The sequence below is a fragment of the Alteromonas lipotrueiana genome, from assembly GCF_019249245.1.
Classification (GTDB): Bacteria; Pseudomonadota; Gammaproteobacteria; order Enterobacterales; family Alteromonadaceae; genus Alteromonas; species Alteromonas lipotrueiana.
In genome coordinates this window covers 1-57,671 of sequence record NZ_JAESDK010000013.1, presented here as the reverse complement: position 1 = coordinate 57,671, position 57,671 = coordinate 1, and the positions used below count along the sequence as shown (strand labels likewise).

Genomic DNA, 57,671 nt, shown 5'->3' with positions numbered 1-57,671 from the left:
CAAATTATGGAAACAGTCATTGGTAAAGAGTTGTTTATTCGCAAAGCCCGGGGGGTAGAGCCTACCAGCGTTGCGCACGATTTAGCTTTGCAGGTGTCTTCGCACATCGACATTCTTGAGCAAAAAGTAGCGTCTATTCGCAGTCGCGCAGCCACCGTATTCGGAACTTTGAATTTAGCCGGACCAGCCGAATACCTGAGTTTTGTCGCCGGGCCGCAATTGGCAAATTTGCTGCAGGCTGAGCAAGTGAACCTGGTGATTCACACCGGCAATAAAAACAACACCTATACGCTGCTTGAAAATCAAACCGCCGAGTTAGCCATTACCGCTTCGGTGCCAGACACGACCCGTTACGAATGGCAGGTACTGGATAAAGAATCGTTATTGCTGGTGATGAATCGGGTGGAGGGTCGAGAGCTTAAGGGCAAACCCATCAGCGCTGCCTTGTTAAATCAATACAAGGCGGTGGCTTATGATGAACAATTACCTTTAATCCGACAGTATTTTCATGCGGTATTTGATGCAACCTGTGAGTCGCGGGTGGCGGCCATATGCCCCGATATTCGCGCCATAGCGTCCATTGTACGCTCGGGCATCGGCTATACTGTGTTACCTGACTATTTATGCAAAGGCGCAATTAAAACGGGCGAACTGGTACAGTTGGGCGAGCCGGGCCCACAAAACAATGTATATCTGGTATGGAAAAAAGGCGCATTGCGTCACCCACGCATCGCATTTGCTAAAGATGTAATAATGGCCTTTGCTAATATCAACTATTTAACCGGCACTGCCTGATGTAACCGGTGTTGCAGCTTTTTGTCGCAGCTTGATATGCTCAAGCTTTTTGCGCGCATTAGCACACCAGTAGCAGCGCTTATCGGGTGCCAGAGCCAGCGCGTTTGCAAAGCTATGTTTGGCTGCCTCTAGCTGGTTATCTTTAAGCTGAGCTTCACCCAAACTGTCCCATAAATTACCGTCATCAGAAAACTGCTCGGTATTAAGCTCTAGCAGTACAATGGCTTTTTTATGGTAGCCGGCATCTGACAATGCCAGCCCCGCGCGATTAAGCACCACCCGTTCTTCCATTACCTGGCTAAATTGCCGAATTAATGCTTTTTTCAGTGCTTGCGGTGAAGATGAATAATTCAGCGCAAAACGTAATACCCGGGTTATCGGGCCAGGTTCAAACGCTGGCGGGTTAAAGGTGTTGTCTGCAAGCATCAATTCAATGTTTTCGCTGAGCGCCGGGGTTGGCTGCATCAATGCATTTGATGCAAAAATTATTACCTGTTGCTGCTCGGGCTGCCACCTGAAGTCAAAGTAGAATACACCATCTGAGCCATTGTGTGTAATTAGCTGGCCCCCATCAGGCGCACGATACAATGACCAGCCATAGCCATAATGCTCCTGAAATTTAGCATTGGCTAAAACATGCGGATGACTAAGCTCATCCCATTGCGCTGCGCTGATAACGGTATGATTTTGTAGCGCCTGATACCACAAGTACATGTCTTCCACCGAAGATACCAAGCCCCCATTGCCTTTTAGCGCCCAGCTCACCCGTCCATGCTGGCGATAGTGCGCTAAATTAGGCTGCACTCTCAGCACGCCCGCTTTATAACCTGGTGCAACTTGTTGCTGATCGGTGTTTAACTGCAGGTAGCCGGTGTGCTCCATACCCGCAGGAAGCAAAAGATATTTGCGCAATGCTGACTCATAGGTCATTGAGGTTACTTTTTCGATAATACGCGCCAGTACGCTGTAACCCACATTTGAGTAATGAAACGAGGCGCCAGGCTTATCAATAAGAGGCGTACTGAGCACTGTTTCAAAAAATACCTCGGTACTTATGGGGTCAAAGTCGCTAACGCCGATACCACCGGGCAAGCCGGAAGAGTGGGTTAGCAGTTGGTGAAGGGTGATACTTTGTTTGTCTTCAGGAACTTTTGCAAAGTAGCGGGCTAAAGTATCCTGCACACTCAGTTTGCCTTCGCTTTGCAGTTTTACAACAAGCGCCGCGGTAAACTGTTTTGTTACTGAGCCAATATCAAACAGGGTGGCAGGCGTGATTAGCGAAGACTGATTGTGTTCAGCCTGGCCATAACCTTTTTTCAGCACGACTTTATTTTTACTGGCAATAATCAGTGCACCCGAAAAACCACTCTCAACGCTGCGGGTAAGATGATCATCAATACGTTCTACGGCCCAGCTTTCGCCTTGTAACGTGGATTGCGCCGAAACCTGAATAGTCCAGCTTAAGATGATCAACAATACAAATGGTTTCACGTTTTGTCCCTAATGTGCATGGCGAGCTGTAACCGTAAGTATAGAAAATGCTGGCTCGCAATGCAGTCAAAATTCATTGGTTTATTTTGTTGTAACAGGCAGCCAAAACTCTGCAATCAAACCCTGCTGAGGGTGATTTCGCAAGGTGATTTCGCCATTGTGACTATTGATAATTCGCCGGGTAATGGCAAGTCCCAGCCCCGAACCCGTACTTCCCCGGGCACTGTCGGCCTGGGTAAAAGGCTGAAACATGTTACCCAGCGAGGTGTCTGGAATACCCGGGCCAAAATCTCTGATCTTGCAAAAAATGCGTTTACTTTTTTGATCAAAAAAACTGGTTACCGTAATTTTGTCGCTACCGTAACGAAATGCATTTTCTATAAGATTATCCAACACCCGCTTAACGGCTACCCGCCCCAAAGGAGCGTGGGGTAAAGGTGTAAGCTTTAACTCAATATGGTGAGTCTCTTCGATATGACGAACCTGAGCCTGCTCTTTAATCAGGTCATTCAGGTCGGTTAGCTCCTGCTGACCTATGGTATCCATTCGGGCATAATCAATAAACTGGTCGATAATAGCATTCATATCTTCAATGTCGTGCACGATGCCTTCGCGCACCCAGTCGCTTTCGGCAGGCAGCATTTCGGTGGCCAGACGAATCCGGGTCAGGGGAGTTCGCAGATCGTGAGAAATACCGGCCGTCATCAATGTTCTGTCGTGCTCAAGCTGGGCAATGCCCTGATTCATACGATTAAACGCCCGGGTAACTTCAATAATTTCGCTGCTGCCCTGTTCTTTTAATGGTGCCGGAGTCTGACCTTTACCCACCTGTAATGCGGCGCTTTGTAAAGCATGAAGCGGCCGATTCAGCCGGCGCACAAATAACCAGCCTCCCAATACGCTCAGACTGCCTATAACCATCAGGTAAATCGTCAGTGGTGAAATATTGGCTTCTGCCCATCCTGAAAGAGGTATGCTTATCCACGTATTGGGATGGCTGCTAAGTGATATCCAGACCAGGTAAGGCTTATCTTTAATACGGTCGCTGTCCATAGTGCTAATGCGCACATCAGCATTTTGCGCGAGCTGCGCCGACACCTGATTAGACATAAACCGGTAGCCGGTGGTTTCTGCCAGGCCGCGTTGCATTGCTTCGGAGGTACTTAACACACTAATGCCGGTGGCTTCGGTATAGATACGCCGTTGTGTGGTTTTGCTGTCTAAAATACCTTTTGCCAACATGCCTTGTACCTGGGTGGCCAGCAGACTGTTGATTTGGGCTGAAGTAGGACGAATAAAGTAATAGGTTACCGAAAGGTATGACACCACCTGGTTAACCAGCAGCAGCATGCCAATAAGCAAAACCGTTTGCCCAAACGCGCTTTTGGGTAAAATTCGCATATTTAAGATTGTCCGGCTTAGTCCTGCGCTTCGCCATCAGGCACAAACACGTACCCCAAGCCCCATACCGTCTGAATGTAGCGGGGTGAGGCGGGATCTTTTTCAAGCATACGCCGCAAACGCGATACCTGAACATCAATGCTGCGCTCTAAAGCGCTATAGTCGCGGCCCCGCGCCAGGTTCATCAATTTATCACGCGACAACGGCTCGCGCGGATGAGTAACCAGTGACTTTAACACCGCAAATTCGCCACTGGTCAGAGATAAAGGGGCGCCCGAATCTAGCATTTCGCGGGTGGCCAGATTAAGCTTGTAGGTTCCAAATTCTATGACTTGTTCACCGCGGGTAGGCGCGCCGGGCGCATCGGCAATTTTGCGGCGCAGTACGGCTTTGGTGCGAGCTAGCAGTTCACGGGGATTAAACGGTTTTGGCAGGTAGTCGTCCGCGCCCATTTCAAGGCCGATTATACGGTCAACCTCGTCGCCTTTGGCGGTCAGCATAATAATAGGCATATCGTTTTGAGCCTGGCGCAAACGACGGCATATAGACAGACCATCTTCGCCGGGAAGCATAAGGTCCAGCACCATAATGTGAAAGTTTTCGCGCGCCAACAAACGGTCCATTTGATCGGCATTAGCAGCGCTACGAACCTGATAGCCTTGTTCTACTAAATAGCGTTCAAGTAAAGCCCGCAATCGCATGTCATCATCGACGACCAGTATTTTTGAGGTTTCCTGACCCATAATATGCCTGTTTTTTGTTTTCTTTCACTATAACCACAATTCTTTACGGCTCCAATATGTTCGCCGGTAGATTTGCAATAAGGAGTGTTACAAAGGGTGTCAGGAAAAAAGATATCGGCATCGGGGACGTACATCAGACCCAGGCCACGATGGTGAGCTTTAAGGTACTTAGCGCTACAACTTAGTTGCGCTTACCGATAATCAGTAAATTAATCGGTACTTACCCAGTCCATCTGATGACCTGCACGCCGCTTTTTATCCAGAATCTCTTCAATCAAGGGCGTTAGAATAAGTTCCATAGCCAACCCCATTTTGCCGCCAGGTACCACCAGAGTATTGATACGAGACATAAACGAGCCCTCAATCATTTGCAGTAAATAAGGAAAATTCACATTACGCATTTCACGGCGAAACCGAACCACTACAAAGCTTTCATCCTGCGATGGAATTTCGCGGGCGCTAAATGGGTTTGAGGTATCAACCGTGGGGACACGCTGAAAATTGACATGGGTGCGAGAAAATTGCGGCGTGATGTAATGAAAGTAATCGTCCAGCCCGCGCACAATATTGCTCATCACAGCCTCACGCGAATGACCACGATCAGTAGTATCGCGCACAATTTTCTGAATCCACTCTAAATTGACAATGGGCACCATGCCCACCAGCAAATCAACAAACTGGGCTACATCGTTATCTTCTGTTTTTACGCCACCATGTAACCCCTCGTAAAACAGTAAATCCGTTTTTTGAGGCAGTTCTTGCCACGGTGTAAAAGTCCCGGGCATTTGATTAAAGGGCACAGCTTCATCAAAGGTGTGTAAATATTGGCGATACTGCCCAAGGCCTGTATGACCATACTCCTGAAACAACGTTTCAAGTAAATCAAAGTCGTTGGCTTTGGGGCCAAAATAGCTGATATGCCGACCCTGCTCCTGAGCTTTTCGAATTTCAACTTCCATCTCGGGCCGGGTAAACCGATGAAAGCTGTCGCCCCCGACCACCGCAGCATTAACGTCAAGATTACGAAAAATATGACGGATGGCATTGGTCGTGGTTGTGGTGCCGGCACCGGACGAACCCGTGATGGCGATAATAGGATGTTTTACAGACATACGGTGCAATGTACTCGAAGCCGGACACTAGTTATAAGCTGGCTGATAAGATTAATCAAGAGGCAGCCTGTTTACTAAACCCATAAACAGGCTGTTTATTTGCAGCATTTTGTGGCTAACGGCACGTATTTATACCGCCAGATACCATTATGCGTTTAAGCATCAACAGGCGTTATGCTTCGCTTTCACGGGCTATGGCTCTGTGAGCAATGTCGGTTCTGAAGTACATATCCTGCCAGTGAATATGGTTAACCAGCGCATAGGCATGTTGCTGGGCTGCGGTAACATTGCTGCCTAGTGCGGTAGCACACAGTACCCGTCCACCGCTGGTGACAATCTCACCATTTTGTTCTGTCGTACCGGCATGAAATACCTTGCCTTCTTGGGTATCGGTATCTTGCAAGCCGCTGATTACTTCACCTTTGGCATAGCTGCCTGGGTATCCTCCCGCCGCCAGCACCACGCCGACCGCAGCGCGCTCGTCAAATTCAATCTGTTGACTGGCAAGCTCGCCCTTACAAGCGGCCTGACAAAGCGCAACTAAATCAGAGCGTAAACGCAGCATAATTGGCTGGGTTTCAGGGTCGCCAAAGCGGCAATTGTATTCAATAACCTTTGGTGTACCATCGGCCGCTATCATCAGACCTGCGTAAAGAAAACCTTTATAAGAATGACCTTCTTCGGCCATACCTTTGATGGTGGGTAATATTACCTCATCCATGATTCGCTGGTGGATTGGCGGGGTTACCACCGGGGCCGGAGAATACGCCCCCATACCGCCAGTGTTGGGCCCTTTATCGCCATTGGCTGCCCGTTTATGGTCCTGACTGGTGGCAAAAGGCAAAACGCTCTGGCCATCTGCCATAACGATAAACGAAGCTTCTTCACCTTCCAGAAACTCTTCAATAACCACTCGGCTACCCGCTTCGCCAAATGCATTGTCGGATAGCATGTCACGAATCGCATCTTCAGCTTCATCTTGTGTCATCGCCACGATAACGCCTTTGCCGGCCGCTAAACCGTCGGCTTTGATGACAATAGGGGCTCTGTGTTGCTGAACATAAGCCAGGGCAGGCTCAACTTCAGTAAAATTAGCGTAGGCTGCTGTTGGAATATTATGGCGCGCCAGAAAATCTTTGGCGAACGCTTTAGAGCCTTCTAGCTGAGCCGCCGCTTTTGACGGGCCAAAGACAGTTTGACCCGCTGCCTCGAAGGTATCGACTATACCTGCAACCAACGGCGCTTCGGGGCCCACAATAGTTAGCGCCACGTCATTTTTTTGCGCAAATGTGAGCAACCCATCGATGTCTGTGGCATTTATGTCAACATTTTGTAACCCCGGTTCGCCCGCAGTGCCTGCGTTTCCGGGTGCAACAAATACTGTGTTGACAGAAGAAGACTGCGCGGCTTTCCAGGCTAACGCATGCTCGCGGCCACCGCCGCCGATAACAAGTACATTCATTAAAGTTTCCGTTAATTATTCAGGTTTTACAAATTTTAGCGTCATACGATTGCTCTCGCCAATAGCAAGATATTTAGCGCGATCTTGCTCACCCAAACGCAATGATGGCGGCAACGTCCATACGCCTTTAGGATGATCAGCGGTATCCATTGTATTGGCGTTGATGTCGCTTTGCTTCGACAGTTCAAAGCCGGCAGCTTTGGCGGCTTCTACCACCACAGAACGTTTCATATAGCCGCTTTTTTCCATCTTGCTGTCATCAGCAGACTCAGGCAGTTCATGCTCTACTACACCCAATGTGCCACCTGGCTTCAAGGCTTTATAGAAAGAGTTGAATGCATTCTCTAAAGCTTTGTCTGCATCATTAAAATACCAATTGTGAACATTGCGAAAGGTCAGTACTACATCGGCGCTGCCTGCTTCAGTAATTTCCAATGCCTTGGTGGGATGAAAGGCTGTGACCTTAATATTTTTATAAGGAGGGTGGTTGGCCACTTTTTCTTTGAACTTTTCTAACGACTTTTTGTAATAGTCGTTGCTGTTCTCATCAACAAAGAAGTGAGCGGCAATCAGCTGACCATCTTCATGTAACAAGGGTGCCAATATATCCGTATACCAACCGCCGCCGGGTGAAACCTCTACCACGGTATCGGTCGGTTCTACCTCGAAAAAGCGCAAGGTTTGCTGTGGGTTACGATACTCATCGCGTAATTTGGCTTCGGCGCTGCGATGCTCGCTTTTTACTGCTTCAGAAACAGGATCTGCATAAGCAGAAGAGGCCGACATTGCCAGCAGCGACGCTGCAACTAAACGCATAGTGTGTTTCATGGTTTTTCCTTATCTCATTATAGTGAAAGTACTTAGCCCTAATACTGCGGGTTAGTTTAAAGCGATTTTTGCTATCGGGGCATTTTACCCCGGCGTATAATGCAACACGTAGCAAAGAGTTATCTTGGTTACGTGTTGCAGCCTCAGAATGATTCAATTGAAGGCAGTAAACCTAAAATTAATGCCTGAAATGACGCATGCCGGTAAAGACCATAGCAATGTCATGTTCGTCTGCAGCCTTAATGACTTCTTCGTCCCGAATTGAGCCACCCGGCTGAATTACCGCTTTAATTCCTGCGGCCGCGGCCGCGTCTATGCCATCGCGAAATGGGAAAAAAGCGTCAGAAGCCATAACCGAACCGGCCACTTCCAGATTTTCATCACTGGCTTTAATGCCGGCCACCTTGGCAGAATAAACCCGACTCATTTGACCTGCGCCTACGCCAATGGTCATTCCATCTTTACAATATACAATGGCATTAGACTTAACATATTTGGCAACCTTCCAGCAAAACAGTAAGTCGCGCAATTCGTCTTCAGTTGGCTGACGCTTGCTTACTACTTCTAAGTCTTCAGCTTCAACCATACCAAAATCACGTTCCTGAACCAGCAAGCCACCATTAACTCGTTTAAAGTCGTACCCTTCGGTCAGCTGGTCATGCCAACTACCACAGACCAACAAGCGTACATTTTTCTTGGCTGCCACAATTTGCTGTGCCTCTTCAGACACCGCCGGTGCAATAATAACCTCTACAAACTGGCGCTCCACAATGGCGGTGGCTGTATTGGCATCAAGACTCCGGTTAAACGCTATGATGCCACCGAATGCCGAGGTAGGGTCGGTGGTAAATGCGCGGTCATAGGCACTTAAAATATTATCACCAATAGCTACACCGCAGGGGTTCGCGTGTTTGACAATAACACAAGCAGGCTCTTCAAACTCTTTCACACATTCAAGCGCCGCATCGGTATCGGCAATATTATTAAATGACAGGGCTTTTCCCTGAAGCTGCGTAGCGGTGGCTACGGATGCTTCCTGGATAATATTTTCGACATAAAACGCGGCCTCCTGATGGCTGTTTTCGCCATAACGGAGATCTTGTTTTTTTGTCATTTGCATATTAATGGTTCGCGGAAACTCACTGTGCTGGTGCTCACAATCAGCGTCACATTCAACCGAATCAAGCCGGGCGCCAAAATAGTTTGCAATCATGCCGTCGTATTGCGCGGTATGTTCAAATGCTTTTATGGCTAAATCAAAACGAGTTTGATAGCGCAACGAACCGGCATTGTCGCTCATTTGCTCTAACACCAGGTTGTAGTCACTGGCATTAACCACAATAGTGACATCGTTATGGTTTTTTGCTGCAGCGCGCACCATAGTGGGGCCGCCAATATCGATATTTTCAATCGCATCGGCAAGAGTACACTCAGGGTTGGCCACGGTTTGCGCAAACGGGTACAGGTTCACTACCACCAGGTCAATTGGCTTGATTTCGTTTTGAGCCATTGTGCTTTCATCCTGACCCCGGCGGCCTAAAATGCCACCATGGATTTTAGGATGTAATGTTTTTACCCGGCCATCCATAATTTCTGGGTGACCCGTATGCTCAGAAACTTCAGTTACCGGCAAGCCCGCCTCGCTCAGTAGTTTTGCGGTGCCGCCGGTAGACAGTAGTTCTACTCCAGCCTGGTGCAATGCCTCAGCAAATTCGACAATACCGGTTTTATCCGAAACACTTAATAGCGCGCGTTTAATAGGTTTTGGTGTATGCATAGTGATGTCTTGGTAGTTAGTAGAGGTGAAACAAAAAGAGCACCGTGAAAAGGTGCTCTTTGGTTGGGCGAAGCCCGTCAAATTTTAGTTCATACCGTACTGTTTTAGCTTCTTGCGAAGTGTACCGCGGTTGATGCCCATCATGATGGCCGCGCGGGTTTGGTTGCCGCGGGTGTAAGTCATGACTTCTTCAAGCAGCGGCGCTTCTACCTCTGCCAGTACCAGTTCGTATAAATTGTCGATGTTGGCGTTGTCGAGTTGTTTAAGATACTTATTAACCGCTTGTTTAACCGAGTCGCGCAGCGGCTTTTGAGCTTGAGTTTGAGAAGGCGTTGTTACTGTCGTAGTAAACGGTGAAGTCACATTTTGATCGAACATAATACTTTCTTGCTCTTAAGTTAGTCATCACTATGCTGCAGGGATGCATCGGTTAAGATGCTCGTTTCTGCAGCGATTGAAAATAATCGTCAAGTGCGTTGAGCTGTACATCAGCTTGCTCAATACCATTGAACGTTTTACGAAACTGACGATCCGTATCGTGTTCCGCTAAATACCAGCCCACATGCTTACGGGCTATACGAACGCCCATTACTTCGCCGTAAAAGGCCTGCACATTGGCAACATGTTCATGCAGCACCTGGTGCTGCTCTGACAAAGGCGGTAGAGAAAGGTGCTCGCCGGTTTTAAGAAAATGCAGTATTTGCTTAAAAATCCAGGGATTGCCCTGGGCCCCGCGACCAATCATCACGCCATCTGCGCCGGTGTGCTTTAGCACGTACTGTGCTTGTTCAGGAGAAGTAATATCGCCATTTGCAATGACCGGAATAGATACCGCTTCCTTAATTGCTTTAATGGTGTCGTACTCTGCTTCTCCTTTGTACATACAGGCGCGCGTTCGGCCATGAACCGCCAGCGACTGAATGCCGTTTTGCTCCGCAATATGTGCAATTTCTACACCGTTGCGATTATCCGTATTCCAGCCTGTTCTAATTTTCAGAGTAACAGGTACGTTAACCGCCCCCACTACCGCCTGAACAATAGATTCAACCAGCGCCGGATATTGTAATAACGCTGACCCAGCCAGTTTTTTATTGACCTTTTTTGCAGGACAACCCATGTTGATATCGATTATCTGTGCACCATTGGCCACATTAAACTGCGCTGCCTGTGCCATCAGAACTGGATCGGCCCCGGCAATCTGTACCGAGCGAATACCCTCTTCGCCGGTATGGTCCATGCGCTGCATAGACTTAGTCGTATTCCACACCTTAGGATTGCTCGAAAGCATCTCTGATACCACCAGACCTGCCCCCATTCGGCGACACATTTGTCTGAAGGGGCGGTCGGTCACACCTGCCATAGGCGCCAACATCAAATTGTTATCCAATTTATAAGAACCTATTTGCATGGTTAACAATCCAGTAGTTGCGCGGAATTTGAACACTTGGCTAAAACGGGGCGCTAAGTGTACGCATTTTGACTACCCTTGAAAAGGCTAAAATTCACACAAAATGTCACTTTTTGCTCTTGACAGTTTTCGTTGGATTTGCGTTGAAGGGCTTGGTAGGTAAGGGGTGAGCCTGAATTGTTCAGACTCTGTACAAAAAATTATCGGTAGATTAGTCAATTAGCGACGACGGGTACCGGAGACTCTGGCCCAGTCACCTTCAATTTCACTTTTATCTAATACAAAATCACGTTGATACGCCTGCTCAATTTTTTCTACCTGCTCGGCCAAAATACCCGAGAGCACCAGGCGCCCGTCGGGGCGGCAATAACCGGTGATCACATTTTGCAGCTCGAGCAAGGGGCCGCTAAGTATGTTGGCCACCACCATATCGGCCTGTAAATCAGGCTGGTCTTCAGGTAAATACACCTCAAGCCGGTCGGCAACCTGGTTACGGCGGGCGTTTTCTTCGCTGGCTTCAAGCGCCTGGGGGTCAATATCGATGCCTATTACCCGGGTGGCGCCCAGCTTCAACGCCGCTAACCCCAATATGCCTGAACCACACCCAAAGTCGACCACCGTCTTGTGCTGGACGGTTTCGCTGTCAAGCCAGCGCAGGCACATGGCAGTGGTAGGATGCGTGCCGGTTCCAAATGCCAAGCCCGGATCTAACATCACATTGACCGCATCGGGGTGGGGAACATCGCGCCATGACGGACAAATCCATAAGCGCTGTCCAAATTGCATAGGATGAAAATTGTCCATCCATTCGCGTTCCCAGTCTTTATCTTCAAGAGGGTCCAGCTTGTATGGAAAGTCAGGACCTAAAATGCGGACCTGGCCCAGCCGCTTTATAACAGCCTGCATATCGTGAGCAGCATCAAATAAGCCCACCACCTGAGTGTCGGGCCATAATAAGTTTTCGCCTGGCTTGGGTTCGTATACGGGCGTGTCTTTGGCGTCTAAAAAAGTAACTGCCTGCGAGCCGTTAGCCGACAGCATTGTGCCCACCTGTTCAGCCAGTTCAGATGAAGTGTTTATTCGTAATTGCAACCAGGCCATGATGTGTCTTTGTTAACTCATAATGTTGTTATATTAACAGCGAATGCTATTGGGTCACCAATCTGGTTTTGGTCAATTGCTACTTTTACCCGTGTTACGTAATCCGTTCTTGGTAATAGTCACTAAAAAGTGCTAATTTTCATTTCACTCTTTTCTAACTATAAGTCGTACTGTTCAGATGATTCGACAGTTGTTGGGCTACTTTTCTTTATGCATGTGTTTGGCAGCTAATGCTGATGAGCTTACGGTGGTAGCGGGGTGGGACAAACCTCCTTATGTTATTACCGAAAACCACAGCGGCTTTGAATTAGAATTGGTAAATACTATTTTAAAAGAGCTAGGGCATACTATGACCCCGCTTTATGTGCCTTTTGGGCGCAGCGCCCGGCAACTGGAAAATGGCGTTGCAGATATTGTTTTAACCCTCAGAGCTGAGCACCTGGTTTCTGACTCGCTATTAAGCGATGTGTATGTGGCGTATCAAAACTCAGCAGTTTCGCTGGCTTCAAGAAATATCGTTATTGAAGACGCTACTGATCTTTTGCCTCATACAGTGCTGGCGTTCCAAACTGCCCGTGATGTTTTAGGTTCTGAGTATCACAGCGCCGTATCAAATCATCATTGCTACAGCGAAATTGCTTCTCAGGAGCGTCAGGTAAAAATGCTGTTGCTGGGTAGCGTTGATGTCGCCGTAATGGATCGGAATATTTTCACCTGGCTACGAAGCCAGTTGCCTGCTAAGTTTCAAAAAGACGTGGTTTTTCATGACTTATTTGAACGCAGCGAATACCGTGCTGCAATATTAAATACCGAGTTACGTCAGCAGTTTAATGCACAGCTGCAGCGACTGAAACAAGACGGGCGTTATCAAAAGCTTATGAATAAATATTATCTTTCCTATAGCACCCCTTCTACCGACTAAAATTGTAAACTTATCGTATTCGCTGGGTTTTTAACCACGTTCATGCTGTACTGCGTGTTCGTAAATTTTAGCAAGGATGATTTGCTTGAACAGTATTCGACTTTTACCCATTGCCGCTGCACTTGCGTTACAGGCTTGCAGCAATATTGGCTCGGTGGCTGAAACAAAACCAGGTCAATTGCCCAATACCGCCATGCAGCAAAGTTCAGTTCAGCAGTTGCTTGATGCTCCTGCTCATGTGCAGCGTCAGGCTATTGTTGATAAAAAAATCAGTGTTCAGGCGCTGACTCAGGCTTACATAAACCGAATTGAAAAATTAGACACCCGCACCGGAAGTGTTCTTGCTATTAACCCCGATGCTATGGCTCAGGCAAAAGCTAAAGATGAAGCGCTGGCAAAGGGCGACATACAACCGGGCCCGTTATTTGGTTTACCGGTGCTGTTAAAAGACAATATTGAAACCCGCGACATGCCCACGACCGCCGGGTCGTTAGCGCTGGCCAACAATGATACAAATCGTGATGCCCCGTTGGTAGAAAACCTGCGTAAAGCGGGAGCAGTTATCTTAGGTAAGACCAATTTGTCTGAATGGGCTAACTTTCGCTCTGAAGACTCAGTGAGTGGCTGGAGTGCGGTAGGCGGTCTTACCCGCAACCCGTATAACTTATCACGTACAGCTTGCGGGTCCTCATCGGGCTCGGGCGCGGCGGTTGCCGCTGATTTTGCGTCAATGGCGGTAGGTACTGAAACCAACGGCTCTATAATTTGCCCAGCCTCTTTTAATGGGGTAGTAGGCTACAAACCGACGGTAGGAATGATTTCACGCCGCCATATTGTGCCTATATCAATAAGCCAGGACACCGCCGGGCCCATGACAAAAAGTGTGACCGATGCCATTGTTATGGCGCGGGTGATGGCAAGCGAAGACGCTAAAGACACTGTCACTACCGACCGTGACAGAACCCAGATTAAGTCGCCCCAACAATTATCTGACGGCCTTAAAGGGGTGAAGGTGGGCGTAGTGCGCTTTGCCCAGGGCAATGATGAGCGGGTGTTGGCACAATACAATAAAGCGCTGGAAACGCTGGAGCAACAGGGCGCCATTCTGGTAGACATTGACGAGTTTAAAACACCGGATAAATACTGGGACAACTCTTACCATGTACTGCTGGCCGAGTTTAAGACCGGTGTTAATGAGTATTTAGCAGACTCACCTGCCGATTTACCTGCTAATACACTTGAAGAGCTTATTGCTTTTAATCAGCAAACACGCCGTGAACTGGGTTTGTTTAATCAGGATATTTTTGAAAAAGCACAGGCCACAGAAGGCGCTGAAAAAGAACAGTACGAAGAAGCACGTACCATGGTAAAAGAGGCCAGTACGCAGCAGGGTATCGATAAATTATTAACTGAATACGAAGTCGACTTGCTGGTAGCTCCGTCTAATACGCCTGCTTTTTTAATTGATACGCTATATGGTGATCATGCTCCTGGCGGCTTTATAGGTATTGGTTATTTAGCCGCGATAGCTGGTTATCCGCACGTTTCTGTTCCAGCTGGGCTGGTCAATGGCTTACCGGTAGGCTTAAGCTTTATTAGCACCAAATGGCAGGATAATCGCGTATTAGCCGCCGGACTTGCGTTTGAACAAGCACATAAGCCAGTGCCTGCCCCCACATTTATGGAAAGCGATGCAAAGTTGCAGCAGCACCAGGACTTACTGAAGCCGGTTTCGCCGTAAAAATGATAAAATTCGGGTGCCCCTACAATCAAACAACGGGGCCCCTGTAAGTCAATGGCCGTTATCGTACGGCCATTTTTGTATTAGCCCGGGCGTTTTACCCACGCACTACACCAGCCTTCTACATCCACCAGTTTACCTGGGAAAATAGCACAGGGACGATGTTTACTCCCATCACTGCCTTGTATGTACATGCAATTGCCGCATTTCGCATCAGGCTTGGTTGACTTATTCGTGTAGTTTAAAGCTTTAGCCGTTGGATCATCTGAGCTTAGTACTTCCTGAGCATTTGCTCTTAGTGCAATACTGCCCAGGGTCATTCCGATAAGGGTGCTACCGGCCATACGCAAAAAGTTGCGGCGATTAACAGAACTCATAGCTTGCTCCAAAACTTGTAAACGATAATGATTTTCTTTTATATCGGCTTAAAAACACAAAAACCTGCTAACAGAAGCAGGTTTCTTTCGGCAGCAATCAAGCTGGCACTTTTATAGTTTACGCATTAACCACAGTTTTTACAGTATTTTTAGCTTTTTATAGCGTTAAACTGACGTAATCTAATAGGCTTACTAGGGTTTTGCATAAGCAAAACGGGCTACCCGCTCAGGTTTGTGATAGGTATCCAGGCCGCTAATGCAGGCAATACCCAGTTCGCTAAGATCAACCTGGCCCTGCTCACTGATTTTTTCTTTATTTATCCATACCTGGTGAATACGACCAATCACAAACTCGGTATTGTTTGCCGTAATAGGAAGAATACTTTCGACTTTCATTGCCAGCTTTAACGGACTTTCGTTCACAAACGGCGCATCAAAGGCCTTTGAATACCAGGGAGTAAGACCGGTGGCCTGAAACTCACTGACTTCGGTAGGATAACGCGCAGAGGTCTGATGAGCTTGTTTGGTCCAGTCGCAATGAACCTGATTTAGTGTATAGCAGCCAGTGGTTTTAATATTATGCAAAGTGTCGCGAACCACGGTGTGCGGACGCATAACCATACCTATTAAAGGCGGATGGGCACCTACGTGTACCACTGAGCTCACTATCGCCAGGTTTTCCAGGTAGCTACGACCCTGACTGGTACCTACTACGCTGGCACTTTTAAACCCCGACACACTATTGACCAGGTTAGCCCGGTAGCGGGGCTCCATTGCGTCGATGTCGGTGGCAGAGAAACAGTGGTCAGTCATTTTCTGGTTGCACGTCGACGCGCATTTCCTCGCCGCGACCGGTTACTGTCATTTCAATAGGCTGGCAGCAAACCTGACAATCAAGCACCTGTGTTTGTCCGGTATCGTTTATTTCGTCAATTTCTACTTCATTAGGTTCCATACAATAAGGGCAGTTAAACGTTGCCGGGGTAGCCAAGCTCATAATTCACCTGTTCATAGATTAAAAAAGTTTACAGATTTGATTACGAACCGGCCAGGGGGTTGGATTTGTACTAAGTGGGTCTATAGCAAAACAGGTGAGGGCATGGGTAAAAAACTATCGACGGGATATTGTCCACTGTGTCAGCGTTATGCGCGGCTGACATTTCATCATCTTATTCCTAAAAAAATGCATCGGCGTACATTTTTCAGAAAAAACTTTAATAAAACACAATTGCACAGCGGCATCTTTATTTGCAGGCAGTGTCATAATGGTGTGCATCGGTTCTATACTGAAATGGAACTGGCAAAACAATTTCGAACCCTGGAAAAACTGCAACATGATGACAAACTCAGCCGCTATTTTGCGTGGGTGAGTAAACAGGCTATTCAGGTTTAACAGGGATAAAATGTTACACAGGCTGGCAATAAGGCGTAAGAACATATCTAACCATAAGGCGTAATATTAACCGCAAAGATTGCGATTTAACTGTATAAGTATACACTGTACGTTATGCAGTTATGGGTAAATATGAATGCGAAAAGAGCTTCCTGAACGATATTATCTTGATCATTTTCATGAATTTTTAAGTTTTTTTGACGCCCAGAGTCAAGAATTACTAGACCCCGAAACACAACGTTTTATTGATAGTTTTCGGGCATTATCAATGTCTCAGCAGTGTATTATTGCGCGAGCGGCAAACCGTAAATATGCCATCATTAATCGTACCCAGTTTTCTTATGCTGAAATCGCTCATGCACAACAACAGCTTGATGCCCTGGTTTCACAAGGCTGGTTTGGGCCGGTTACCCATGTGGCAATACAGGATTTTGCCGGCACCGTGACTAAAAATGATTTGTTGGCATATTTGGCTGAATATCAGCTTCAACAAAAATACAGTAGTTTTAAAAAAGCCGAATTGGTCAGTTTGTTGTTTGAACAAATCGAACAACACGGCTGGCCTGAAAACCTGCCTCAAAATGATTACCTGTTAAAAACCTTTGAGCCGGCATTACGCTACCTGTTGTTTTTGTATTTTGGTCATTCAAAAGGTCGGCTTAATCAGTTTTCAATGCGTGATTTGGGCATTATGCGCACCCGTACCGACGCCACGGTGGTGCAAGCCCGGTTTAGCGATATTAATCAGGCACGTATTGCGTTTGGCTATGCCTGTGACCTTGAGAACTTGCCCTACACCAGCCAAACCAGGTTGTGCGAGATGGCCCAACGGCCAGTCCCTGAGTTAACCGACCCGGTCACGATTGAATACGGCCAGCGTTTTTTGCATAAACTGGGCGTTAAGTTGCTTGATATAGATCGCAAGGCCGCACTGAGTGTTTTAAGGTGTGCGCCAGGGGATGAGTCAAAAGAAAAGTGGCTACGCGAATGCTACAAAGACGGTGAGAAAGAAGCCGTTAAAGTACAGCTTGAACAGATTATTGATAATCCGGCATCTGATTTTTTACTGGCATTTGCCGAAGACTTTTATGCCCGAAAATATCACAAAAAGCGGACCAGCAAAGTTACAGATATGCTTCGTAGTGCCAGTACTACGTTGCAATTAGACATCAGCCAGAACCAAAGTGTAGAACAGGGTGTTGTAGCCTGGTACAAGCGGCATCATCAACAGGCCTGGCGCACCGAAAACCGAACATGGCGAACGCTGTTCGGCCTGACATTCTGGCCGATATTATTTGAGTTAGATACATTGGTTACTGAGTTTGACCGCCGTCCGCAGTCGCTTAAATTCAATACCTTTTATCAAACATTTGGTGCCCACGTTGACGCTTTGCTTGAAAGCCTGAGCTCTGCCAAAGAATGGATGTTGCACTTAACCAAAATAGCCGCTAAACATCATGGTAAGGTGAACAGTGTCTTTATGTGGCGGCGTAATCAGCTAGATACCGTACAGGTATTGCTGGAACACGCGCCTCTTCAAAGCATTAAAAAGATGTTGCTGATGATGTGTAAAGATTTTGCCAATCTTAAAGATGGGTTTCCGGACATTATGGTTTATGACGGCCAGACATTGCGTTTTGAAGAGATAAAAGCGCCCGGCGACGTACTACGACGTAATCAGCTCATTGCTATCACACAACTTCAAGAGGCAGGGTTTAAGGTACAGATAACTCAGGTTGAATGGTTTCACGATCCTATGCAGCCTTATGTGGTGGTTGATATAGAAACCACGGGCGGCAACAACGGGTATCATCGTATTACCGAAGTTGGCATGGTTAAAATGGTCGCCGGAGAGGTTACTGAATCGTGGCAATCGTTATTCAACCCGCAACGCCATATTCCGTCAAACATCACACGTCTGACCGGTATTAGCAACGAAATGGTGGCCGATGCACCGTTGTTCAGTGAACGTGCGCAAGAAATCGCTGATTTCACCGAAGACTGCGTTTTTGTCGCGCACAATGTTAATTTTGACTATGGTTTCATACGCCAAGAATTTGCCCGGCTTGAACAATCATTCAGACGTCCGAAACTGTGCACAGTAGTGCAGATGCGCCGTGCCTGTCCGGGCTTATCTTCGTACTCGCTCGCCGCATTAACGGCGCATTTTGAAATATCTATGGAGCAGCATCACCGGGCTTTGTCTGATGCACGTGCAGCCGCGCAATTGTTAACGATTATTCACGACAAAACCTTACCAGCCGCGGTAAATTAGCACACTCATTACTTTATGGTTAAAAGCATTATGCAAACATCATTATCGCAAACTGCCGTTTCGCGGGTAATTGAAATGGCCTGGGAAGATCGTACACCCTTTGAGGCCATAGAGCGTCTGTATGGTTTACCTGAAAAACAGGTTATCGTATTAATGCGCCAACAGTTGAAGCGCAGCGCATTTAATAACTGGCGAGCGCGGGTCAGCGGTCGTCAAACCAAGCACCTTAAATTACGGCCGGCAGAGATAGAGCGCGGATATTGTCCGTCACAATACAAGCCTCAGGGGGCCAATAAACGCTAGTTTGATGACATAAAAGTAATCTACTGAGCTGAACCGCGATGGTGGTTAAAGCGTAAGCAAATTTGCACCCTAACCGGTGTGCGCGTTCTTGCTATTAGCCCATCCTTGATGGGCTTTTTTTATTTCTGTTACCGCGTATGTATTATCTTTTAGCCGTCAATGCGTTATGGGTGAGGTTAGCCAAAACCGGGTCAGGTAAATATATAAATCAGGGTAATCAGACCTGAAAAACCCGTGGCATTGGCAGTGCAGTTTTAGCTAAAACATAATGTTGTTGCTGGATGTAATAAAAAAGCGTCCGGTTGGACGCTTTTAAAGAGCTATGAAGACATGCCAAGTTTCTTTTCTAAGTAGTGGATATTAGTACCCCCTGCAGAAAAGTTTTCGTCAGCCATAATCATACGCTGTAACGGAATATTCGTTTTAATACCCTCTATAACCAACTCATCCAGTGCATGACGCATTCTGGCAATGGCTTCATCACGACTTTCGCCATAGGTGATTAGTTTACCAATCATAGAGTCATAAAATGGCGGTACAGTATAGCCAGCGTAAATATGCGAGTCCCAGCGTACACCCAAACCGCCCGGGGAATGGAACATATTGATAGGACCAGGACTAGGAATAAATGTCTGTGGATCTTCAGCATTAATACGGCATTCAATGGCGTGGCCACGAATTTGAATTTGCGATTGATCAATAGACAACGGCTGACCTCCTGCGATGCGCAGCTGCTCTTTAATCAGGTCAACACCGGTGATCATTTCTGAAACCGGATGCTCTACCTGAATACGGGTGTTCATTTCGATAAAATAGAACTCGCCGTTTTCATAAAGAAACTCAAAGGTACCGGCACCACGATAGCCAATCTCAACACAGGCACGGCGACAACGATCGCCTATTTTGTTGCGCATCTGCTCTGAAATACCAGGTGCGGGTGCTTCTTCTACAACTTTTTGATGACGGCGTTGCATAGAACAGTCGCGCTCACCAAGATGAATCGCATTACCCTGACCATCGGCCAATACCTGAATTTCTACATGGCGAGGATTTTCGAGAAATTTCTCCATGTAAACCGTTGAATTACCAAACGCTGCGCCAGCTTCTGCCTGAGTGGTTTCGATGGCTTTCACCAGCTCTGATTCTGAGCGAACCACACGCATACCCCGTCCACCACCGCCGCCGGCGGCTTTAACAATGATAGGGTAGCCAATACGCTTGGCGATGCTTTTGTTTTTGTCAGAATCATCGGTCAGCGGTCCATCGGAGCCCGGTACACACGGAACACCCGCTTTTTTCATTGAATTAATGGCCGATACTTTATCGCCCATTAAATTAATGGTGTCGGGTTTTGGGCCGACAAAAATGAAACCACTTTGTTCTACTGCTTCGGCAAATTCAGCGTTTTCTGCTAAAAATCCATAGCCAGGATGAATCGCAATAGAATTTGTAACCTCAGCTGCGGCAATAATTCTTGGGATATTAAGATAGCTTTCAGTTGCCGATGCCTTGCCGATGCAAATAGACTCATCTGCCAACAATACATGTTTCAGATTTCTGTCGGCAGTAGAATGCACAGCAACAGTTTTAATTCCCAGCTCTTTACAAGCGCGCAAAATACGCAAGGCAATTTCGCCCCGGTTTGCGATAAGTACTTTATCTAGCATAAGCCTCGGCCTGATTATTCGATGATAAACAAAGGTTGGTCGAACTCAACCGGTTCCTGATTTTCAACCAAAATGGCTTTTACTACGCCAGCTTTGTCAGATTCAATTTGGTTCATCATTTTCATGGCTTCGATAATGCACAGTGTATCGCCAACATTAACTGTTTGGCCTTCTTCTACAAACGACTTAGCTGTAGGCGAAGAGGCGCGATAAAACGTACCCACCATCGGTGATTTAACCTGGTGGCCGCTAGGACCCTGAGCTTCAGGCTGCTCGGCAGGGGCCGGAGCTGGGTGAGCCGGTGCTTGAGGAGCCGCCGGAGCAGGAATGGTGTAGTTCATTGGCGCAGCGCTGGCGCTAGGGCCGCGGTGAATACGTACCGACTCTTCACCTTCTGTGATTTCCAGCTCAGCAATGCCGGATTCTTCTACCAGTTCGATGAGTTTTTTAATTTTTCTGATATCCATTATTCTGTCTCTGCTTGTTGGGTCAAAGGATTGGATTGATTTAGATTTTTAGCTGCGGTAAGCGCAAGCTGATAGCCGGTAGCGCCAAACCCCAGAATGACACCCGCGGCCACATCGCTCAAATAAGAATGATGACGAAACGGCTCACGGGCGTGAATATTTGACAAATGCACTTCGATAAACGGAATGCTGACACTAAGTAGCGCGTCGCGAAGGGCCACGCTGGTATGCGTAAATGCCCCTGGATTTATTATAATGGCGTCGATGTTACCTATAGCCTGATGAATACGGTCAATCAAAGCATGTTCAGCATTTGACTGAAAATGCTGCAGACGGACACCGGCGGCATCTGCCTGCGCGGTTAGGTCGCAAACAATGTCGTCCAGTGTTTGATGCCCGTATGTATCGGGTTCGCGTTTGCCTAACATATTAAGGTTAGGTCCATTAATTAATAAAATATCCATTAAATGCTGCTATCTTGCTGCCATCTGACCTGTTGCTACCAATCTAAGCAAATTTTGCTTAAGGTTGCACGAAAAAACGTCAGTTTTGTTGTGTATGTTGAGTCTAACCGGTGATTATAGCGATACCAGTTTATTTAGCAGCAAAATACTGGTCTAATCACCTCATATCGAGGCAATATTTGAATTTGTAAAGCAGATGTTACCGGGTAAGTCAAAGCCGGAGAGCACGGTTTGAACAAGGCATTTCGGCTCGATAAAATGTTTGCAGGTGCAGGGCAGGCCGTAGCGCATTGAATTGCACGTGTTCTTCCACGTTTTCTTCAAAATACCAATTTACACTGCGATAGCCGTAGGCTCCAATACTGCGCTAAGGCTATACAGTAGGTTTATGATAAGGCACGTATGTTCTTACGACGTCACTCTACTCAGATACAGTTTGACGCACATGTTCTGCAAACGCCCCGGCAGGTAAAAAGCCGGTGACCCGCGCGCGCGGTATTTCTTTGCCATGGGTATCAAAAAATAAAATAGTCGGCAGACCAAGTACCTCAAAGTGCGCCTGAAACGCCTGGTTAGACGCAGTGTTTTCGGTTAAATCAATTTGTATCCACATTGTGTCAGACAACGTTTGGATAACCTGCGGGTCGGTAAACGTGTATTTTTCAAATTCTTTACAGGCCACACACCAGTCGGCGTACAAATCCAGCATTACGGTCTGGTTTTGTGCACTGGCTTTGTCTAGCTGCACTTGCAACTGTTCAAGATTATTAACCGTGACAAACGGCGGGTGTGAGGCACGGGGTGCCGTTGAGTTGGTAGCAGGAGATACAGTTTGATAAGCCAGCATTGCACTGATAAATAACCCGGCAAAAATAATCACCGTGCGTACACCTTTAAAAAAGGTGGCCGCGCTGTTTTGATTGATCACACTAAAATACCCAAATGCGCTAAGCCCAAGGCCGGCCCACAATAAATTAGTGTAAGAATGCGCATATAGCCTTTCAATAAATACAATAGCCACACTGAGCATCATAAACCCAAACACCACTTTGATGATGTTCATCCAGGGGCCGGCTTTGGGAAGCAATTTGCCGCCGGTAACACCGAACAAAATCAGGGGTATTCCCATACCCAGGCTAAGGACATACAAAGAAATAAAGCCAGTGAACAGATCGCCACTTTGGGCAATGAACAACAAAATACCGGTTAAAGGCGCGGTGGTGCAGGGCGAGGCAATCAGTCCTGACAACACCCCCATTATAAATACGCCCACACCTGAACCCGCTCGCTGTTTATTACTTAGCGCACTTAGCCGGTTTTGCCAGGCTGACGGTAACTGCAATTCATAAGCACCAAACATGGCCAGCGCCAGCAATACAAACAACGCGATAAAGGTAATCAAAATAGCCGGGTGTTGCAGTGCCGCCTGAAATTGCATACCGGCCGAGGCTACCACCAAGCCTAACAACGAATAGGTTAGCGCCATGCCCTGCACATAAATCAGGCTAAGCCAGAAGGCCCGGGATAAGCTGTTCTTTCGGCCCTGACCTAATACAATGCCCGATAGTATGGGGTACATAGGAAATACACATGGCGTAAAAGCCAGCCCGATACCTAACACTAAAAACAACAGCAGTGTAAGCCACAGGCTTTGTTCTGATAACAATGCATCGGCCAGTTCAAATTGAGTCGACGATGCTTCGGCGATAGAAGCCGAAGATACCTCGTTAGACGTAAGCGCCGTATCGTCTGTGCCAACAGCTTCAAGGTAAATTTCCTGAATTTTGGGCGGATAACAAAGCCCCGCATCAGCACAACCCTGATAGCGTAATTTTACCAGCGCATCTGCCGCGGCCGACTGAATCGGCAATGTCAGCGTAACCTCGTTGTAGTAAACCTCTGTACGGCCGAAAAATTCATCTTCTTTAGATACACCGTCAGGCAATTGTAGGGCCGCAGCGCTAGCCTCCTTTACCACTACCTCAAATTGCTTTTTATACAGGTAATAGCCTTCGGCAATGACAAACGATAATACCAGCGTGTCATCACGTTGTTGGTAGTCAAACTTAAAAGCCTGTTCAACCGGTAAAAACTCAGATTCCTGTGCAAATGGGCTAGAGCCAAAGTCGCTGTTGAAACCGTCAGAGGGTACCTGAGCCAGCGCTGTATTTGTCAGCATCATCGATAACCACAGCACCAATAACGCCGAACGAACCACTACCTGCATATTTCTTTCACTCCTGAGCTATCGGGTCAGCGTTTCTTCTAATATCCATTTTTCATACGCGTCGCTGGCCGATATCGAATTAATACTTATCCACTCTGGCACCTCGTATGGGTGCAAATCGCACACAATTTTGTAAGCTTCATCGACTTTGTGTGCCGTAGTTTTTATTAAAAGCTGTGACTCAAAACCGGTCTCTACCGTATCTTGCCACCGATACACAGACATCACCTTTGGTATAATTTTGACACAGGCCGCTAGTCGGTTATCAATCAGGGCACGCGCAATTTTTGTGGCAGTGTGTTCATCCGGCGTTGTCGTTAATATCATACTTAGTGACATGGCTAACTCCCTAGACCTCAGTAAACATCAGATTCTTTCACAAATGTAGGCATTAGGTTAGCAAATCATGACCGGGTTCAGGGAGTTATTCGTATTGATTGTATTAAAAGATTGAGATAGTCAGGTTTGCCCCAACTTTGACTATGTAAAGTTTAAATTGTTTGAGGAATGCGATTTGCGTATTTTATTTTTATTGTTTGCTATTTTACCCATCATAGAAATCGCGATACTGGTTAAAGTCGGCGGAATAATTGGCGGTTGGAATACCATCGCACTGGTTATTATCACGGCATTTATCGGCGCTTATATGGTGCGGCGTGAAGGTTTGCAAACGCTGCAAAAGGCGCAGGCGAAAATGCAGCAAAACGAGCTGCCCGGTAGTGAAATGGTTCAGGGGCTTATGTTGGTGGTGGCAGGCGTGTTATTGGTGACCCCTGGCTTTATGACCGATATTATAGGGATGCTTTTTGTTTTTCCTGGAAGCCGCCACTTTATTGCCGGACACATCTCAAAGCATATGAAAACTCGGGTTGTTGCCGGGGCAGGCTTTGGAGGACGGGGGCCATTTGAGCAGCCACAAAGTCCCTTTTCGCAAAAAACTGACGATAAAGACGGCGATGTATACGAAGGCCAGTACACAGATAAAACCGACAGTGATAAGAACAACCGACTGCGCTAAGCCCCTAAAAATAAAATAATTCCGTTCGAGTGAGGGCGGGTGGTTGGCAGAAGCGAAAAAAATTGTATTTTTTAAACCACCGCCCCTTGAGTTTGTTTCGCGTCTCCCCCATTTATCCTCGCAGTATGAAGTTTGAGATGGGTCCAACACCCCTCTCTTATAGTAAATGACGTACATATCTGATGTACGTCTGACATAACTAACATTTAATCGTTGGAATTTTCAGGAGACTTGAAAATGGCAATTCGTCCTTTACACGATCGCGTAATTATCAAACGCGCAGAACAAGAATCAAAATCGTCAGGCGGCATCGTTCTGACAGGTTCTGCAGCAGAAAAATCAACACGTGGTGAAGTTATCGCAGTAGGTAACGGTCGCATCCTTGAGAACGGAGACATTAAAGCTCTGGACGTAAAAGTGGGCGACACCGTTATTTTCAACGACGGTTACGGCGTTAAAACTGAGAAGCTGGATGATCAGGAAGTTCTGATCTTAAGCGAAAGCGACATTCTGGCAATCGTCGAGTAATCAACCGTTAACCGTATTTAGAGGAATTTAAACATGGCAGCTAAAGAAGTACGTTTTGGAGATGACGCCCGCACAAAAATGTTGAAGGGCGTTAACATTCTGGCAAATGCAGTAAAAGTTACCTTGGGTCCTAAAGGCCGTAACGTCGTATTGGAAAAATCATTCGGTGCGCCAACCATCACTAAAGATGGTGTTTCTGTAGCCAAAGAAATCGAGCTTGAAGACAAGTTTGAAAACATGGGCGCACAGATGGTTAAAGAAGTTGCGTCTAAAGCTAACGACGAAGCAGGCGATGGTACTACTACCGCTACTGTTTTGGCGCAGGCGATTGTAACTGAAGGCCTGAAAGCTGTTGCTGCGGGCATGAACCCAATGGATGTTAAGCGCGGTATCGATAAAGCCGTTATTGCCGCTGTTGAAGAGCTTAAAGCATTGTCTACCGACTGTGCCGACAGCAAGTCTATTGCTCAGGTAGGTACCATTTCTGCAAACGCAGATGAAGTGGTTGGCCAAATCATTGCCGAAGCAATGGAAAAAGTGGGTAAAGAAGGCGTTATTACGGTTGAAGAAGGTCAGGCTCTGCAAAACGAGCTTGAAGTGGTTGAAGGTATGCAGTTTGACCGCGGTTATCTGTCTCCTTACTTCATCAACAACCAGGAAAACGGTACGGTTGAGATAGACAACCCGTTCATCCTGTTGGTAGACAAAAAGATTTCTAACATCCGTGAACTGCTGCCTACACTTGAAGGTGTAGCAAAAGCAGGTAAGCCGCTGCTAATCATCGCTGAAGATGTTGAAGGCGAAGCACTGGCGACACTGGTTGTAAACAACATGCGCGGTATTGTGAAGGTTGCTGCGGTTAAAGCCCCAGGCTTTGGCGACCGTCGTAAAGCAATGTTGCAAGACATCGCCATTCTGACTGGCGGTACTGTTATCTCTGAAGAGATTGGTCTTGAGCTTGAAAAAGTACAGCTTGAAGACTTAGGTACAGCGAAGCGTGTCGTTATCAACAAAGACGAAACAACAATTGTTGATGGTGCAGGCGATGAAACTGCCATTGAAGGTCGTTGCACGCAGATCCGTGGTCAGGTTGAAGAGTCTTCTTCAGACTACGACAAAGAAAAACTTCAGGAGCGTTTAGCTAAACTTTCTGGCGGTGTAGCCGTGATTAAAGTTGGCGCCGCGACTGAAATGGAAATGAAAGAGAAGAAAGACCGCGTTGAAGATGCTCTGCACGCAACTCGTGCAGCGGTAGAAGAAGGCGTAGTCCCTGGCGGTGGTGTTGCACTGGTACGTGCGGCAGCGAAAGTTGCTTCGCTACAAGGCGAAAACGAAGACCAGACTCACGGCATTAACTTAGCACTACGTGCTATGGAAGCGCCACTGCGTCAAATCGCCAGCAATGCGGGTGCAGAATCTTCTGTTGTTGTTAACGCCATTAAAGGCGGCGAAGGTAACTTTGGTTACAATGCAGGTAACGACACGTACGGCGATATGCTGGAAATGGGTATTCTTGACCCAACTAAAGTAACCCGTTCAGCGCTGCAGTTTGCCGCATCTGTTGCCAGCCTGATGATCACCACCGAAGCCATGGTAGCCGACGTTCCACAGGACGACGCACCAGCAGGCCCAGATATGGGCGGCATGGGTGGAATGGGCGGTATGGGCGGCATGATGTAAGCCACCTAAGCTCATTGCTTAATAAAAAGGCGCTTCTCGAAGCGCCTTTTTTTGTGTCTATTATTCCGAGGTAGCTTTTGGGGGTAAAAGCAGGTCAAGGAATTTTCCTACAACAGGGTTTTTATGAACCTCAGCGGCAGTAAGGGTATTGATATCGGTTCTAAGCCCATCGGTGTTACCCAGTATCACAAGCGTTAATCTGGCATCAGGTATTTTCACCAGAAAGCCGGCATAGGCGTCGGGCCACCAGCCGCTATGCCATACCACTTTGTGTCCCTTCCAGTTTTGAACGAACCAGCCATAGGCATAGGGGGCAGGTTCGCCGTTCGCTTCGATAGGAGGCGTCCACATTTTTTTGCGTTGTTCAGAAGATAAAATCAAACCCTGGTCCAGGGCGATGGAATAACGGGCCAGCGTCTTCACACTGGCGATGATACCTGAGCTGGCATTAAGTTCAGGGTTTGGAAGGGGCGAAGGTGCCAGGTTGTCAGACTGCTCGGGCGCATGACGAAATGGCGGAGCTAACTGGGTAAGCGTGGTGCCGCCGTTGGGATCCCTCCAGCCTGCCGCGATGTGCTCCAGCTTTGCAGGGGCAAGTACGTAATGATGCATCCATTCACGCCAGGATTTATCGGTATTTTCTTCTACCCAATTTGATAAATGACCGAATACCACCGGGTTGTAGAAAAAAGAGGTATCTGGGATGCCTTGGACACGGTGTTGCAGCACCTGGCGCAGGGTGATTGCAGCATTACAATCTACCGCAGGAATCTGTTGGCCATTATCCAGGGTTCCTCCCCCAAAAATAATTCCGCTATTGGCCAGCCATTTACAGCGTTTGTGCCAGTCACTCAAGGTGGTAAAAGGCGTATCAAGATCGATTTTACCCTCACTCTCCATGGCCAGTAAGGTAGCCCCGGTAAATGTTTTGGTAATGGAGGCGGCCAGGTAGGTGGTATCGGCCGTCGTAGGTTCTTCAGCATCGTGGTCCTGCCAACCAAAGCCTTTGGCATAAATAATCTTATCGTCTTTTACGATGGCGGCCGACATACTAAGTACCGAGTTTTGCTGTCGAAACTCGGTCAAATACTGTTCATATTTATCGATTGCAGTATCAATAGGCTTGGCGGTGAGCGATGGAGCCACAGTAAAAGTCAGTAACGCAGTGATAAAAGACTGTATTTTCATAGAGGTGTCCGTTTTAGTGTGGTACAGAAGAAAAGTTCTGCTTACCAGTGAACCATTGAAAATTAAGCACTGTTACCATAACGGTATTACATTAAAATGTGTACAAAAAATGTACTTTTGATAATTGCTGAAGATACGCCCGGAACTCGGGAGAGTATGAGTGCCAAAGCAGGTATAAAGGCATTAACCAATAAGAGCAGGACACTGCCCTTATTGGGTTTGAAACCACGGCATGTGGAAAGAAAAGCGTTAACTAGTGTTTTTCACCGCGGCTTTGAAACTTACGTTCTTCTGTGTTGATTTTCACCCATTCGCCGGTACTGATGTACTCAGGTACTTGTACTACCAGGCCGGTAGACAAGGTGGCGGGTTTTGTTCGAGACGTCGCCGATGCTCCTTTTATGGAAGGATCGGTTTCTATCACTTCAAGCTCAACGCTTATTGGTAAGTCTAGTGCTACCGGCGCGTCACCAACAATTAACACCTGAATGCCATCGGTTTTTTCATTGATAAACAGCGCTTCATCGGCAATGCTTTCCTGATTCATGTGATAAGGGGTGTAATCTTCTTTATCCATAAATACAAACTCTTCGCCATCCATATACGAAAACATTGCTGGACGGCGAACCAGGTCGGCCATCTCCAGCATGTCTGAATCTTTGAAGGTTTCGTCAAATTTCGAACCTGTGACAACATCGTACATACGCATACGATAAATACTGCCACCGGCACGCCCTTGCGGCACAGAGCGCTCAATGTCTCTGACAATACAGGTTTTACCCTGATATACGATGGTATTGTTTTTCTTTATCTCACTAGCCTTCGGCATGATATGTCCCTGCAATAAATCACCCGCCACACAGGCAGAGTGTTCCAAATTAAGAATGCTATTCTGCGCTATTTACCCGCGATTCGGAAGCCTCGGGAGCAGCTTCTGTTTGGAAAAAGCGTAAAGCCCCCCAGCGTATTGCGCAGGTTTTGCTACTATGGGTAGGATTTATTCAGATATCGCCTGCCTGTTTTTAATGCTTAGCGATCCTTATTGCTGGTGCTGACCGTTAAAAAACCATTGGTTTCTTTTTTTGATTAATTTATGCATTTACTTAAAACACCATTTCATTCAGTTCGCTTGCTTATCGTGGTTTTCGTTTCCTTCGGTTTGTTAGCGGGGTGTGCTGCCAATAAACCTGATATCAGTGTGAACGAAGAGGCAAACTTTGCGGCTATTAATACTTTTTATGTTCAGGCCCCGCTAAACTCGGTCAACGCTAATCTGGAAAACCACATAACCACGGCAATTACCTCGGTGCTTCAAAGCAAAGGGATGCAAACTGCCAGTAAGGAAAAAGCAGATGTAAACATTGGCTTTTTTCCTTCGACCGGTCTCGACAAAGACGGAAAGTCGGTTAGCCTTGGTTTAGGCACAAGCATTTTTGGCAGCATGACCGGCTTGTCACTGGGCGGTATTTTTAGTGTTCCTTTGGGCGAACAGACCACCCAGTATCAAAACCTTCAAATTGATGTAGTTAAAGACGGCGTGTTTGTTTACAGCGCCAGCGGACGTATAACACTTGATGCACAGGACAGTATTGCAGTGCAGCAGGAGCTGACTAAGCTGGTGCGTAAACTGCTGGAATCTTACCCGGTGAAATAGGCCGAGATTAAAAAGCTGATAAGCCTTACTGTGCGTTCAGCCTCTTAATTACGCTACAATAAGCGTATAACGACACATTATATTGAACAAACACTATGAGAGCATCAGCACTGCATATTCTGGTGAAAACTGAAAAAGAAGCACTGGCTTTGTTGGATCAGCTAAAAAAAGGCAAAGATTTTCGGGTGTTAGCCAAAAAGCACTCCACCTGCCCGTCGGGTAAACGTGGGGGTGATTTGGGTGAATTTCGGCGAGGTCAGATGGTCAAACCATTTGATGATGTGGTATTTAAAAAAGAGTTGTTAAAGGTGCATGGGCCGGTAAAAACCCGCTTTGGTTTTCATTTGATTAAGCCGTTGTACCGCAGTTAATGCAAACTCTGCTTTAAACAGGATCAGTTTTTTAAAGTGCAGCAGCTTATATAGCCACTGCACTTTAAAAAATAAACTTACAACTGTGCCATTACTTTGTCGGGTGTAATCGGGAAGTCACGTACCCGGGCACCTACGGCATCGTACACCGCGTTGGCGATGGCCGCGCCCGAGCCGGTAATACCTAACTCACCAATACCTTTACTGCCTAGCTTACACGCTTTGTAATCGGGTTCTTCAATAATATGCAACGACACATCACCAATATCTCTATTTACCGCAAAGTGATATTCAGCAAAGTCGCAGTTTACAAAACCTCCGTCTCTTGGGTCTTGTTGTAACTCCTCAAACAATGCGTAGCTGGCACCCCATACCATGCCGCCCTTTAATTGCGACCCGGCGGTTTTATGGTTAAGGATACGACCTGCTGAAAAAGCACCGTGTTGTCGGATAATTCTGACCTCACCGGTGACCGTATCCACCTCAACTTCAGCAAAGTGCGCGGCGCAACTGTACTGCGCATAGTTGTCGTTACCCTCGTCGGGGGCAACGGAACCCTGCGCCGTTAACGCGTTGTTTTGTGTATTGCCGAGTAAATCAGAAAGACTATGTTGCTGCTCAGTATCGCCTTTACCAAAAATCACCAGGTTGTCATTTAACTGAACCAGCTCATTACCTTTTGCCAGGCCGGCACATTCGCTTAGCTTAAGCGACAGCGCTTCACAGGCGTTAAGAACTGCGGTACCACTGCTGGATGCGCCAAACGAACCCCCTGAACCCGAAGAAGCAGGCGAGTCGCTATCGCCCAGATTTATCGTGATACGGTTAGCATCTACATTGAAATGTTCAGCCACGATTTGGGTCAAAATAGTGTAGGTTCCGGTACCGATGTCGGTCATATCGGTACGCACCACTAACTGCCCGTCATTTTGTAGCGTAATACTGGCTTCACTGGGTACAATCATGTTCATACGCATGCCCAACGAAACACCAAAGCCATTTTTCTTAGTGCCTTTGGTGGTGTGTTGCCGCTTTTTCCAGCCAAACTTTTCAGCGCCTTCAAGCAGGCACTTATCCAGATTATTGGTTGAAAAATCAGCCCCGGTAATAGGGTGCACAGGGGCAATGTTATTACGTCTGAAATCTACCGGATCAATTTCCAGTGAACGCGCTATCTCATCTACCGCAGCTTCAAAGGCCAGCGAACCGATGGCGTCGCCCGGCGCGCGCACTGAATCGAGCATGGGCGAGTCGACCACTTTTACCCGATGTTTACTGTCGATAGCTTCAGCCTGATAGTTGACCCGGGCAGCTACGCCAGTTCCTTCGGCAAACGCATAATCTTTGGCCATTGGCATAGCACTGTGATGTTGCACGCCGCCCAGTTTACCGTTTGCATCAGCGCTGAACGCCATTTGTTGAATACTCATGCCGCGGTGCGGAGCATTATGAAATACCTGCCGGCGCGTCATGGCTACCTTAACCGGCCGCTGTAAATGCAGGGCTCCAATACTGGCTAAAATAGCATCATTATGCAGGCCAAGCTTCGATCCAAAGCCTCCCCCCACAAACGGACTTTTTACCCGTATGTTTTCTTTGGGTAAGTTGAAGGTTGAAGCCAGACAATCTACAGCACTGGCCAGTATTTGCACGCTGGTATGCACCGTCAGGTTGGTGCCATCGTAGTTGGCGATACTGGTATGTGGTTCCATGGCGGCTGAAACCTGGTTAGGCGTGGTGTAGGTCATGTTGAAGCGCTGACCGCTGCTTAATGCGCTATCAATGTCGCCCAACCCCGCATCGGCTTCATAACCGCCATCGATGCTTTCAGGGGCTACCTGAGCCTCGCTGTGTTTAGTCAAAAGGCTGATAGACGCAGGTTCAATAGTGAAGTCTATCAACTGGCCTGCATAGCGCGCCTGCTCCAGAGTGTCGGCGACCACCAGCGCTACCGGAAAACCGGCATAGCGAATTTTATCTTCGTTTAACATGGCCCGACTTTGACCAAAACGCTGTGTGTCTTCAGGTAAGCCAAATGGTTTTTGGTCGACTGAATTTTTATAGGTGATGACCGCGTGCACACCTTCCTGCGCTTCGGCTTTTTCGGTGTTAACGCGTTTTAAGGTACCACTGGCAATATCAGCACCTACAATCCAACCAATGAGTGGCGCTCTATCAAACAGGTTTTCACCCGCATAGGTGGCTTTGCCCTGAACTTTTAACCGGCCATCTACCCGGTTAGCGGCGGCACCTATACCATAAGGGTTTGAGGATGTATTAGCGGGCATAAATTGCTCCTTCATGCTCTGGATGTTGATTTTGGTGCTCGCTTGCCTGGGTTAATACATGCACCAGCGTGCGTTTTAGCATGGGTATTTTAAAGTCGTTATAACCCGAGCCTTTGGCTGAGCTAAGTTCAACATCGGCGGCATGTTCAAACAGCTCGGTGGTGGCAGATTTGCCCCGTAAGTACTCTTCGGCGGCCTGAGCATGCCAGGGCTGCGAACCCACCCCGCCAAAGGCCAGATTGATATCACTAATGATGCCGTCTTTTACCTGCATAGTGCACGCCACTGATACCAGCGCAAAGGCATACGAAGACCGGTCGCGTACTTTTTGATAAATATGCGTGCCCCGTGGTGTTTTATCGATACTTACTGCGGTAATAAGCTCATCAGCACCAAGGTGGGTTTCGATGTGCGGAGTATCGCCAGGCAATCGGTACAGTTCACGAACTGGAATTTGACGGGTTTCGCCGTTTGCATTACAGGTATGTACCGTCGCGTCTAACGCGGTCATTGCGGTCGCCATATCAGACGGATGAGAGGCAATGCAGTGCTCCGATGTGCCCAGAATGGCATGGTTACGATTAAAGCCATTGATGGCAGCGCAACCTGAACCCGGTTTACGTTTATTGCAGGGTCTGGTGGTGTCGTAAAAGTAATAGCAGCGTGTACGTTGCAGTAAATTGCCACCCGTCGTTGCTCGATTGCGCAGTTGTACAGTCGCCCCGGCTAATAAAGCTTGCGAGAGCAAAGACAACCCTGGTTGCTGGTAGGCATAATCGGCAAGCTCAGTGTTTGACACCATGGTGCCAATAGTCACCTGCTGTTCTGAATCAGTAATATCATAGGCTTGTTCAAACCCGGAAAGATCGATAATTTGATCAGGGCTTTCAATTTGATGTTTCATCAAATCGACCAGGTTGGTGCCACCTGCTAAAAAGCGGCTATGCTCAAACGATTCAACCTGAACTAAATCGTGCTTTTTATGTAAGGGAAAAACAGCGAAAGGCTTCATTTAACCTCCTGACTGTCATCAGTACTACTAACAGCATCAATGATATGGGGATATGCGCCGCACCGGCACAAATTGCCGCTCAAGCGCTCTTTTAGATCTTCGGTCTTGGTGTGGTTGGGGTCAAACCACAAAGTCGACGGTCGATTTTTTTTCAGCTCCTGCTGCGCCGCTACGCCTGAACAAATCTGGCCACTGGTACAAAAGCCACACTGAAACGCATCGTTGTCGATAAACGCCTGTTGCAACGGATGCAGTTCCTCACCGTTAGATAATCCTTCAATTGTGGTGACCGATTTTTCGGCTAACTGAAAGGTTAAAAGTAAACATGAGTTCATCCGTTCGCCGTCTACAAGTACGGTACACGCGCCGCACTGGCCGTGATCACATCCTTTTTTAGCGCCAAATAATTGTAAATGCTGATGCATAAAGTCAAGAAGTGTGGTGCGCGGATCGTCTGGCAGCGCATGGGTCTGACCGTTGATGGTAATACTGGACATGCTGGTTTCCTTGTTTATCAAGCCGAACACTGTCTGGTGGTGCCTTTTGAACAGGCAGACAGTGCCAAATTTTTCACAGACATCAGAAGGTAAACAAAAGGACTGCCTTGCTCTTCTGTAAAGACACAGGCGTTTTGGGAAAACGCACAAAGATTTTGATGACGTTTTTGCTCATACGGGCAAACGGATGATAAGTTTACTTAATATCCGTCTTTACGATAGATTCTTTGCAGGCTGAACTATCGCTGAAAATATGTGTTTGTCGCTAACAGTAGGTAATTTAACTTAAATTTCGCGTGTTTTAGCGCGGTTTCAGTGAGGGGGCGGGTTGCAAAAGGAAATAAGCCTAGTCCATGCCCTGGCTTATTCAGTATAAGTTAGCAGATTAACTGAATATAAAACCATAGCGTCATAGATGTACGTCGCTATAATACGCACAACAATCTTATTTTAAATGAACGGGCTTAATAGTTAGCCCGCTTTACCTTATTGGAGTGGTAACTTTGTCTGAGTGGAGCATCGAGGAAGCTGAGAAATTATACGGCGTATCTCGCTGGGGTGGTGGCTATTTTGAAATTGGCGAAAATGGCAATGTTCAGGTTACCCCGGTATTGGATGACAAAAGCATTCGCATTGATTTTCAGGCGCTGATAAACGAAATTCGCGAAGAAGGGGTGCAGTTTCCGGTGGTGGTACGTTTTCATGACGTACTGCGCTCACAGGTTGCCAGCCTGAATACCAACTTTCGGGATATTATAAAAGACGCCGAATATCGGGGTGAATATCAGGGTGTCTATCCTATAAAAGTTAACCAGATGCGAGAGGTTGTCGAAGAAATTGTCGATGCGGGCGCGCCCTATAATTACGGGTTAGAAGCCGGCTCAAAAGCCGAACTTATTACCGCACTGGCGTTAAACATCAACGAAGACTCGTTAACCATTTTAAATGGCTACAAAGACGACGAATTTATGCGTCTGGCTTTATTAGGCAGAAAGCTAGGCCGTAAAATGGTGGTCGTGGTCGAAAAATATACCGAACTGCTGTTGCTGGTGAAAGTGGCCAAAGAGCTAAACATTGATCCCATTATTGGTGTACGTGCCAAAATGACAGTAAAAGGTCGGGGCAAATGGGAAGGGTCGGGGGGCGAACGAGCCAAATTTGGCCTTACTATTGCCGAAACTATCAAAACCGCACGATACCTTGAAGAAAATGGCATGGGCCATTGTCTTAAACTGTTGCATTTTCATATCGGCAGCCAGCTGACCGACATTCGAGCCGTTAAAGAAGCCATTAGTGAAGGCGCACGTATTTATGCCGACCTTTACAAAATGGGCTTTGAACTGGACTATGTTGATGTAGGCGGAGGTCTGGGTATTGATTATGATGGCAGTGCCTCCACCAATGACTCGTCGCGTAACTACAACATGCAGGAGTATGTGGCTGATGTAGTTTACGGCATGAAAGAAGTGTGTGATTTGGAAGGGGTGCCGCATCCAAATCTGGTTAGTGAAAGCGGCCGGGCAATTACCGCTCATCATAGTTGTGTGGTAACAGAAATTGTCGGTGAAATTCGCTCTAACAGCGCTGAAATTGATACCGAACGTGCCGACAAAGAACATGTTTTTGTTAAAAATATTCGTGAGCTTGAAGACGACTTTGACCAGCAATCAAGTATGCAGGAAGTGTACAACGATGCGTCTCAGTACAAAGAACAGGCGCTGGATGCGTTTAAACTTCGGGTATTAACCTTAGAAGAGCTGGCAAAAATTGAAACCATTTACTGGCGTATTATGGTGCGCCTGAAACAGTGGTGCGCGACCCAGGATTATGTACCAGAAGAGCTACAGGAGCTTGACTATAGTTTAGCCTCTCAGTACCTGTGTAATTTTTCGGTGTTTCAGTCGGCAGCAGATACCTGGGCTATCGATCAGTTATTGCCGGTAGTGCCCTTAACCCGGATGAATGAAAAACCTGAGGTTAACTGTACGCTGGTGGATATAACGTGCGACAGCGACGGTAAAATTGATCAATTTGCGGTGGGCCGGGAAATTACCGATGTGCTGCCTATGCACAAGCTTAACGCTGGTGAGCACTATCATGTCGGGTTATTTTTAACCGGAGCTTATCAGGATGTGATGGGCGATATGCACAATTTGTTTGGCCGCTTAAATGAAGTGCATATTTACAGTCACGATGACGACCCCCAAGACTTTTACATTGAAGAAGTGGTTAAAGGCTCGTCGGTGCAAGATGTTCTGAATATCATGCAATACAACCCGCGGGCTATGGCTTATGATGTGAAAAAGCTTATCGATAAGCAAATTTCGGCGGGCAATATTATGCCCCGTGAAGGGGTACGCTGGACCGACTTTTACGAAGACTGTCTAAGTGGTTATACCTACCTGAAAACCAGCTAGTTAACGATGCAGACTGAAGGTTTATTTGCCTTCAGCCTGCTCATAATAACGCTTCCAAAACTCAGCGGTGGTCGAGTTAATCATATTTGACTCGGCGTTCATCAGCATGACATAGCCGGCTTTAGCCTTCGGGTCGAACGCCACATCAGCCCGGTACCCTTTTACCCAGCCGCCATGATAATTAAGAGTATGGCCTTCAAATTCATACACCCGCCAGCCCAAACCATAATGCGCATTTTTTAAGTACTGTCGCCAACCGCGCCGGTAGATTTCGCGGGTAGTGCGTACTCGGGGCTCAGTAATATACTCAATAAGCTCAGGTGGCACTACGGTAGGAAACTCACCCAACATGGCCTGTAAATAAATGGTCATATCATTAATGCTGGCATTTACCCCAGCGGCCGGCGTAAACCGATAATAGTTACTTTCAACCATGCTTTTGCGCCATTTATCGCGGGCTATAGCAATATGGGGGCTGGCCCAGCTTTGGGAGGCCATTAATGCGCCTTTTCCGGCGCTGGCGTTATTCATGCCTAACGGCGTAAATAACTGTTCCTGAATTTGTCGATGATAAGAGGTGTTCTGGCTCACCAGATAATATTCAATGGCCCCGAATAATGCGTTTTGGTAGGTGTAGCATTGCCCGGGAGCACAAATGGGCTCAAGCTCAGACAGCTTATCTAAAACCCTATCCAGCGGATAATCTGCTTCAATAAGATTGTCGTAGGCATTAGGCATAAAACCACTCGACTGGCCGCTGATATGCTGCAGTTCAAGCTGATCCATGCCGACTCCTTTGAACGGAATTTGCGGCACCAGTTCGTTAATGTTCATGTCCCATTGCATAACATCGCGCTGAACCAGCTTGGCCAGTAACAAAGCGGTAAATGTTTTTGACACCGACGCTAACCGAAATACGGTGTTTTTATTAATACGTTGGCCCGAACTGGCTGTACGACCATGCACATAAACTTTCGGGGTTTCGCCTTGTTGATAATAAACAAACGCATAGCCCGGTACGTTGTATTTGTTGGCCTGCGACTTTACATAGCGGGCGTAGTCGTCAACCCATTGCTGTGTTTTTGCCTGAGCCGAACCTACAAAAATTGAACAGCCAAAATACAATAGAAGCCAGCAAACAGGGCGAATACACAATTTCAGCAAATGGGCTCCAAAGAGGTTTGATATACTGAACTGCGATCAGTATAAGGTCGTTTTATGCAAAGTATTATGCGTATGGGCCGTCTTTTAATCAACCGCCGAGCGTATTGTGAGTTCCGATTTTGTCGTATCTCAGGTTAAAAACTGGTTTACACTGAAGGCGTGTTTACGTTTAAAAGTGAACTTACATGACAGCCTTGCTCAATAATACCGAGTCGTCAAAACAGACTGAAATTTATCGTCAGGCCCGTTTAAGCCGCGATCCGCGTTTTGACGGTATGTTTTTTGTTGCAGTAATGTCTACTCATATTTTTTGTCGGCCAATATGCCCGGCTCGCCTACCGGCAGAAAAAAATGTCCGGTATTACACCCACGCTGTACAGGCCATGGCCGCCGGATTCCGACCTTGCTTACGTTGCCGCCCTGACAGCGCGCCCGGCTCCAATGCCTGGCAGGGTATCGACACCACGGTATCGCGTGCGGTGCAATTGTTGATAGCATTGCCTGCTCAGCGTATCGATCAGATTGCAAAGCGACTAGGAATAACTCCGCGTTATTTACACCAGTTAGTCACCCGGCAGTTGGGTTTAACCCCAAAAAAGCTGCAACTTTACCAACAATTGCTGTTTGCCAAACAATTGTTACAGCAGTCTGAGCTCAGTGTTACCGATGTAGCCTGCGCTTGTGGGTTTCAGTCCGAGCGCCGGTTACAGCATTTAATGCAACAACAGTGGGGGCTAACCCCTAATCGCTTAAGGAGAGCTTTGCCTGTGTCACCTGATGCATCAAGTACCCAACTATTTTTAGCCTGTCGCACGCCTTACAACTGGCCCCAGGTTAAAGAGTTTCTTGCCGTGCATGCTCTGCCTCTGGTCGAGCAGGTAACCGCAGACAGCTACGCCTTAACGTTTAGCTGGCATAACAGTGCCGGGTGTCTGAAAGCCACGTATGATGCGCAAAAAAATGGCTTTAATGTGGCTATCAAGATAACCGATTTACGCTTTATTCAACCGGTGATGCGCAATCTGGCCCGGGTGCTTGATGTAAATGCAGACCCGCAGCTTATACAAAAAGCGCTGGTTGCTGCCGGAGTTCAGACTGATCAGCTGGTTGAAGGTCTTCGATTGCCGGGTACCTGGAGCTACTTTGAAGCCGGTTGCCGAGCCGTACTGGGCCAGCAAATATCGGTAAAAGCCGCCACCAATTATGCTAATCAGCTAATAGAAAAAGCCGGTCAGAAAAATCAGTTTGGCTGGGTTTTTCCTTCGCCAGCCGCGGTGGCCAATATGCCATTAGAGGCGTTGAGATTACCCGCTTCGCGACAAACAACGCTGCGAACATTGGCCCGCGCTTTTGAAAATCATAGCGACATCCCTTCTCGGTCAGAACTGCTTGCCTTAAAAGGCATCGGCCCCTGGACCTGTGATTACATGCAAATACGAGGCGCGGCCCATAGTGATATTTACCTGAACAGTGACTTAGTCGTTAAAAAGGCAGCCAGTAAGCAAACTATCATTCCCGATGCAGCAGCGCCATGGCGAACATACTTAACGCTGCAGTTGTGGGATATTGCGGTTAATCAGATATAGGTGCGACATGTATAGTCAATGTTTACCCACCCCATGTGGAACAATAGTGGTTAAAGCTTCCGGTGAAGGTCTGCATTGCGTGGCGTTTACCACGCAACCGGTTGAAACCAATGCGAATCAGCATACCCGCGCGGCGGTCAGACAGCTGGGCGAATATTTTGCCGGTACCCGACAACAATTTTCTTTGACGTTAGCCGCTGCAGGGACCTCTTTTCAGCAGCAGGTATGGCAAGCGCTACAGAATATCGCGTATGGACAAACCGTAAGTTACGGCGACATTGCCCGACATATCGATAATCCTAAAGCCGTTCGAGCGGTAGGTATGGCGAATGGACGCAACCCATTAGCTATTGTGGTGCCCTGCCATCGGGTTATTGGTAGTAATAAAACATTAACAGGTTATGCAGGTGGTCTGGAACGCAAAGCCTTTTTACTTAAACTTGAAGGAGCTTTATAGCTATGCCCGCAAAAGAAATTGCCGCTTTGTTAATGCTTGCAGCCATATGGGGCGGGTCATTTATTTTTATGCGTGTCGCGGCGCCTGAGTTCGGAATTTTTGCGTTAGTGGAAGTGCGCACCGTATTAGCCACCCTGGTTTTATTACCGGTGTTATTACTACGGCGTCAGGCCGCCGATATACAACGCTTTTTTTGGCCTATTGTGGCTATTGGCGCAATAAATACAGCCATTCCTTTTGTTTTATTCAATTTTGCCAGCCTGCACCTTGAGGCGGGTGTCAACGCTATTTTAAATGCCACCGCGCCCATGTTTGGCGCCATGGTTGCTTATGTGTGGTTACAAGAAAAACTTTCTAAGGTCGCCGTGTTGGGTCTTATTCTGGGGTTTATAGGGGTTGCTATTATCAGCGAACAAAAGCTGCAGGGGGGGGAACTGTCGATGTTGCCTATTTTGGCTGCTTGCGGCGCAACCGCCTGTTATGGGTTAGCAGCATGTATGATGAAACGTTATTTACAAGGCGTAAAACCTTTGGCAGTTGCAGCCGGTTCGCAGGCGATGGCGTCGATACTTTTGTTACCGCTGGCTATTGCAACCTGGCCTGAAGTGTCACCTTCTGCTTATGCCTGGATAAATGCTATCGGATTAGCGGTAGGCGGTACCGGCATTGCCTATTTATTGTATTTTCATTTAATTGGCGCAGTGGGTCCGTCAAAAGCCATTACCGTTGCCTACCTCGTGCCACTTTTTGGTATTTTTTGGGGGTTGGTTTTGCTTAATGAAAGTGTGTCTTTGCAGGCGCTCATTGGCGGCGGTTGTATTTTGCTGGGGGTGGCCATGACCACCGGATTGACCCGCCTGTTTGCCAGGCGGGGTTTTGCGCCGGGTAAATAGCTTAGCTAATAAGCTGAACCCTGACAATATTACGCCCATCTCGCTGTGCCTGATAAAGCGCATCTTCGGCATGGGCAGTCACCTCGTTCATAGGGCGGGGGGTCGCGGTATAAGACACCCCAATAGAGGCGGTAAGTTTTAGTTGCAGGGCTTTATCAATAGGCGGCAGATTTGACATCCCTTTACGCAATTCCTCAGCTTTTTTACGCGCTTCGTGAGGGCCACATTCAGGCAGTAAAATGATAAACTCTTCACTGCTCCACATTCCCAGCACATCTTTGTTTTTCAACTGTGATTGTAGATATTGCACCACATGCTGATGTACGTCATCGCCCGCGGCCCGGCCGTAGGTATCGTTAATAATCGTAAAGTTATCAATGTTTACCAGCGCCACGCTTATGTATTGATACGCTTTTAACAGCTTATTGTAGTCGTTTTCAATGGTGATGCGATCAGGTAACCGCGCTGCCGGCGGTATCGAAATTTCACGATGAATATCACGGCGAAAATAAGACAGTACGTGGTAAATCAGAACAAACAAGGCAAATACCACCACCAGCAAACTGACCACAGAAAAGATGAATCCCTGAGAAATTTCAGCCTGACGCTTTTCCAGCGGGCTTAACAAAAACACGGTCCAGTCGAACTGGTTAAGCCCCATCTCTGCAATCAGGTACTCCTGCTCTTCAATGGAAACCAGGCGGTTGTTAAGGTCGCGTCTTTGGCGTACCTCTGCCGGCAACTGAGCAAACCAGTCAAGCTCTGACAAGTTAGTAAAATCTGAGTATTCGGCAATAAGAGAGGCCTCGGAAGACAGCATTATATCGCTGTTTTCATCAACAATAATAAAATCATAGCCATATTCTTTTTTGTATTCGTCAAACAGCTCTAAGAAGCTCGATAAGCTTTGACCTACACCAAAAAAACCTAAAAATTTGCCGTTGTCATCAAAAATTTTGATGTCGATATAAAAGTGGGTGTCTTCCCATTTACCAATGTCGGCCACTGCTTTTTCGGGCCGGTCTTTATATTTAAAGTACCAGCTAACCTGACCTTCAATCAGCGGGATAACCATACCGTCAGACATGTATTGCATACGCTCTTTTTCACTGGCTAAAAAGAACACCAAATCAAATTGCTGTTCCATACGCTCAAGTACACGCAGTACCTCATTGCCGTTTAATTCGTCCTGATCTAACAAACGCACTAATTCTTGTGAGTGGCCTAACGCCTCGGCAGTATGCAGCGGTTTAAGCAGCTCGTTAACAATCAGGTTGATGGCCGGAGATAAAGATTTTTGTTGGGCCCGGCTTTGCTCAGCCACTATTTTGGAAATACTAAAGTGAACCAGCGTCACAATGGCCAGCACGACAACAAAAAATAGCAGCAAAATACTACGATGAAGGGTTCTGAAGGCGTTCATTCGGTGCATGCTCCTTTGCGTGCGATAAATATCTTAAGAAGAAGGCTTGCGCAATATAGCCGATTAGAACGCCAACCACTAGGTGGACCGGTAAATTAAACAAAATACGAGAATCACCGTATCTATCGCTGACTCTGACTCTTGGCTTAGTTACACTAGGCCTGATATCAATTTATTACTAACAGAAGTTAAGGAATTTACATGTCGTTTTCTGTGGTTGTTCTGGCTGCGGGTAAAGGTACCCGTATGAAATCTGCTTTGCCCAAAGTTTTACATAAGGTTGGCGGGGTGCCCATGGTGCAGCGGATTATTAATACCGTAGAAACAATGCAGGCCAGTGCGGTTCATTTGGTTTACGGACACGGCGGCGATCTGCTTAAGCAGCAGATACACGGTAATAACCTTAACTGGTGTTTACAGGCCGAACAGCTGGGTACGGGTCACGCGGTTCAGCAAGCAGCAGATGCCATTACCGATAACGAGGATGTTTTAATTCTGGTGGGAGATGCACCGCTTATTCGACAGCAAACCCTGGAACGACTGGTTGCGGTCAAACAGCAGTGCGACCTGGCGTTGCTTACGGTAAAACTTGACGACCCTACCGGTATGGGCCGCATTATACGTGGCGATGATAATAATATTACTGCCATTGTAGAGCATAAAGACGCCACCGATGCCCAACGCAAAATTAATGAAATAAATACCGGCATGATGATGATGAACGGCGCTGATCTTAAGCACTGGTTAAAATCGTTAAGCAACGACAACGCTCAGGGTGAATATTACTTAACTGATGTCATTGCAATGGCCGCGTCGCAGGGCAAAACGATTCAGGCTGCTCATCCCGACGAAGTCGTTGAAACCGAAGGTGTAAACAACCGGATTCATCTGGCCAAACTAGAGCGGGCGTTGCAGCGCTGGCAGGCTGACGAATTAATGACTGGTGGCGCGACTCTGGCCGACCCTGCCCGTATAGACGTACGCGGTAATGTTACCACCGGTAACGATGTCTTTATTGATATTAACTGTGTATTTGAGGGTAAGGTTACACTGGGCAACAATGTACACATTGGTCCTAACTGTGTTTTAAAAGACTGTCATATTGCAGATAACACAACTATTGAGGCGCAGACTTTAATTGATGATGCGCAGGTGGGTGAAGCCTGTACCATTGGACCTTTTGCCCGTTTGCGGCCAGGCTCAGTCATGCACAAAAAGGCCAAAGTAGGTAACTTTGTTGAGATGAAAAAGTCGACCCTGGGCGAAGGCGCCAAGGCCAACCATCTTACTTACCTTGGCGATGCAGACATTGGGCCCAACGCCAATATAGGGGCCGGTACCATTACCTGTAATTACGATGGTGTGAACAAATCAAAAACGGTAATTGGCGAAAATGCCTTTATTGGCTCAAATTCAGCGCTGGTGGCGCCAGTAGAAATTGGCAAAGACGCAACCGTAGGCGCCGGTTCGGTCGTTACCAATAAAGTTGAAAACGGTGCGCTGGCCATCGGGCGGGCAAAGCAGCGTAATATCAGCAACTGGCAGCGTCCGCAAAAGAAAAGCTGATAAAAAATATTACTAATATATTCTGGCCCGGCTAATTTTTTACCGGGCTTTTTTAATTCTTCAGGTAAGTTCTTTTGCGCTGCAGCACCTATGCTGTGGTAATTCGAGCCTTTTTCCACTTCTGCACAAAAGGTTATTTATGCTTAAAACGTTACTCGTAGGCTTTGGTTTCTCAGGCCAGACCTTTCATTTGCCTTTTATATCGCATTTACCCCAATACACCCTGTGTGGGGTAGTATCTTCACGGCCGCAGGCGGTACATAACGTATTACCTGAAATGCCCGTTTACACCACCCTTGAAGATGCTTTAGCCCAGGCACAGCCGCAACTTTGCATCATTACTACCCCTAATCACTTACATTTTGCCCAGGCTGAGCAATGTCTTGCCGCCAATAGCCATGTGCTGGTAGAAAAGCCGTTTACGCTTAGCGTAGCCCACGCCAAAGCCTTATGTGAACAAGCTGAGCAACAGCAGAAAACACTGCATGTGTATCATAATCGCCGCTATGATGGCGATTTTCTTACCTTGAAAAAGCTGATAGCCGACCATCGGTTTGGACAAATCAAACGTATGGTGAGCCGGTTTGACCGTTTTCGGCCGGTCCCCAAAGACCGCTGGCGCGAAAACGCCGGGCCGGGTGCGGGGATTTTCTGGGATTTAGGCCCGCATCTGCTGGACCAGTGTGTACAACTGTTCGGTATGCCCTACGCACTGCAAGCTACCATCAAAACACTACGCGAGCGGGGACAAAGCGACGATTTTTTTGATATTACTTTGTTTTATGAAGATCACATGGTTGAGGTAGGCAGCTCGCCGTTTCAGGGAGATACCACCTTACGATTTGATGTGCAGGGTACCGCCGGAAGTTATCGTAAATATGGACTGGATCCGCAGGAAAATCAGCTCAAAAGTGGTATCCCCTTAGACGCAGAGAGTTTCGGGGTTGAAAGTAAAGAAAGTTTCGGTAAGTTTTGTTTTGAAACTGATTTTGATCTTGTTGAGACTGAAAAAGGTAACTATGTAGGGTTTTATACCCAATTGGCTAACGCGATATTAGCCCAGCAAATGTCCCCGGCAGCAGCGGTTGGCGTGGTTCCTGTTATAAAGCTTATCGAACTTGCGATACGCAGTAATGCAGAGGGCCGACGGATCGAGCTTTAAAATAGTTTGTCTGGCAGGTTGTCAGTTAAGATTAATTGTAGTTTAATATCTTTCATAGTGAAATAAAAAAGTTTCGATATGCAAAAGCGAAATACTCAACAGCGTCGTGATGCCATAGTTAATTGGGTGAACGACAATGGTCATGCACAGGTAGATGCTCTTGCCAAATTATTTGGTACGTCTGAGGTTACCATTCGCAAAGACTTAAGTATTTTAGCGCAGCAAGGCATGTTGGTACGCCAGCTTGGCGGTGCAGCCCCTGTGTCAACGGCAAGCATAGCATTAGCAAACTCAGCCCCATCTTTACCCGCACCCCAAAAGCGGGCCATTGGCGAGCACGCCGCAGATCTGTTACACGACAATGCCAGAATTATTATTGACTGCGGCAGCACCACCGAAACAATACTGCCTTATTTACGTGCATTTTCCCGTATGGTGGTTATGACTAACTCGTTGAAAACAGCAAACTATTTAACCGAGCAAGACAACGAGCCCACCGTTCTTATGACAGGTGGAACCTGGGATAAGCAATCGCAGTCGTTTCAGGGGCATATGGCAGAAAAAGTCACTCAGGCCTATAGTTTTGACTATGCTTTTATAGGCGCAGCAGGCATTGATGTAGAGCGGGGCACCACAACATTTAACGAATTAACCGGACTTACAGAAACCATGGCCAGTGCGGCCAGAGAAGTTGTCATTATGGCCGAGTCGAGCAAACTTGACCACCGTATGCCTAACCTCGAATTACCCTGGAAGTCTATTACTTACCTGATCACCGATGGCGACATTAGTCCGGCAGTGAAACAGGCAATTTCTGATCAAGGCGTAACGGTATTGATAGCCACGCCAAACGGAGTATGAAGTATGTGTGGAATAGTAGGAGCCGTTGCCGAGCGTAACGTTGTAGAAATTTTACTAGAAGGCTTAAAGCGTCTTGAGTATCGCGGCTATGATTCAGCGGGTGTGGCGCTGTTACAAAAAGACGGCACCCTAAATCGTATTCGTCGTACCGGTAAGGTGCAGTCACTGGTTGATGCCATTGACGATGAAAACGGACGAGGTACCACAGGCATCGCGCACACCCGTTGGGCCACCCACGGCGGCGTGACCGAAGCCAACGCACACCCGCATTTTTCAAATGAGCGCATTGCGGTCGTACACAATGGTATCATCGAAAACTACATGGACCTGCGTGAAGAACTGCAAAGTAAAGGCTATACCTTTACCAGCGATACCGACACCGAGACGATTGCCCACACCGTTAACGAACAACTTAAGACGGGCTGCGATCTGTTAAAAGCGGTACAGCAATCGGTGAAACAGTTTCATGGTGCCTATGGCACGGTCATTATGGACAAAGAAGACCCCTCAAGAGTAGTGGTTGCGCGTTCAGGCAGCCCATTGGTTATTGGTCTGGGTTTAGGCGAAAACTTTATAGCCTCTGACCAAATGGCGTTATTGCCGGTTACCCGCAAATTTATCTTTCTTGAAGAAGGTGACGTGGCTGAAGTAACCCGTCGCGAAGTCAATATTTTTGACAAAGACGGCCAGCCTGTTGAACGTGAAATCATTGAGTCGAATATTGAACATGATGCCGGCGACAAAGCCGGGTATCGTCATTATATGCTTAAAGAAATTCACGAGCAGCCTACCGTGGTTCGTAATACCCTTAAAGACCGCCTTACCGAAACCGGTTTGGCCGCCAATATTTTTGGTGAAGGCGCCGACGATATTTTATCTCGGGTTAAACATGTGCAAATTATTGCCTGTGGTACCAGCTACCATGCCGGCATGACCGCCCGTTATTGGCTTGAGCAATACGCCAATGTGTCGTGTGGCATAGAAATCGCCTCAGAATTTCGTTACCGCAAATCGGTTGTACACGAAAACAGCTTGTTGGTTACTATTTCGCAATCAGGTGAGACCGCCGATACGCTGGCTGCCTTACGCCTGGCTAAAGAGTTGGGTTATATGTCCAGCCTGACCATATGTAATGTACCGGGTTCATCGCTGGTACGTGAGTCTGATCTGGCTTTCATGACCAAAGCGGGCGCCGAGATTGGAGTGGCCTCAACCAAAGCTTTTACCACTCAGCTAACGGCATTTTTAATGTTAACCCTGGCCATCGGTAAGCATAATGGTTTGACCGACGCTGATAATCAAAGCATTGTTCAGGCACTGCATAGCTTGCCAGCCAAGCTGGAAGAAACTCTGACCATCAGCGATGGCATAGAAGACCTGGCCGAAGAATTTGCCGATAAAAACCACAGCCTGTTTTTAGGTCGTGGCGATCAGTATCCCATTGCGATGGAAGGGGCACTGAAGCTTAAAGAAATCTCGTATATTCACGCTGAAGCCTATGCTTCGGGCGAGCTTAAACATGGTCCCCTGGCGCTGATAGACGAAGAAATGCCGGTTATTGTGGTTGCACCTAATAACCAGCTGCTTGAAAAACTGAAATCTAACGTAGAAGAAGTGCGCGCTCGCGGCGGCATTATGTATGTGTTTGCTGATAAAAATGCCCGGTTTGTGTCTGATGAAACCATGCGGGTTATCAATGTTCCACATTGCGAGCCGGTAATCGCGCCTATTATCTATACCTTGCCATTACAACTGTTGTCTTACTACGTTGCCCTTATCAAAGGTACTGATGTAGATCAGCCACGAAACCTGGCAAAATCGGTCACGGTGGAATAATACTTATTGAAGTTGTTTAAGCGCCGTCACTTCCAGTCCCAGGCTGGAAAGCTATAAATAAGGCTGGAAAATAGCTATTTGGGAAAAAATACTTAATGACCTAATAGTTATGTCCACCTCTTAGTAGAGCAATACAAAAACCAGCTGTGTTATGCAGCTGGTTTTTTTGTATTCAGACGGGCCGATAAGTTATTAAACACTCCCGGTTTCGCTGAAATTGAGCATGTTGATTTTAAAGCTTGATTGGAAAACGTATTGGGGGCCATGTACATGCCACTACACTGGGCACTGGGGGATCCCCTCATAATTCAGGCACTCCGGTAACGTGGACCCGCCGGATGTATTGCGTTATAGCCCATCGAATTTTAGTGATTGAAACGGGGTAATCCCGTCGCCGTTTCAGAACTTCCCGACCGAGTCTTATTAGTGATAGGACCGGACGGTTTCGGACAGTATTAGCCTGGAAGGCATGCTGCCAATTATGCTTGTGCGCTATTATTCCAATCAGCCTTAGTAGCCATTCGGCAAGCATTGCAATGAGCAACAGCATATCGAATCGTTTAGGGCAACGTGTTCTGCTGTGTCGCAGTCCCAGCCCGTATTGAGGGCTTTTCATATCGCGGAAACTTTCTTCTATTTGCATTCGTTTGGCATAGAGGTTGACGAGTTTCTTTGAGGGCAGTGATTCCGCGGGGATATTCGTTGCCAGTAGCCAGGGCTCTTTACTGCTATCACGATAATTTTGCTGTGCATTGTGATGACGCCCGGCTTTGGAAGAGCGCTGGTCTTTACGCCCTTTGGATTTAGCTTTAAACAGATGCAAACAGGCATTAATGGGGCTTTTTCGACCTAATTCACCGGTTCCCAGGTAACGCGCTCTGGAATTGGCTGAGGGGAAAAAGGACTTGTTGCTGCGCCATTTGGATTGACCCTGTTCACGAAAACCGACTTCACCACGGACACGTCCAAGCCAGAACCAATCAAACTTTTCAACTTCCCGGAACCAGGTGTTGCGATAGCCCGCATCTGTGACGATAAGCGGGCAACAGCGCTCAGGCAGTATGGCTGCCAATTCTCGTATAAAGGGATTGTGACTGACCGGTGAGTTATATTGAGAAAATGGAAATACCCGCTCATAAAGGATGACAGAACGTCCTTCAAAACTCACTGAGGCTCGCAGGGTTTGATGGCGCATTTGTTCTCGCACATCAGACCAATCTATTAGGATTATCGGCATTGGATTCGCTCCGCAAAGAAGTCGTGCATGCCACCGATAAATATCGAATCTCTCGTTGTGTAAAGCGCGATTACCAAGTAGTCGATCGATACGTTTAATGTTGTGCTTCGCCGCGACGGGCCCGGTAATATTCCGGCCCAACTCGGTAAGAGAAAGTTGCTGTCCGTCAAGCAACGATTGCACAGCAACCATCAGAGAGGAAAGGCGTTTTTGATGCAAATTAGGGCATTGATTCTTAAGCAGATCATGTAAGATAGAGATATCACGCATGGTGTGTTGTTCTGGTATGTTTTTGGCGAAATGAATTAGATCAAATTGCGCCATGCGTGTCTATATTATTGAATCTGCTTTAATTTATGAGGGGATTCGCTAGCACTGGGCATTATTGGCCACTACAGGTATTTACAGTATTAATATTTTGAACAGAGGATTATGCATGTATTAACCTAAAACCTTCGATAGGAAAAGGTTACCGGCTCAGTTCTAATTTTGTTTTTAATTGTTTTGATTTTTCGCTAGTTTGTTATTTCACTTCAACTAATGCGGCAGACTACAACTTGAATCTTGTCTAAATACAAATTGACTACTCAATAGGTAGTTGGTAACTATACCTGCACTTGTACCAAAGCCAAATGCAATTACCGTTGAGACTATATGCGCAGGTAAAAGACTTAATAAAAGAGTGAATAATAGCAAGTTAGGGCAAAGAGATACGATGCCGGCCACTATTGCTTTGATATACTGTTTGTGCAATTGAATATGATCTCGGTCAGAAAAAGTCAGTAGTCGGTTGCCAACACATGTGACCAATACTGCAATCACGAAAGCAACAACCCTTGAAACATGCGTATCAATTCCAAAATAAAAAGAAAGGCTTGCGAATACACCCAAGTCTATTCCAAATGCGACTCCCCCAACTAACAAAAAGCGCAGTTTCTGTGAGTGAGATTTGGTTATTGAGGGGTGCATAATAAGAGATGATGCCTTGTATTCTTGCTTATTAGTTTGCACGCTTCTGTCAAACCTTTATTAGATGCTTTCCGCGAATTAGCCACAAGGTAATAAGAGCTGTTTAACTCCATTGGTCCATCCCATTCTTTCACCACTTTTGCTTTGCCACTTGTATAGAATCTCCCCGAAAAACTGCGCTTTCCTAAGTAATACAACGGTAGTTTTTCATCTGCATTGTTAAGCAATAATTTGTCACTTTTGTTTTCTGAGATCTGCGGGATAAACCAGATAAGGTAAACAACCATTAAAACTGGCGTCAGGAAACTAGCGAGGACATGATAGAATTTCACGCTAGAATCAAAACGAGCGATTAGTAATGCCAGTGCAGGAATGCCAGGTAATGCATAGATTGCAAGAATGTTTCCCGAAAACGTAAATAAAAGCATTGGACTTATCAGCCAACAGATTAAATAACTATTTAACTTGGCAAAGCGTTCATTTTTAGATGATTTAAATATTTTTTTCCTTTTTGCTTCAGAAAATAAGCTTGCTATAAGGAAAAAAGACCAAGGAAAACCAATAGCTACCCAATATAGCCATATGATTCCTCTAGGCTCACTGTGCGCCGTTCCATACAAGTCTCCTTCCCATCCACTTTGAATGAACCTAAGAACATGCTCGCCAATAATAAAATAGTTAAGAAATCCGGGGGTAGCTTGTTCTGCTAGCAAATACCAGGGTACGGCGATGAACATGGAAAGTAGAAAGCCAGACACAAGAGGTATGCGTTGGAATAGCATTTTGGCGCCTTTCAGAATACCAAAATTAAACACTAACCATGGTAAAAGGGTTAGTCCAATTAGGACAACAATAATAGGTCCTTTAGCGAGCAAGCCTATACCTATACCGGTAAATCCTATATATGCATGGAAGCGTGAATTCTGATACCAACAAGTAGCAAAACCAGTCATTGCCATTGTCATACCTAACAACAACAGAGCATCAGTCATTATCATGCCGCTAGCCACAAAGAAACCTAGTGTGGTTGTAAGCACAAGACCCACTAAAGGTACTGATAATAAAAATCGTTTCGCGAAAAGACTCGCGACTATAAGAGTAAGGATACTTGTAAGGAGGTGGGGAAGCCTCATAGAAAACTCGGAAATACCAAATGCTTTTCCACCCACTGCGCTTATCCAGGTATGCAGCGGGGGTTTCCCCCAAAATGGAACATCATAATCGAATTGTGGGGTTACCCAGTTGCCTGTTTCAACCATGATCCTAGCAATTTCACCATACCTTGCTTCTGTTGTATCAATGAGCGGGTAAAGGCTCAAAGTGAACATTCTAAAAATAATGAAGCCAGCAACCAATAGTAACAGGGGATGGATTTTCCGAAACACTATGTATTCACTCTCTTTTTACTTAGTGATTGAACTTGAGCAGGACGATTGTGATGTTGCACTTCTTCTTCAATGACATATCTTGGTCTATTTTGTACCTCACTGTAGATACGACCGATGTAAGCCCCCATTATTCCTACTGTTAACAACTGAAAGCCACCTAATGCGAGGACTGTAATCATTAAGGTTGGGTATCCGGTCACAACCTCTCCCCAGAGCATGGTTTTCATGAAAACAAACATGCCATAAAGAAAGGAAGCTAAAGCAAGCAAACCACCAGACCATGTCGCGATTTGCAAAGGTTTTGTGCTAAAGGATGTAATGCCATCCAGAGCAAGTTTGACTAATTTTAGAAAAGGCCATTTTGATTCGCCTGCTCGCCGAGCGCAGCGATTGAAGTTAATAGTAGTTGTGTTAAATCCCGGCCAAGAGAATATGCCTTTCATATATATGTTTCTTTCTGGCATAGCGTTAATGACGTCGACTACATTTCTGGCAATCAATCGAAAATCACCCACGTTTTCTGGAATGTAGGTATCTGACAATTTATTGAGTAATTTATAAAACCCTTTGGCGCAGACTAGCTTAAACCATGACTCACCTTCTCTAATAGTTCTTTTCATGTTGACTACGTCTGCACCAGCTTCCCATGCTTCAACCATATCGATAATGAGCTCAGGTGGATCTTGTAGGTCGACATCAATAATTATGACAGCATCGCCAGTCGCTGCGTTTAAACCTGCGCACAAAGCTGCTTCTTTGCCAAAATTACGACTCAATTTAATTAATTTTCTTTTATCACTTATGCTTTTTCTGTTATTGATTAAATTACAAGAGTTGTCTGTACTTCCATCATCCACAAATAGAAGTTCAGTGTGATATGCCAATTTTTTCAATAACGGTTCGATTCGTTCAAAGAAAATAGGAAGGACCTTACTTTCATTAAATACGGGTACTAGGATTGATATTGATTTAACATTGGTGTCCCGTAATCGATGTTGTTGCATTGGCAAATACTCACAATTAAAGTTAGTAGCGAGAGTATGCAAATGCAAGCTTAAGATTAACTGAAAATTTTTTGAAGTTAACCATAATTTCCAACTAAATTTTAATAAGTGGGTTCCATTGTTTTTATTAAGTTTATCTTCAATATAACTTAAGTTTATTTATGTAACCTCTAAATCTAGTTAGCTCTGCAAAAAGCCAGACATGGAAATAACCCGACAAATAAAAAACCTATTTAAACCTCTGAGAACACCAAAACCTTTGCATTTAGTGGTAGTGATAGTATCATTGTGGTTACTGTTTGCTTACAACACTCCATTTCTCACGGAGATGTGGCGTGCGCTCGGCGAATACTCGGTATCAGTTGTATCCCTTTATGCATTAATAGTGATTTGGCTACTTGTTCTCAATGTCTTATTAATATCACTTTGTAGCATACGGTTTTTGTTTAAACCTTTAATTATTATTTTATTTTTTATCAGTACGGTTTTATTATTTAGTAATTTGAGTGGGAAACAATATAACCCTTCTGCGTTTAATTTTTCAGAATGGGTTGAAGGTGGCGGTCGATTCTTATCATTTAAATTTATTAGCATGCTTTTGGGGTTGTGGGTAGCTCCTTCGCTTATCCTTTTAAAAGTTAAAGTAGACTGGGGAGGGTTGAAAAAAGAAGGCCTTAACTATATTTTTACGATAGTATTAGCTAGTCTTTTTCTGTTCTTTATTTACAAATTGATAGAAGATGCAGTCACTCCAATATATAAGAGTGCTCGAATGACACGAAGTGAGGTGATTCCTTACCACTTTATTGATAGCAGCAATAAGTATATACAGCAGATTTGGTTTTCGCCTGTTCTCAATTTTACGATATTTGACAAGGCGCCGTATATCGATAGAAAATCTGCTCCTAAGACAGTTTTGTTAATTATTAGTAAATCTATAAGGTCGGACTTATTCAATCAAATAGTATTATCAGAAGGTAAACAGGTACATTCGCAAACTACGCGTATTGAAGCATGCAACACATTTAGCGACTCGTCTTTACAATGTATGTTTTCTTTGCTTTCCGCGCCTGAGTATAGTGAGCTAAAAGCATCGCACCAACAAAACTTGATTGACTTGTTAACGTTAGCGGGTGTGAATGTGTTTTGGTTAAGCAACAATCAACCTTGCGGAATAATTTGTCAAAAATCAGACATTGAAGAACGCGGTGTAACTTGTGATCAAGCTAATTGTTTAGATGAACAGTTATTTGCAAATCTACTGACCGATACACTAAATAATTTGAATCCCGCTGAATCAAATCTTATAGTCATTAGAACGAAAGCAGTGGGCTCACCTCTTTATTCAAAATTTTACCCAATCGACTACTCCAAATATACACCGGAATGTGTAACTCTTTTAGTCAGAAGATGCAGCGATCAAGCACTTATAAACAGCTATAAAAATGCATTGTTATATTTAAAGTCGATGTTAGAAAGGGCGGCCGCCCAGCTTTTTGCTTTCCAAAGTAGGCACTCATCTCTTGAAGTTTCACTAATTTTCACTGCTGAATTCGGAGAATCATTAGGGGAAAAAGGGCTATATTTTCATGGAACTCCAAAAGCTATAGCACCAGAGGAACAGTTAACGGTTCCTATACACATCGTTGACCCAAGATTGCCTAATAATTGCTTATCTCAAACACATACTAATCTTACTTATAACACCATTCCTCATTCGCTGTTAGGGCAATTCCACATCAAGTCCAAAGCATATAAACATTCGTTTGATATCCAAAATCTCTGTTTAAATTAACCTTTTAAACGGAGTTAGAAAACGCACACAATTCTTTTATAAACCAAAACTTGTTAACTTGACTAACGGAGAAACTGATTGTTTATCTACATTCTAAATATTCGTAATATTGGTGTTACATTAGTTATATACATACTTACACTTTCGCAAGCTTTTGCCATAAATCTCACTTCTGATTTAGATAAACCCTTGCCCGCAGTGGATATCAAGAACTGTCGGGTGGCGAATTATCATCTTCAATATAATGCATTTAAAGGTCATATCAAACTTGGTCGTGCCACTAAACAACTTAGTCATGAATCACAAACTAGTCAAGCAACGCTTCTCTCAACTGTGAGAGTATCCGCGGGGCCTTTGAAGTTCGTTCAAGAAGAGGGAAGTGTCCTATCACAATATGATACATTGGGATTCACAACGAGTACGTATACGTATAAGAGCAAAAAGCCTTTTAAAAAATTCACTCGCAAAGAATATGCGGTAAATAATCTATCGCCAGAGAAGCAAAGCCTTTTAAAAACCAAGACTCTCTTGGACCCATTAGCTGTTTATGAGCATCTCAGAGAATTAGTATGTTCAGGATTGAGGGAAGATGTGAATTTTAAAATCAAAGAGGATGATGGTGAGCAAACTTACCAATTTATCTACAAGGGTCTCCAGCAGTTAACCCTTAATAAGGGCACAATCAATACCATTTTGTTAGTAAGAACCAGACAGAATAGCTCTAGAGAAACGTCGATTTGGTTTGACATCGACAAAGCTTTCTTACCTATTAAAATTGTACAAAAAAAAGATGGTAAGCTTCAAGCCAGGCTTGAAGCTACTTCGGTAAAATTTTCACTGCTAACAAATGAGTAAGCCTTGGCCACATCAAAATGACTTATCGTTTGGGAATGATTCAGTGAAATTTCAGCAAACCTTAAGTTTAGGCATGCAGACTCTAAAATTTAAGGGCGTACTATGAAAGTATTACTAATAGAGGATTCGTCATCACTACGCAGAAGTTTGGCGGCGGGATTGAGAAACTTAGGTTTCACTATCGATGAGACTGGCGATGGTTCAGACGGTTTAAGTATGGTCCTGACGGGCGACTATGATGTTATCGTTTTGGATATCATGCTACCCAGTTTAGACGGTTTAACGGTGTTAAAAACCCTCAGGCAAAATAAGCTAGATACGAGAGTATTGCTTCTATCTGCCAAGAGTGAGCCTGAAGATAGAGTCAAAGGGCTGCTAACTGGAGCCGATGACTATTTAACGAAACCATTTTCGTTTGAAGAACTGCACGCCCGTTTACTTTCGTTATTACGACGTGGAACCCTTAGAAGGGAAATCGATAAAATTGAAATAAATGGCTTAACATTGGATATGCAGCTCAAAACGCTTCGTTTCGAAACTAAATTTATCGATCTGACTCCTAATGAATACAAAATTGTAGAGTGCTTATTTACAAACCAAAATACGATTGTAACTGCCGAAAAACTGAGCGAGCATATTGCTGGTCAATATGATGCGATATCCAAAAATTCTATTGAAGCACATTTATCCTCAGCGCGTAAAAAAACGAAAGTGGCTGGCAGCCTTTTACCTATAGTGACTAAACGCGGCTTTGGGTATATGGTGATTCAGTGAAAATACAGTCGATTCATCGCCAACTCGTTAAAAATTTATCCATATCAATTACGCTTGTTACAGTAATAATTCTTTTAATGACAGATATAGCGATTGATAAATGGGTACACGATGAATTTAATCGAGCTATGCGGACCAAAGCTCACCTATTAACCACCTTGGTCAAAGAAGATGTACACAACATAGAATTCGACTTTGCTGGTGAGTTTATGCCCGAATTTGAAGGTGAAGTGGATCCGGAATATTATCAACTGTGGCTAGGAAAAGAAGTTTTCGAACGCTCTGATACCTTAGATATTTTTGCTACTAAGTCTCTACCCTATAAAAATGCCACGGTTGGCGAAGAGCTTTTAATAGCGGCTGAATTGCCAGACGGTAGAGATGGGAAGATATTATACTATCGATTTTTTCCTCAAATCGACTCTGATGATAGGCAAGAGTACAATAAATTAATTGCCAGTACTGGTTATCAGCAAAAACCTATGTTGCTAGCCTATGCTATGTCAGCAGAAAAACTTCATTTTTTAACTTGGATGATTGATATTAGTTTTTTAGTCTCAGCTTTGCTCGTAGCTTTTATTGTAAGGACAATTGTTAAAAAAACGGTTAAAAAAGGCTTAACACCGCTGGACGAATTCACCCAGTCCTTACTGAATATTAGCCTCGCCGATAAGTCGGCGGCAGTAAATTTAGTTAATAAAGTAGAAGAGCTTATTCCTATTCAAAATAGTATTAACAAGTTCATTGACGAGAATAGAAATCTATATCTTAAAGAGCAACGACTCACGTCTGACATAGCACATGAGTTAAAAACCCCTATTGCAGAGCTTATTAGTCTAACTGAAGTGTCGATTAAGTTTCCAGATGATATAACAATAGGTCAAACGTACAAAACTGATATTTTAGCAATCAGTTCTCGATTACAAAGCATAGTCGCAAATATCTTGCTGTTTCATCGCTACAGTCACGACCGCTTTGAGAAAAATGATGTTTTTGACCCGGTGCAAGTTATAACTCGACTTATTAATTCGAGCCCTCGTTGTCTTATAAATAAGCTTAGCGAGATAGACCCGATTAATTCAAACCTATTTGCTTTTGAAAGTATTTTTACTAATATATTAAAAAATGCTCATCACTACAGTCTCGAAGCCACTGATATTATTGTTTATATCAAACAAACGTCAAGATATTTGAGTATTTCTGTCAGTAACACCTCCGCTTCGTGTTTACGCGATGACGATTTAAACAACATGTTTGACCCTCTTTGGCAAAAAGACAGTGCTCGAAGTAGCACTGAAAATTTTGGGTTAGGATTATCGATTGTACAGACATTTGTTTTAGCACTCGAGGGAGATATATCGGTTTCATTAAGAGAAGAAGTAATTACTTTCACAGTGTTATTTCCCATTTTATGATGCCTAGGGTTATAGCCTAAAACAAATAATGTTGCCTCAACGAAAAATGCTCTCTTACGGCTCAGACTAAAACATCATTTTTAATTCCCCTCTAACCTATATCTTCCACTTATTTTTCTCACAATTTTATACTTAACTAGTGATAGTAGATTGTTGGTCCATGTTTTCGTTTGCTGCTATCGAAACTTTAGTTGACTGTGGGAGGGAGATACTCGCTCTTTCGGGCCTCTCAAAAATATTAGTTTGGCGGCAGCGGCTATTAGTATTCTAATATCGGTTGTAGTTTAGAGTGGTATGCTCTTTTTCCAATTCAACTAAAATTAAGTAAATGCTCAGTAAAAATTAAGTGAGCCTTAAGATATATAAGTTATTGTCTAACTAATTACTGACGGGTGTTTACTTCGAAGGATGTGAGACTGAAATCTCTAGATTCGTCCAATAGTTAGACAAATATTTACTTTGCAATATTTTAATTGTATGTGAAGTTTTTAAAACAGTAAATTCAAGCGCGTTTGCTTGAGTGAACAGCGTCCGTTTTCGCGGCTTTAAGTGCTTATTATGGAATAAGAAATCATCTAGAATTCCTGGGTGTTTCTATGTTTCCCGAATTCAGATAATAAGTGCACCACTCATGGTTAAACGGTGAGAAGAGATCAACTGCCTGTTGGTGGTACTCTGT

The 57,671-nt window shown here is 45.8% G+C and carries 52 protein-coding genes (1 of these 52 running past the window's edge); 23 read left to right on the top strand and 29 right to left on the bottom strand.

Annotated elements, in window-relative coordinates; all coding sequences use genetic code 11:
* On the top strand, positions 1-795 hold the 3' portion of the coding sequence (locus JK130_RS10055) for a LysR family transcriptional regulator (protein ID WP_218354184.1). The gene continues 111 nt to the left of window position 1, outside the view; 795 of the gene's 906 nt are visible here — the last part of the coding sequence; the start codon falls outside the window, past its left edge; the stop codon is at positions 793-795.
* Here the strand turns inward: JK130_RS10055 and JK130_RS10050 are convergent.
* The 10 genes from JK130_RS10050 to prmA form a co-directional block, all read right to left on the bottom strand.
* Positions 778-2,286, bottom strand: a complete 1,509-nt coding sequence (locus tag JK130_RS10050) for a serine hydrolase (RefSeq protein ID WP_218354183.1) — start codon at positions 2,284-2,286, stop codon at positions 778-780. The two genes, JK130_RS10055 and JK130_RS10050, sit on opposite strands and share 18 nt — an antisense overlap.
* Positions 2,287-2,367: 81 nt before the next feature.
* Complete coding sequence (envZ, locus tag JK130_RS10045) at positions 2,368-3,687, bottom strand: two-component system sensor histidine kinase EnvZ (RefSeq protein WP_218354182.1); 1,320 nt, start codon at positions 3,685-3,687, stop codon at positions 2,368-2,370.
* A 17-nt stretch (positions 3,688-3,704) separates the two neighbouring features.
* Positions 3,705-4,430, bottom strand: coding sequence for an osmolarity response regulator transcription factor OmpR (gene ompR, locus JK130_RS10040; protein WP_218354181.1), 726 nt, complete (start codon positions 4,428-4,430; stop codon positions 3,705-3,707).
* Between the two features lie 209 nt (positions 4,431-4,639).
* Positions 4,640-5,542 (bottom strand): phosphoribulokinase, encoded by a 903-nt coding sequence (locus JK130_RS10035; protein WP_218354180.1) that lies wholly within the window; start codon positions 5,540-5,542, stop codon positions 4,640-4,642.
* Positions 5,543-5,714: 172 nt separating this feature from the next.
* Positions 5,715-7,004 (bottom strand): phosphoribosylamine--glycine ligase, encoded by a 1,290-nt coding sequence (gene purD / locus JK130_RS10030; protein WP_218354179.1) that lies wholly within the window; start codon positions 7,002-7,004, stop codon positions 5,715-5,717.
* Positions 7,005-7,019: 15 nt separating this feature from the next.
* Positions 7,020-7,832 carry a class I SAM-dependent methyltransferase gene (locus tag JK130_RS10025; RefSeq protein WP_218354178.1) on the bottom strand — a complete coding sequence of 271 codons (813 nt, stop codon included), beginning with the start codon at positions 7,830-7,832 and terminating at the stop codon, positions 7,020-7,022.
* Between the two features lie 178 nt (positions 7,833-8,010).
* Positions 8,011-9,609, bottom strand: coding sequence for a bifunctional phosphoribosylaminoimidazolecarboxamide formyltransferase/IMP cyclohydrolase (gene purH, locus JK130_RS10020; RefSeq protein ID WP_218354177.1), 1,599 nt, complete (start codon positions 9,607-9,609; stop codon positions 8,011-8,013).
* Positions 9,610-9,693: 84 nt separating this feature from the next.
* Positions 9,694-9,987 carry a DNA-binding transcriptional regulator Fis gene (gene fis, locus JK130_RS10015; protein ID WP_018982332.1) on the bottom strand — a complete coding sequence of 98 codons (294 nt, stop codon included), beginning with the start codon at positions 9,985-9,987 and terminating at the stop codon, positions 9,694-9,696.
* 52 nt (positions 9,988-10,039) lie between these two features.
* A complete protein-coding gene (dusB, locus tag JK130_RS10010; protein WP_218354176.1) occupies positions 10,040-11,017 on the bottom strand; it encodes a tRNA dihydrouridine synthase DusB in 978 nt (325 codons plus the stop codon).
* A gap of 219 nt (positions 11,018-11,236) precedes the next feature.
* Positions 11,237-12,118, bottom strand: coding sequence for a 50S ribosomal protein L11 methyltransferase (gene prmA, locus JK130_RS10005; RefSeq protein WP_218354175.1), 882 nt, complete (start codon positions 12,116-12,118; stop codon positions 11,237-11,239).
* A 178-nt stretch (positions 12,119-12,296) separates the two neighbouring features.
* On the opposite strand from prmA, the gene JK130_RS10000 reads away from it, so the two are divergent.
* Positions 12,297-13,040, top strand: coding sequence for a substrate-binding periplasmic protein (locus JK130_RS10000; RefSeq protein ID WP_218354174.1), 744 nt, complete (start codon positions 12,297-12,299; stop codon positions 13,038-13,040).
* Between the two features lie 85 nt (positions 13,041-13,125).
* Positions 13,126-14,781: an amidase gene (locus tag JK130_RS09995; protein ID WP_246587751.1), complete on the top strand. Its 1,656-nt coding sequence runs from the start codon at positions 13,126-13,128 to the stop codon at positions 14,779-14,781.
* Between the two features lie 83 nt (positions 14,782-14,864).
* On the opposite strand, the gene JK130_RS09990 is transcribed toward JK130_RS09995, so the two are convergent.
* From JK130_RS09990 to JK130_RS09980, 3 genes are all read right to left on the bottom strand, one after another.
* Entirely contained in the window at positions 14,865-15,158 is a 294-nt protein-coding gene (locus JK130_RS09990) for a high-potential iron-sulfur protein (protein WP_218354173.1), read from the bottom strand.
* Between the two features lie 192 nt (positions 15,159-15,350).
* Positions 15,351-15,971 carry a flavin reductase family protein gene (locus tag JK130_RS09985; RefSeq protein WP_218354172.1) on the bottom strand — a complete coding sequence of 207 codons (621 nt, stop codon included), beginning with the start codon at positions 15,969-15,971 and terminating at the stop codon, positions 15,351-15,353.
* Positions 15,964-16,155 (bottom strand): zinc ribbon domain-containing protein, encoded by a 192-nt coding sequence (locus tag JK130_RS09980; protein WP_218354171.1) that lies wholly within the window; start codon positions 16,153-16,155, stop codon positions 15,964-15,966. Before JK130_RS09980 ends, JK130_RS09985 begins: the two co-directional genes overlap by 8 nt.
* A gap of 102 nt (positions 16,156-16,257) precedes the next feature.
* Here JK130_RS09980 and JK130_RS09975 point away from each other — a divergent pair, with 102 nt between their 5' ends.
* From JK130_RS09975 to JK130_RS09965, 3 genes are all read left to right on the top strand, one after another.
* Complete coding sequence (locus JK130_RS09975; protein ID WP_218354170.1) at positions 16,258-16,551, top strand: hypothetical protein; 294 nt, start codon at positions 16,258-16,260, stop codon at positions 16,549-16,551.
* Positions 16,552-16,687: 136 nt separating this feature from the next.
* The gene (locus tag JK130_RS09970; RefSeq protein WP_218354169.1) at positions 16,688-18,826 is read left to right on the top strand and encodes an exonuclease domain-containing protein; all 2,139 of its coding nucleotides are present in this window, start codon (positions 16,688-16,690) and stop codon (positions 18,824-18,826) included.
* Between the two features lie 30 nt (positions 18,827-18,856).
* Entirely contained in the window at positions 18,857-19,129 is a 273-nt protein-coding gene (locus JK130_RS09965) for a TIGR03643 family protein (RefSeq protein WP_218354168.1), read from the top strand.
* Between the two features lie 320 nt (positions 19,130-19,449).
* Here the strand turns inward: JK130_RS09965 and accC are convergent, their stop codons facing one another.
* From accC to cutA, 5 genes are all read right to left on the bottom strand, one after another.
* Positions 19,450-20,796, bottom strand: a complete 1,347-nt coding sequence (accC, locus tag JK130_RS09960; RefSeq protein ID WP_218354167.1) for an acetyl-CoA carboxylase biotin carboxylase subunit — start codon at positions 20,794-20,796, stop codon at positions 19,450-19,452.
* Between the two features lie 14 nt (positions 20,797-20,810).
* Positions 20,811-21,263 carry an acetyl-CoA carboxylase biotin carboxyl carrier protein gene (gene accB / locus JK130_RS09955; protein WP_218354166.1) on the bottom strand — a complete coding sequence of 151 codons (453 nt, stop codon included), beginning with the start codon at positions 21,261-21,263 and terminating at the stop codon, positions 20,811-20,813.
* Positions 21,263-21,727 carry a type II 3-dehydroquinate dehydratase gene (aroQ, locus tag JK130_RS09950; RefSeq protein WP_218354165.1) on the bottom strand — a complete coding sequence of 155 codons (465 nt, stop codon included), beginning with the start codon at positions 21,725-21,727 and terminating at the stop codon, positions 21,263-21,265. The genes accB and aroQ overlap by 1 nt, the downstream gene beginning before the upstream one ends.
* A gap of 421 nt (positions 21,728-22,148) precedes the next feature.
* A complete protein-coding gene (locus tag JK130_RS09945; RefSeq protein WP_425514603.1) occupies positions 22,149-23,954 on the bottom strand; it encodes a protein-disulfide reductase DsbD in 1,806 nt (601 codons plus the stop codon).
* An 18-nt stretch (positions 23,955-23,972) separates the two neighbouring features.
* Complete coding sequence (gene cutA, locus JK130_RS09940; RefSeq protein WP_218354164.1) at positions 23,973-24,293, bottom strand: divalent-cation tolerance protein CutA; 321 nt, start codon at positions 24,291-24,293, stop codon at positions 23,973-23,975.
* Positions 24,294-24,468: 175 nt separating this feature from the next.
* Here cutA and JK130_RS09935 point away from each other — a divergent pair, with 175 nt between their 5' ends.
* The 3 genes from JK130_RS09935 to groL all read left to right on the top strand — a co-directional run bounded on the left by JK130_RS09935 (position 24,469) and on the right by groL (position 27,180).
* On the top strand, positions 24,469-24,972 hold the full coding sequence (locus JK130_RS09935; RefSeq protein ID WP_218354163.1) for an FxsA family protein: 504 nt from the start codon (positions 24,469-24,471) through the stop codon (positions 24,970-24,972).
* 237 nt (positions 24,973-25,209) lie between these two features.
* A complete protein-coding gene (locus JK130_RS09930; RefSeq protein ID WP_218354162.1) occupies positions 25,210-25,500 on the top strand; it encodes a co-chaperone GroES in 291 nt (96 codons plus the stop codon).
* 33 nt (positions 25,501-25,533) lie between these two features.
* Positions 25,534-27,180 (top strand): chaperonin GroEL, encoded by a 1,647-nt coding sequence (gene groL, locus JK130_RS09925; protein ID WP_218354161.1) that lies wholly within the window; start codon positions 25,534-25,536, stop codon positions 27,178-27,180.
* Positions 27,181-27,240: 60 nt separating this feature from the next.
* On the opposite strand, the gene JK130_RS09920 is transcribed toward groL, so the two are convergent.
* Both JK130_RS09920 and efpL read right to left on the bottom strand, forming a co-directional pair.
* Positions 27,241-28,368, bottom strand: a complete 1,128-nt coding sequence (locus JK130_RS09920) for a serine hydrolase domain-containing protein (RefSeq protein WP_218354160.1) — start codon at positions 28,366-28,368, stop codon at positions 27,241-27,243.
* 253 nt (positions 28,369-28,621) lie between these two features.
* On the bottom strand, positions 28,622-29,197 hold the full coding sequence (efpL, locus tag JK130_RS09915) for an elongation factor P-like protein EfpL (RefSeq protein ID WP_218354159.1): 576 nt from the start codon (positions 29,195-29,197) through the stop codon (positions 28,622-28,624).
* Between the two features lie 264 nt (positions 29,198-29,461).
* Between efpL and JK130_RS09910 the strand changes: the two genes are divergently transcribed.
* Together JK130_RS09910 and ppiC are read left to right on the top strand one after the other, a co-directional pair.
* Positions 29,462-30,022 (top strand): DUF4136 domain-containing protein, encoded by a 561-nt coding sequence (locus JK130_RS09910; protein WP_218354158.1) that lies wholly within the window; start codon positions 29,462-29,464, stop codon positions 30,020-30,022.
* A gap of 95 nt (positions 30,023-30,117) precedes the next feature.
* The gene (ppiC, locus tag JK130_RS09905) at positions 30,118-30,393 is read left to right on the top strand and encodes a peptidylprolyl isomerase PpiC (protein WP_218354157.1); all 276 of its coding nucleotides are present in this window, start codon (positions 30,118-30,120) and stop codon (positions 30,391-30,393) included.
* A gap of 77 nt (positions 30,394-30,470) precedes the next feature.
* Here the strand turns inward: ppiC and JK130_RS09900 are convergent, their stop codons facing one another.
* From JK130_RS09900 to JK130_RS09890, 3 genes are read right to left on the bottom strand one after another with little or no spacing between them, the layout of a single operon-like run.
* Positions 30,471-32,681, bottom strand: a complete 2,211-nt coding sequence (locus JK130_RS09900) for a xanthine dehydrogenase family protein molybdopterin-binding subunit (protein ID WP_218354156.1) — start codon at positions 32,679-32,681, stop codon at positions 30,471-30,473.
* The gene (locus JK130_RS09895) at positions 32,671-33,693 is read right to left on the bottom strand and encodes an FAD binding domain-containing protein (protein WP_218354155.1); all 1,023 of its coding nucleotides are present in this window, start codon (positions 33,691-33,693) and stop codon (positions 32,671-32,673) included. The genes JK130_RS09900 and JK130_RS09895 overlap by 11 nt, the downstream gene beginning before the upstream one ends.
* Positions 33,690-34,190, bottom strand: a complete 501-nt coding sequence (locus JK130_RS09890; RefSeq protein ID WP_218354154.1) for a (2Fe-2S)-binding protein — start codon at positions 34,188-34,190, stop codon at positions 33,690-33,692. Before JK130_RS09890 ends, JK130_RS09895 begins: the two co-directional genes overlap by 4 nt.
* 503 nt (positions 34,191-34,693) lie before the next feature.
* Here JK130_RS09890 and speA point away from each other — a divergent pair.
* A complete protein-coding gene (speA, locus tag JK130_RS09885; RefSeq protein ID WP_218354153.1) occupies positions 34,694-36,607 on the top strand; it encodes a biosynthetic arginine decarboxylase in 1,914 nt (637 codons plus the stop codon).
* Positions 36,608-36,628: 21 nt separating this feature from the next.
* On the opposite strand, the gene JK130_RS09880 is transcribed toward speA, so the two are convergent.
* The gene (locus JK130_RS09880) at positions 36,629-37,732 is read right to left on the bottom strand and encodes a serine hydrolase domain-containing protein (protein ID WP_246587756.1); all 1,104 of its coding nucleotides are present in this window, start codon (positions 37,730-37,732) and stop codon (positions 36,629-36,631) included.
* Between the two features lie 224 nt (positions 37,733-37,956).
* Between JK130_RS09880 and JK130_RS09875 the strand changes: the two genes are divergently transcribed.
* Genes JK130_RS09875 through JK130_RS09865 form a run of 3 tightly spaced genes read left to right on the top strand, consistent with a single transcriptional unit; the run spans position 37,957 to position 40,707 of the window.
* On the top strand, positions 37,957-39,357 hold the full coding sequence (locus tag JK130_RS09875; RefSeq protein WP_220099525.1) for a DNA-3-methyladenine glycosylase 2 family protein: 1,401 nt from the start codon (positions 37,957-37,959) through the stop codon (positions 39,355-39,357).
* Between the two features lie 7 nt (positions 39,358-39,364).
* On the top strand, positions 39,365-39,814 hold the full coding sequence (locus JK130_RS09870) for a methylated-DNA--[protein]-cysteine S-methyltransferase (protein ID WP_218354151.1): 450 nt from the start codon (positions 39,365-39,367) through the stop codon (positions 39,812-39,814).
* A gap of 2 nt (positions 39,815-39,816) precedes the next feature.
* Positions 39,817-40,707, top strand: a complete 891-nt coding sequence (locus JK130_RS09865; RefSeq protein ID WP_218354150.1) for a DMT family transporter — start codon at positions 39,817-39,819, stop codon at positions 40,705-40,707.
* Between the two features lies 1 nt (position 40,708).
* Here JK130_RS09865 and JK130_RS09860 read toward each other — a convergent pair whose 3' ends face one another.
* Complete coding sequence (locus tag JK130_RS09860) at positions 40,709-42,130, bottom strand: sensor domain-containing diguanylate cyclase (protein ID WP_218354149.1); 1,422 nt, start codon at positions 42,128-42,130, stop codon at positions 40,709-40,711.
* 201 nt (positions 42,131-42,331) lie between these two features.
* Between JK130_RS09860 and glmU the strand changes: the two genes are divergently transcribed.
* The 4 genes from glmU (at position 42,332) to glmS (ending at position 47,555) form a co-directional block, all read left to right on the top strand.
* On the top strand, positions 42,332-43,696 hold the full coding sequence (glmU, locus tag JK130_RS09855; RefSeq protein ID WP_218354148.1) for a bifunctional UDP-N-acetylglucosamine diphosphorylase/glucosamine-1-phosphate N-acetyltransferase GlmU: 1,365 nt from the start codon (positions 42,332-42,334) through the stop codon (positions 43,694-43,696).
* 139 nt (positions 43,697-43,835) lie between these two features.
* Positions 43,836-44,858, top strand: a complete 1,023-nt coding sequence (locus JK130_RS09850) for a Gfo/Idh/MocA family oxidoreductase (RefSeq protein WP_218354147.1) — start codon at positions 43,836-43,838, stop codon at positions 44,856-44,858.
* Between the two features lie 78 nt (positions 44,859-44,936).
* The gene (locus JK130_RS09845) at positions 44,937-45,719 is read left to right on the top strand and encodes a DeoR/GlpR family DNA-binding transcription regulator (protein WP_218354146.1); all 783 of its coding nucleotides are present in this window, start codon (positions 44,937-44,939) and stop codon (positions 45,717-45,719) included.
* 3 nt (positions 45,720-45,722) lie between these two features.
* Entirely contained in the window at positions 45,723-47,555 is a 1,833-nt protein-coding gene (gene glmS / locus JK130_RS09840) for a glutamine--fructose-6-phosphate transaminase (isomerizing) (protein ID WP_218354145.1), read from the top strand.
* Between the two features lie 301 nt (positions 47,556-47,856).
* Here glmS and JK130_RS09835 read toward each other — a convergent pair whose 3' ends face one another.
* The 4 genes from JK130_RS09835 to JK130_RS09820 all read right to left on the bottom strand — a co-directional run bounded on the left by JK130_RS09835 (position 47,857) and on the right by JK130_RS09820 (position 52,153).
* On the bottom strand, positions 47,857-49,062 hold the full coding sequence (locus tag JK130_RS09835) for an IS4 family transposase (protein WP_218354245.1): 1,206 nt from the start codon (positions 49,060-49,062) through the stop codon (positions 47,857-47,859).
* Between the two features lie 267 nt (positions 49,063-49,329).
* On the bottom strand, positions 49,330-49,761 hold the full coding sequence (locus JK130_RS16830) for a GtrA family protein (protein WP_218354144.1): 432 nt from the start codon (positions 49,759-49,761) through the stop codon (positions 49,330-49,332).
* On the bottom strand, positions 49,746-51,146 hold the full coding sequence (locus JK130_RS09825) for an ArnT family glycosyltransferase (protein ID WP_220099524.1): 1,401 nt from the start codon (positions 51,144-51,146) through the stop codon (positions 49,746-49,748). Before JK130_RS09825 ends, JK130_RS16830 begins: the two co-directional genes overlap by 16 nt.
* On the bottom strand, positions 51,146-52,153 hold the full coding sequence (locus JK130_RS09820; protein ID WP_218354143.1) for a glycosyltransferase family 2 protein: 1,008 nt from the start codon (positions 52,151-52,153) through the stop codon (positions 51,146-51,148). Before JK130_RS09820 ends, JK130_RS09825 begins: the two co-directional genes overlap by 1 nt.
* Before the next feature lie 442 nt (positions 52,154-52,595).
* On the opposite strand from JK130_RS09820, the gene JK130_RS09815 reads away from it, so the two are divergent.
* The 4 genes from JK130_RS09815 to JK130_RS16770 all read left to right on the top strand — a co-directional run bounded on the left by JK130_RS09815 (position 52,596) and on the right by JK130_RS16770 (position 56,992).
* Positions 52,596-53,948, top strand: a complete 1,353-nt coding sequence (locus JK130_RS09815; protein WP_218354142.1) for a sulfatase-like hydrolase/transferase — start codon at positions 52,596-52,598, stop codon at positions 53,946-53,948.
* Positions 53,949-54,026: 78 nt separating this feature from the next.
* Complete coding sequence (locus JK130_RS09810) at positions 54,027-54,803, top strand: DUF3108 domain-containing protein (protein ID WP_218354141.1); 777 nt, start codon at positions 54,027-54,029, stop codon at positions 54,801-54,803.
* Between the two features lie 102 nt (positions 54,804-54,905).
* Positions 54,906-55,577 (top strand): response regulator transcription factor, encoded by a 672-nt coding sequence (locus JK130_RS09805; protein WP_218354140.1) that lies wholly within the window; start codon positions 54,906-54,908, stop codon positions 55,575-55,577.
* Entirely contained in the window at positions 55,574-56,992 is a 1,419-nt protein-coding gene (locus JK130_RS16770; RefSeq protein ID WP_218354139.1) for an ATP-binding protein, read from the top strand. The genes JK130_RS09805 and JK130_RS16770 overlap by 4 nt, the downstream gene beginning before the upstream one ends.
* The last annotated feature ends 679 nt before the right edge of the window (positions 56,993-57,671 follow it).

Excerpts from the sequence above, each read along its gene's own strand:
- envZ (WP_218354182.1), bottom strand. The coding sequence starts at position 3,687 with ATGCGAATTTTACCCAAAAGCGCGTTTGGGCAAACGGTTTTGCTTATT.
- ompR (WP_218354181.1), bottom strand. The coding sequence starts at position 4,430 with ATGGGTCAGGAAACCTCAAAAATACTGGTCGTCGATGATGACATGCGA.
- JK130_RS10035 (WP_218354180.1), bottom strand. The coding sequence starts at position 5,542 with ATGTCTGTAAAACATCCTATTATCGCCATCACGGGTTCGTCCGGTGCC.
- purD (WP_218354179.1), bottom strand. The coding sequence starts at position 7,004 with ATGAATGTACTTGTTATCGGCGGCGGTGGCCGCGAGCATGCGTTAGCC.
- JK130_RS10025 (WP_218354178.1), bottom strand. The coding sequence starts at position 7,832 with ATGAAACACACTATGCGTTTAGTTGCAGCGTCGCTGCTGGCAATGTCG.
- purH (WP_218354177.1), bottom strand. The coding sequence starts at position 9,609 with ATGCATACACCAAAACCTATTAAACGCGCGCTATTAAGTGTTTCGGAT.
- fis (WP_018982332.1), bottom strand. The coding sequence starts at position 9,987 with ATGTTCGATCAAAATGTGACTTCACCGTTTACTACGACAGTAACAACG.
- dusB (WP_218354176.1), bottom strand. The coding sequence starts at position 11,017 with ATGCAAATAGGTTCTTATAAATTGGATAACAATTTGATGTTGGCGCCT.
- prmA (WP_218354175.1), bottom strand. The coding sequence starts at position 12,118 with ATGGCCTGGTTGCAATTACGAATAAACACTTCATCTGAACTGGCTGAA.
- JK130_RS10000 (WP_218354174.1), top strand. The coding sequence starts at position 12,297 with ATGATTCGACAGTTGTTGGGCTACTTTTCTTTATGCATGTGTTTGGCA.
- JK130_RS09990 (WP_218354173.1), bottom strand. The coding sequence starts at position 15,158 with ATGAGTTCTGTTAATCGCCGCAACTTTTTGCGTATGGCCGGTAGCACC.
- JK130_RS09985 (WP_218354172.1), bottom strand. The coding sequence starts at position 15,971 with ATGACTGACCACTGTTTCTCTGCCACCGACATCGACGCAATGGAGCCC.
- JK130_RS09980 (WP_218354171.1), bottom strand. The coding sequence starts at position 16,155 with ATGAGCTTGGCTACCCCGGCAACGTTTAACTGCCCTTATTGTATGGAA.
- JK130_RS09975 (WP_218354170.1), top strand. The coding sequence starts at position 16,258 with ATGGGTAAAAAACTATCGACGGGATATTGTCCACTGTGTCAGCGTTAT.
- JK130_RS09970 (WP_218354169.1), top strand. The coding sequence starts at position 16,688 with ATGCGAAAAGAGCTTCCTGAACGATATTATCTTGATCATTTTCATGAA.
- JK130_RS09965 (WP_218354168.1), top strand. The coding sequence starts at position 18,857 with ATGCAAACATCATTATCGCAAACTGCCGTTTCGCGGGTAATTGAAATG.
- accC (WP_218354167.1), bottom strand. The coding sequence starts at position 20,796 with ATGCTAGATAAAGTACTTATCGCAAACCGGGGCGAAATTGCCTTGCGT.
- accB (WP_218354166.1), bottom strand. The coding sequence starts at position 21,263 with ATGGATATCAGAAAAATTAAAAAACTCATCGAACTGGTAGAAGAATCC.
- aroQ (WP_218354165.1), bottom strand. The coding sequence starts at position 21,727 with ATGGATATTTTATTAATTAATGGACCTAACCTTAATATGTTAGGCAAA.
- JK130_RS09945 (WP_425514603.1), bottom strand. The coding sequence starts at position 23,954 with ATGCAGGTAGTGGTTCGTTCGGCGTTATTGGTGCTGTGGTTATCGATG.
- cutA (WP_218354164.1), bottom strand. The coding sequence starts at position 24,293 with ATGTCACTAAGTATGATATTAACGACAACGCCGGATGAACACACTGCC.
- JK130_RS09930 (WP_218354162.1), top strand. The coding sequence starts at position 25,210 with ATGGCAATTCGTCCTTTACACGATCGCGTAATTATCAAACGCGCAGAA.
- groL (WP_218354161.1), top strand. The coding sequence starts at position 25,534 with ATGGCAGCTAAAGAAGTACGTTTTGGAGATGACGCCCGCACAAAAATG.
- JK130_RS09920 (WP_218354160.1), bottom strand. The coding sequence starts at position 28,368 with ATGAAAATACAGTCTTTTATCACTGCGTTACTGACTTTTACTGTGGCT.
- efpL (WP_218354159.1), bottom strand. The coding sequence starts at position 29,197 with ATGCCGAAGGCTAGTGAGATAAAGAAAAACAATACCATCGTATATCAG.
- JK130_RS09910 (WP_218354158.1), top strand. The coding sequence starts at position 29,462 with ATGCATTTACTTAAAACACCATTTCATTCAGTTCGCTTGCTTATCGTG.
- ppiC (WP_218354157.1), top strand. The coding sequence starts at position 30,118 with ATGAGAGCATCAGCACTGCATATTCTGGTGAAAACTGAAAAAGAAGCA.
- JK130_RS09900 (WP_218354156.1), bottom strand. The coding sequence starts at position 32,681 with ATGCCCGCTAATACATCCTCAAACCCTTATGGTATAGGTGCCGCCGCT.
- JK130_RS09895 (WP_218354155.1), bottom strand. The coding sequence starts at position 33,693 with ATGAAGCCTTTCGCTGTTTTTCCCTTACATAAAAAGCACGATTTAGTT.
- JK130_RS09890 (WP_218354154.1), bottom strand. The coding sequence starts at position 34,190 with ATGTCCAGTATTACCATCAACGGTCAGACCCATGCGCTGCCAGACGAT.
- JK130_RS09875 (WP_220099525.1), top strand. The coding sequence starts at position 37,957 with ATGACAGCCTTGCTCAATAATACCGAGTCGTCAAAACAGACTGAAATT.
- JK130_RS09870 (WP_218354151.1), top strand. The coding sequence starts at position 39,365 with ATGTATAGTCAATGTTTACCCACCCCATGTGGAACAATAGTGGTTAAA.
- JK130_RS09865 (WP_218354150.1), top strand. The coding sequence starts at position 39,817 with ATGCCCGCAAAAGAAATTGCCGCTTTGTTAATGCTTGCAGCCATATGG.
- JK130_RS09860 (WP_218354149.1), bottom strand. The coding sequence starts at position 42,130 with ATGAACGCCTTCAGAACCCTTCATCGTAGTATTTTGCTGCTATTTTTT.
- glmU (WP_218354148.1), top strand. The coding sequence starts at position 42,332 with ATGTCGTTTTCTGTGGTTGTTCTGGCTGCGGGTAAAGGTACCCGTATG.
- JK130_RS09850 (WP_218354147.1), top strand. The coding sequence starts at position 43,836 with ATGCTTAAAACGTTACTCGTAGGCTTTGGTTTCTCAGGCCAGACCTTT.
- JK130_RS09845 (WP_218354146.1), top strand. The coding sequence starts at position 44,937 with ATGCAAAAGCGAAATACTCAACAGCGTCGTGATGCCATAGTTAATTGG.
- glmS (WP_218354145.1), top strand. The coding sequence starts at position 45,723 with ATGTGTGGAATAGTAGGAGCCGTTGCCGAGCGTAACGTTGTAGAAATT.
- JK130_RS09835 (WP_218354245.1), bottom strand. The coding sequence starts at position 49,062 with ATGCGTGATATCTCTATCTTACATGATCTGCTTAAGAATCAATGCCCT.
- JK130_RS16830 (WP_218354144.1), bottom strand. The coding sequence starts at position 49,761 with ATGCACCCCTCAATAACCAAATCTCACTCACAGAAACTGCGCTTTTTG.
- JK130_RS09820 (WP_218354143.1), bottom strand. The coding sequence starts at position 52,153 with ATGCAACAACATCGATTACGGGACACCAATGTTAAATCAATATCAATC.
- JK130_RS09805 (WP_218354140.1), top strand. The coding sequence starts at position 54,906 with ATGAAAGTATTACTAATAGAGGATTCGTCATCACTACGCAGAAGTTTG.